Genomic DNA, 57,671 nt, shown 5'->3' with positions numbered 1-57,671 from the left:
AGAGATCTACCGCACTGAGCTGCCCCAGGCTGACACTAAGGCGAGCTATACTGATGTGACTATTTCGGGCTTCAAGCTCTCTGTTTATGATGAAAACTATCAGCTGGTGGGCACCGTCAACGCTAAGCTCGAGCTTAACGATAACGAGACTCGCATCTCTGCTATCGATTTTGGTGATGTGCTCTCTAAGAACTTCTACAATAATGACAAAAACTACGAGGTTATGGTGCTGGTCAACGCCAATACGTCCAAGTATGTCAACAATACCTACACCTATGTCTTCTCAATCAAGAAGAACAGCAACGCAGATGGCGACGCCCCCATAATAGTAATGCCGGGCATGCAAGTTGCAGCCATCGATGCCTCCACCGACAGCTGGAGCGAGAATATGCTCATGGTGTTTGACGTTGATGGATATGTCAACCCTAACAAATCATTTGTGGTAGCAAGCGCCGACCACGATGCCGCGGCTGTACGCGCCCAGCGCTTCACCATCTACAGCAAGACAGGATATGGCAGCGAGCCCAAGAACCTTGGCTACTTTGACCTGCCCGAGGACAAAGCGTCGTATAGCGATGGTCTGCCCGTAATCTTAGGCGTCAACGATGGCACACTGCACGTTGCCTCAGCCTCTTACGAGAAGCCATTCTTCAGCGATGCATCCAATTGGGAATTGTCAGAAAACAACTCTTTTGTGCTCACCCGCTATGAGATGCCCATCAACGGCACCGGCAAACTGACACAGGTGGGTACCACTACAATACCCATGACCCAAGCCGAGAGCGATGACGCTCCCTTCTCGCTTTATGGAGTGGGGCAGCTTGACTATATGGACGACATGCAGTTTGACGCTGAGGGCAATCCCACCTTTGTCATCACCAAAGAGAAGTGGATTATCTCCACCGACAGCCATGCCGACTCATACTATGTGTATAACAGCGCAGGCGAGCTCCTCAATACCATCTTTGAGGATGCCGACAATGTGCAGCCAATGTCCGACGTCAAAGGCTTCGCTCGCCAGAACTGCTTCATCACTACTGACAACACCGGCAACTACATATACAATTTCGTCGACATGGATACCTACGACAACGTGCTGACCATGCCCGCTATCGTTGACGACAACACTGTCACCACGCAGATGGATCGTGTGGCAGACGCAGAATATGGCTATAAGTATGTTGCCGCCACCGCCAATGCCGAGAACGATGACCAAGGACGCGCTTGCGAGGCTATCTATTGGATTGCTCCCGATGGCCAACACATTGACACCCACCACATCTACCTTGGCACGAACGTAGCCACCGCCGTGGCAAACATAACTGGTGAGGCAGTAAGCCGCTTCCTGGTCAATACCGATGACGACTATGAATACATGTACCTCGTCAAGCGAAACACCGGTGTATCATCAAAGACCAAGACCGAACTTTACATCGTCAACGAAAACAGCGAGCCTATCTTCACTTACATGCCTGAGGACGCTAATGTCGATATATATACTGTGTGGACATTCAACTTAGACTGCAAGCCCACCATAGCCGTAGTGCTGCGCGATGCTAATGACGCTCTCTCGATAGAGTTGTTCAGCCTCCCGCTGAATAAGTTCGAGGCAGGCGGTAGCGGCACGGTAGAAGACCCATACCTCATCAGCACTGTCGGCGACCTGATGCAAGTCATCAATACGCCTGACGCACACTTCCGCGTAAACAACGACATTGATGCCGAAAACATTACCATGCCCCAGAGCGAGAACTCATTCAGCGGCTCAATAGACGGCGGTAACCATGTGATTAGCAACCTCAGCGTAGCCTCCACCGGCTTGCTCGGCAGCATCGTGGGCGTAGAACCAGCCAATGAGAACACACCATCTACTACCGTGATTAAGGATCTTATCCTTTACAATCCTACCATAGACCTTGACAGAAAAGAGTCTCTATCTGGTCTGCTGGCTGGCTCGGTATCGCAATATGCGAGCATCTCAAATGTGCACGTCTATGGCCTCAATGTTGAAGACGCAGACTTTGATAGTTCTTTTGGCGCCATCGTCGGCGAGCTGACCTACTATGCCTCTGCCTCGCAAGTCAGCGTCAACGACTCATACATCAACCTGCCACAAGGTGTCACCGTGGGTGGCATCGCAGCTCGCCTGCGCACGGCTGCTTCCATCGATGCCTCAGCCTTCAACGGCTCTATCATAGCCGACAATGAGGTGGGCGGCATCGTAGGTAATACCTTCGACATGAACCACGCAAACGCTGTGACCAACTGCCACGTCAGCGCCGATATAACTGCCCAACACACCCTCGGCGGTATCATCGGCAGCGACGACCACAGCCTTGTGGCCAACAACGTGGCTCACGGCACCCTCAAAGCCCTCGGCTCCAAAGGCATCTATGGCCCATGCATAGGCGGTATCATTGGCTCGCTGGCTTACCTCGCCGGCTCCGGCGACAACATCAAAGGCAACATCGCCGCTCAGCAGAACATATCGTTCACTATGCCCGAGCCTATCACAGGCGTTGAGTATTCCAGCGAGACAGCTCACCGTATTGTGGGCGAGACCGACTTCAACGCCTACGGCGAAGGTCAAGACGGTTATCTGCGCAACAATTATGCCCTTGCGCCTATGCCCATTATCAATGACTGGGAGATTTATGCCGGTCCTGATGGCGTAGAGGGCGGTACTGTCACCACCGAAGAACTTAGCAAGTCGTTCCTGCAAGGTCTCGGCTTTGCCTTTGGCACCGACGCCACCTCGCCCTGGGATGAGGCTTCTGCCGCTACTACCCCCAAGCTCTACTACGAAGAGCAGCCTAAGGCTCTCACCGCCGACAGCGAGACGGTATACCTCAACGTGGGAGATAACAGCATCGTAACCTTCACTCTCGTGGGTGGCAACTCTGCCAATATGGACATCAAAGTGTCGAACGATGCCAATGTCATCGCTAACGTAGAGACCTCCTGCCCAACCGACAACACGGCAACCGTAGCTTTCAGTGCCGTAGCCAAAGGCACCGCCACCATCACCGTAAGCTACGGCTCATTAACCCGCACCGTCAAGATAGAAGTGAAAGAGCCCACTGGCATCAACGACATCATTGCCACTGATACTGCATCTCTAACCTATGATGGTCGCACCGTTCGCAGCAGTGTGGCAGGCACACGCATCACCGTGTACAATGCACACGGAGCTGTTGTGGCTTCCGCAGAGACATGCGTTGACATGTCGTCGCTCTCTCATGGCATATATATAGCAGCCACTGCCACCGATGCCATCAAGATTGCAAAATAAGTGCTGACAGCGCACACCTTACATAACGCCATCGGCGAGAGAGTCTCCACGTGACTATTCTCGCCGATGTTGTACGCTCGGCATGAGCATTGTCTAACGGGTGCAAGTCCCGAGTGAGCCCTAATAGCGGGAATCACATAGCCAAGGGCAAGGGTGTCCATCGCGAGGTGGAATCTGAAGGAAGCCGGCGGCAAACATCTGGCCTAACGAACAGAAACTTCATGCAAGGCATATGACCGTGGGTTAGGTTGCAACACAAACCAAAGCCCGATAGCTATTCGGAACGGTCGGTGTAAATGAAGTAGGCATAAGATGGAAAGACAATGCCCTTATCCGAGGAGGTCTCACGGACGCATGGCGAAGATGTACCCATTCGATGTGCCCTGACGGAGTAAAGCTTGCCGTGAGAAGTCAGCAGAGGTCATAGTACCTAAGACACGTGTGTCTATGGGGAAGGACCGAATCGCGCAGTGCAATAGTAAATGACTGCTACCCTTGCGACTCTTTTGTAGTCAGATGTCCGAAAGGAGCTTCCCTACTCACCACGATAGGACGGAATCCGACAATAGAGTAGGAGTGACGCTAGTCCGAGGGATGGCTGAAAACAACTTGCCACACATCGTGAGATGAGAAAGCGCGAAACCGCCGTATGCGGAACCGCTTGTACGGTGGTGTGGGAGGTCGGTAAATGTGAAAGTAGGAGGCAAATGCCTTTCTGTGATTAGCATTTACCTCCTACCCGATTTTTATATATACCCATCGCAATGCCGCCAAAACGTTAATTGGCACAGGGCTCTTTTGTAGAAGAACAAAATAACGGAAAATGCTTCATGCTATATCTCGAGTGACAATATATTGTTGCGTGGTCTATGCATATATATATCATTACCGATAAGGTTAATAACTAGGGTGTCCAGTTCTGTGTTCTAATTTTCGAGTTAAAAAGAAGCTTGTACTTCTTCTAACATTATGAGAATCAGATGTTATGCAAACAACGAATACCCCCTCAATTATACATCGCTATCTTATGATTAAAAATTAGTCCATTTCAAATAAGTAACACTTTAAATATCAAAGCTTTGGAATTATATTGTAATATCAGAAAGTGGAACATAGAACTGGACACCCTAGTTATTAACCTTATCGGGGATACAAACGTATTCATATCCTATGGCAAACGGTTTCACCCACTTCATTTAATAATTAGGGTGTACAGTTTGTTGTACCCAAAATGGAACTGCGCCTGATTTACTCTGACTACTTGCTCGCAGAAAATACATTGACCAGCACGCGCTGTAGGCGCAGAAGCACATAGCCCAGGGTAGAGCGCAGCGGCACCCTGGGTGTAAGGAGACATTGTCAATGCGCGCTGTAAGCGCAAAAGCGTTATTTGTCCTGCTGTTATCTACGCTTTTGCGCTTACAGCGCGACCATCAACTACATGAAATAACCCAGGGTGTCGCTGCGCTCTACCCTGGGCTATGCGCTTTTGCGCTTACAGCGCGACAATTACCGACATGAACTTCAGAATTAGGATGTTCAATTTTTGCACATCAAACAGAACACCCTATTTAATAATATACTTCAGGAATAATATATTATTATGCGTCACTCCATATTTCTGATGAACCGGATTTGTATCTTTAGCATGCAGACCTATAGTACTTACTTCATAAATGATTTGCTTTCAAGTTCCAACATATACTTTTTTTTATCCAATCCTCCCGCATATCCTGTCAGTGAATGATTGCTGCCAATGACACGATGGCAGGGGATAAGTATGTCTATGCCGTTGGCGCCAATGGCTTGTGCCACGGCTCTTACCCCCTTTGGGTTGCCGATAGTCCTGGCAATATCCATATAGCTTCTTGTTTCTCCGTATGGGATGTCGAGCAATGATTTCCATACCTGAAGTTGGAAATCAGTTCCGAAAGGACACAGCGGAATGTTGAACACTTTGCGCTTGCCAGCAAAATAGTCGTCAAGCTGCGTCTTTGTCTTTTCGATGACAGAGGAAGACCCTGTTCTGAATTCTACATTCAAGTATTTACTGATTCTGCGCTTGTTCCGCTCGGCACACGACATTCCGTTCCAGTCACACAGGCACAGCTCATTACCCATAGATGCCAAGATGAGCTCCCCACATGGTGAGGTGTAATATTGAATGTAAATTTCTCTCATGCTATATTTTGTTTCAACCTTTATTTCTACAACTCATCTCACGAAGCAGATGTCCGATGGCCACAAGGGGATGATAGAATACCATCCTGGGGCCTGCCCAACGCATTACTCTCCTGACACGCTCTTTCATCTCTGGCCGATAGCAGTGGATGGGGCATTTCTTGCATGTAGGCTTCTGTCCGCCGTAACGGCATCTGTCAAGTCGGCTGTGGGCATAGTCTAACAGCTCTCTGCATCTTGGACACAGTTCGACGTTTCCTTCGTGCTTCCGACAATACAGCCGTATCATCTGTTCCACAACAGTCTTCTCTTCCTCTATGCGAGTGTTGGTCATTCTATTACTCATTTATACCAAACATTGTTTCAAGCATTTTTGTGCCGCTTCCTGTGCGGAAGATGTTCTTGCGAACAGCACGTATGGCATGAGGGGATTCGTTGTCCTCATACAGATTGACTATGAAATCGGCCTCGATGAGTATCTGATAGTCCAAGTCCTCGCATACATGGTAAGTGTGGTGATGGCCTACAAGCCAACAAATTCGTTCAATCTGCCGTTCCGAATAACCTCCAATACGTGTTAGCATCTCACGTGCTACAGCAGGCCCTTCTTGCTCCTGTAGCTTACCGTTCTGATGTCCATATTTCTGCTCGCTCGCCCTTATTCCAATGTCATGAACAAGGGCAGCACTCTCGAGGATAAACAGCGTCTCCTTATCTAATCCTTCAATTCTGCCTATCATCGAGGCGTAAGCATGGACTTTGGTCGTGTGCTGTATGCGTTTCGGGTCGCCATTGTTGTAGTCAATCATGGCGAGTGCAAGTGTTTGTGTCGGTGTCATTGTCTATTGTCTCTGATTTTCATTTAGTGAATAAGGCATCCATTGTTCTGTTTCATCGGCAAAGTTAATACTTTTTTCCTTAAACTCTCTCCGTGAAGTCAGAATTTTATCGCCTTATGACAGGTTTAGGGAGAGGTAACTTAGTTCTTCGCCCTTCTCTTTATGATATTCTCCATTGAAACAATATATTTTGGAATTATCCGTTTAATATACAACGATGGAATCTAAAGACAAGAAAAACTCGTATTCGCATATAATGAAATATACTGGGCTCTTTGGTGGTGTCCAGTTTCTCAACATATTGGTGGGTGTTGTCCGCAACAAGCTCGTTGCCATAATACTCGGCCCTGGCGGAATGGGCTTGGTGTCGCTGTTCAACTCCACGATAAAGCTGGTCTCGGAGTCGACAAACCTTGGAATATCCATGAGCGCCGTGAAGAATATTTCCACAGAGGTAGACAGTGGCGATGAGAGTAGTGTGCTTCACCATGTGGCCCTGATCCGCTTCTGGAGCCTGCTGACGGGAATACTCGGTTTCGTCATTTGCGTGCTGTTCAGTCCGCTTCTCGATGCGTGGACTTTCAGCTGGGGCGACCACACGCTGCATTTTGTCCTGCTGTCGCCTGTAATCTTCCTGATGGCGATAACAGGTGGCGAGGTGGCCATACTGAAAGGTACTCGCAGGCTGTCGGCTGTTGCTGCGATATCCTTCTACAGCATGGTAGCGGTGCTGCTGATGACTGTGCCCATATATTATATATATGGTGAGAGCGGTATCGTTCCGTCGCTGTTTCTCGCCGCCCTGGCGCAGATGCTCATCACCGTAGCCTATTCGTTCAGGCAATATCCGCTTCGGTTCAAGTTCAGACGGGAACTGTTTGCTGAGGGTATGGGCATGATAAAGCTTGGCATAGCCTTTGTTCTGGCGGGCATTATGGGCAGCGGGGCAGACTTCCTGATACGCTCTTTCCTGAACAATAACGGTGGACTCGACATCGTAGGACTCTACAATGCGGGATATGTGATGACGTTCGTCTATGCGGGCATGGTGTTTACGGCCATGGAGACCGACTACTTCCCACGTCTGTCAGCCGTTGGCAGTGATGTGGCTGAGCAGAACATGTGTGTGAACAGGCAGATAGAAGTAACGCTGCTGTTAGTTTCTCCTCTGATGGTGCTTTTTATGGTGGCAATGCCGTTGCTGTTGCCTTTGCTTTATTCAGGTAAGTTCATGGCAGTCACAGGCATGATGCAGTTTGTGGTGCTTGGCATGTTTGTCCGGGCTGTCTCCCTGCCCATAGCCTATCTTCCTCTCTCTAAGGGCGACTCCGTGCTCTATCTGGTTGTAGAGGCAGTATACGACGTGATGGTTGTCGGGTTGACAGTGGTGGCATACAACTTGTGGGGGCTGACAGGTACGGGAGCCGCCCTTGCGCTGTCTCTGCTCATAGACTGTGTGATGCTCTATGCGGTGATGAAAATACGCTACGGGTATGATATGTCGCGTGACGTGGTGAGATACATGGGCGTTTTGCTTCCCTTTGCACTGATGTCTTTTTTAATTACTATGACAGATTCCTCTGTCGTTTACTGGGTTATGGGATGCCTGCTTGTGCTGTCGTCGTCGGCTGTGTCTATTTATATACTTCATAACAAGACTTCACTATGGGAGAAACTTGTACAGAAAATCGGGCAGAAGCTGCACCTTTAGTCACTGTCCTGGTGGCCGTTTACAATAGCGAGGCTTTTCTGCGCCAGTGTCTTGACTCGCTTTGTGCCCAGACTATGGATGCCGTGCAGATTGTCTGTGTTGACGATGCGTCGACCGACGGCTCGCTCGCCATACTGCGTGACTATGCCGCCAGGGACGGTAGGGTAGAGGTAGTTGCCCTGAACGAGAACCATGGTCAGGCCTACGCCCGCAACAAAGCTCTGGAAAGGGCACGTGGCAGATATGTCTGTTTTCTGGACAGTGACGACTGGATGTCGTCCGACTGCCTTGAGCAGGCATGCCGTACCTTTGATGCAGATGATACGCTCGACGCCCTGCTCTTCGACACCGTCTATGTATACCCGGACCGGGAAGAGGCATACCCCATGGAGCTGTTTGCAAGGATGAGCGGCAAGGCTGCCTTCGAGGCATCACTGACTTGGAAGATACATGGCGTATACATTGTCAGGGCAGAGATACATAAGAGGTTCCCGTACGACGATTCTGCACGGGCGTATAGTGACGACAATACTACGCGGTTGCATTACTATGTCTCGCGACAAGTGGGCTGCTGCAAGGGCAGATATTATTACCGACAGCATGAAGGCTCCGTGACCCACAAACCCTCAGCCAGGCGCTTCGACTATCTTCGTGCCAACGCCAGCATGAAGAGGATGCTGCTGGAGCTGGGAGCCGAGGACAGAATTGTTACCCTGTACGAGAATGTCAGGTGGCTGAACGTCGTCGACTCCATGTATTTTATCTATCGCAACCGCAATGTGCTGTCGCCGGAGGATATAGACTCCGGCGAGAAACTCATAAGGCAAACGTGGCAGGGCATAGAAGTGGAAAGGCTCACTGCAAGGAACAGATGGAAGTTCGGATATATGCCCTTGCGGCTTTCGTGGCGGTTGTTCAGAATGCAGGAGAGGATATATTTCTGGCTGAAAAACTGTTCTCTTTGGCTTTTTTTACGTCGTAAACTATTACATTCACGTTAAACGGATTAAAATAAAGGGCAGTTTGCTTGGCGGTTTGAATATATTTTTTTAATTTTGCCTCAATTAATAGTCAAAGTATGTCATTAATTATTGTTGCAATTCTCTGTATCAGCTACTTGCTCCTAGCTACGGAGAGCCTGACCAAGGTAAACAAGTCGGCCGTAGCCATGTTTGCTGGTACCATTGGATGGGTGCTGTATATATGCTACGGCACGGATTTCGTGATGGGACAGTATGCAAGGGAGTATACAGAGTTTCTCAATGGGGCGTTGCCAAGCAGTGCTTTGGTGAAGCAGTTCATTGCAGAGAACGTTTTCCTAAAGCATGTTGGACAGGCATGTGGCATTGTGCTGTTCCTGCTCGCAACAATGACCATCGTTGAGATTCTTAACAACAACGGCTGTTTCGATTTCGTATCGCAGCTGTTGCGCACGCGCTCGGCAAAGAGAATACTATGGATTATTGCTGGCGTGACCTTCATAATATCAGCCAATCTCGATAATCTTACCACAACAGTCATGATGCTAACCATCATGCACAAGATTGTACCCGCACGTAAGCAACGCCTTATATACGGTTCGGCAATAGTACTGGCGGCTAATTGTGGCGGAGCGCTCACCGTTATCGGCGACCCTGTGGGACTGGTGCTTTGGAATGCCGGAGCCGTTACGGCGACAAGCTATTCCATGGGCTTGCTCCTGCCTTGTCTCGCTGCATGGCTCCTGCCTACTTGGTGGATAGGGAGGATGCTGCCGGAAAGGGTGCAGACTGAATGGATAACAATGCCATATAGAGGTGACGACACCAGGCTGAACGTGTGGCAGAGACTGATGATGCTGTTCGTGGGAATAGGTGGACTGTGGTTCATCCCGACATTTCACAATATTACCAAGCTGTCGCCATTCCTTGGTGCCTGCTGCGTGCTCGTGGTGCTGTGGGTTGTCAACGAGATTTTCAACCGCAAGCTTATGAACGATGATGCCATGATACAGCGTCCTGTTCCGCGCGTCCTTCAGTATGGTGTTCTGCAGATGATGTTGTTTGTAATGGGCATGATGCTTGCCATCGGTGTTGTTGATGAAACAGGAGCACTTGCCTGTGTCCGCGATTTCATCGACCATAACATCCATAACGTTTGGATTGTGGGCCTGTTGTCAGGGCTGTTCAGCATTGTCATAGACACCTTCGCGAACGCCTTCAGCTGGTTCTCGCTCTTCGACATGACGGCAGCATGTGAACATGCGGTTGATGTGGATGCTTATGAAGCGGCATTCGCACAGAACGGATTGTTGTGGAGAGTGGTTGCATACACGTCAGCCGTCGGAGGAAACATCCTCGCCATAGGCTCGCTTAGCGGCATTGCTCTGGTGAAGATGGAGAGGATGAGGATATCATGGTTCTTCCGCAACGTCGGCTGGAAAGCACTCGTTGGCGGAAGCTTGGGGTTTCTTATCATGCTCGCATTATAATGTAGAGTGTAATTAATGTAGATGACTAACTAAGAATTAAAACATAGAATGTATGGCAAAGATTAAGACTATTGGAATAATGACATCGGGAGGCGATGCGCCGGGAATGAACGCCGCTATTCGCGCCGTCACAAGAGCAGGTATCTATAATGGTTTTAATATCAAGGGCATATACCGTGGTTATGATGGCTTAATCAATGGAGAGATTAAGGATTTCACTACCGAGAACGTTAGTGGTATAATCAATCAGGGCGGAACAATGCTCAAAACCGCGCGCTCGAAGGAGTTTATGACTCCGGAGGGACAGCAGAAGGCTTACGACAACATGGTGAATCATGGCATTGACGCCCTTGTCGTCATAGGCGGTAACGGATCGCTCACCGGAGCCATGAATTTCGCCCGTGAGTATGACGTATGCTGCATCGGCCTACCGGGTACAATTGACAACGACTTGTATGGCACTGACAATACCATAGGATATGACACCACTATGAACACCATCGTGGAATGTGTGGACAGAATACGCGATACGGCTCAGAGCCATGAGCGGATTTTCTTTATCGAGGTTATGGGGCGTGACGCAGGATTCTTGGCTCAGAACTCTGCCATCGCATCGGGTGCCGAGGCCGCCATCATACCGGAGGACAGCACGGACGTTGACCAGCTGGCGCAGTTCATGGAGAGAGGAATACGTAAGTCGAAGAAGAGCTGTATCGTCATAGTGTCGGAAAGTCCGAAATGCGGAGCGTTGTATTATGCAGACCGTGTGACTAAGGAGTTCCCGGAGTTTGACGTACGTGTGTCTATTCTCGGACACTTGCAGCGCGGTGGCCGACCGACAGCCCGTGACCGCATACTTGCCAGCCGTACTGGCGTGGGAGCTGTAGAGGCTATCATGCAGGGACAACGCAATGTCATGGTTGGCGTAAGGAATAACGAGGTAGTGTATGTTCCGCTAAGCGAGGCCATACGCTCTGACAAGCCCTTTGACCGCAAGCTTATAAAGGTGCTGAACGAGTTGAGTATCTAATATGCTATCAGCTGAAAATCAGATAATTGGAATAAAACTTTAAATAATTAATTATGGCACAAATTAGTGGACACATTTCTCAGATTATCGGTCCGGTCATCGACGTGTTCTTCGACACTAAGGGACAAGACGCTGAGAAGGTGTTGCCGAAAATCCACGATGCCCTGAAAATTGAGCGTCCCGACGGGCGCGAACTTGTTGTCGAGGTGCAGCAGCACATTGGTGAGGACACCGTGCGCTGCGTGGCTATGGATAACACCGACGGACTGCAGCGAGGACTGGAGGCAAAGCAGACGGGATCACCTATTGTGATGCCTGCTGGCGAACAGATCAAGGGCCGAATGATGAATGTTATCGGACAGCCTATTGATGGTATGAAATCATTGGATATGCAAGGTGCATACCCTATTCACAGAGAACCACCTAAGTTTGAAGACCTTTCGACTCACAAGGAAATGCTCGCTACGGGTATCAAGGTGATCGACTTGCTCGAACCTTATATGAAGGGTGGTAAGATCGGACTCTTTGGAGGTGCCGGCGTGGGTAAGACCGTGCTTATCATGGAGCTTATCAACAATATCGCCAAGGGACACAATGGTTATTCGGTGTTTGCCGGAGTGGGAGAGCGTACGCGTGAGGGTAACGACCTTATCCGAGACATGATTGAGTCGGGAGTTATCCGATATGGCGACAAATTCAAGAAGGCTATGGAGGAAGGCAAGTGGGACCTCTCACTCGTCGATCCTGAGGAACTCAAGAAGTCGCAGGCTACACTCGTGTATGGACAGATGAACGAACCGCCTGGTGCGCGTGCTTCGGTGGCGCTGTCGGGACTTACCGTTGCCGAGGAATTCCGCGATCACGGAGGTAAGGACGGTGAGGCTGCAGACATCATGTTCTTCATCGACAATATCTTCCGTTTCACTCAGGCGGGATCGGAGGTGTCGGCTCTTCTCGGACGTATGCCTTCGGCTGTGGGTTATCAGCCTACGCTGGCAAGCGAGATGGGACTCATGCAGGAGCGTATCACATCTACTAAAAAGGGTTCTATCACATCGGTACAGGCTGTGTATGTGCCTGCCGACGACTTGACCGACCCTGCACCTGCCACTACATTTACCCACCTCGACGCAACTACGGAGTTGAGTCGTAAGATTACTGAGCTCGGTATTTATCCTGCCGTGGATCCATTGGGTTCTACTTCGCGTATCCTCGACCCGCTCATCGTGGGTAAGGCTCACTATGACTGCGCACAGAGGGTGAAGCAGATTCTGCAGAGATACAAGGAGTTGCAGGACATCATCGCCATCCTCGGTATGGACGAACTCTCCGACGAGGACAAGCTCACTGTAAACCGCGCCCGTCGTGTGCAGAGATTCCTCTCGCAACCTTTCGCCGTGGCTGAGCAGTTTACTGGTGTCAAGGGTGTGATGGTGCCTATCGAGGATACTATCAAGGGATTCAATATGATACTCGACGGTGAGGTGGACGACCTGCCCGAGCAGGCTTTCCTCAACGTGGGAACTATCGAGGACGCTATTGCCAAGGGCAAGAAGCTCATCGAGGCTGCAAAGGGGTAATCTCCCTGAACTCCCTAATATAGAATTTAAATTAACATTAAAGATATGAGTTTAAAGTTGAGGATTGTATCTCCTGAAAGAATTGTCTTTGTAGGAGATGTTGACAGTGTGACGGTGCCGGGCACTACGGGAGAATTTCAGGTTCTGCCCAACCATGCCCCACTGATCTCGTCGCTCGAAGCCGGAAACGTGGTGTATGACTGCGCCGAAGGCAGAAAGGAACTGACGATAGCAGGGGGATTTGCCGAGGTGCAGAACAACAATGTGAGTCTTTGCGTGGAATTGTAGGCTATGGCAGATATCGACAAACTGTGTGGCAGATATATAGTATGGAGCATGGTTTACATCTTTATCCTTACGATAGGTTGCTTCATCTTTGAGAAGCTCGGCTTGTTCTCCGGACTGATGTATCCCGTGGCAGTGAGTGCAGTGTTCTCCATCGTGGTGGAGTCGGCTGACGCGCTGGTATGGCGCAAGGTGGCAAAGAAGTCGCCCGACAGTCTCACTACATTCTACACCGCTGTGTCGGGATTCCGCATGCTTCTGGCAATGGCAACGATGCTCGTGTGCTACATCATCGTCGGACGCGATGCGATAATGCCCTACATACTGGTTCTGCTGGTTTTCTACTTTGCAATGCTGGCACATCACTCAATCTTCTTTTCACGCCTGTCAAACGGCGGCAAACTCAATATTAATAATAAATAATGTGCAAGATGAAACATATAGGAACGATAATTCTTCTGATGCTGATGACGGTGATGCCCATGAAATCATGGGCGGCACACGGCTCTGAGGCTGGAGGGGAATTAGACATACCGGAGATTGTGCTCGAGCACCTTGCCGACTCATACGAGTGGCACATAGCCACATATGAGGGCAAGCACATCAGCATTCCGCTGCCTATTATCGTGCGCAGCTCACAGTCTGGCGAATGGCATGTCTGCACAGCTCACAGTCTGCCCGCTCCATTCTTCTTCGATGCAGCTCATCACGGCAAGATATACGAGAAGATGGCCGACGGAACTGAGGTGAGACCTATCGACCTCAGCATCACCAAGATTGTGGCGCAGATATGGATCGTTGTCCTTGTGATGATTGCCATTTTCCTCCCTTGCGCACGCTGGTATAAGAAAAGAGACGAGAAAAGTGAGGCTCCCGGAGGATTCGTCGGGGCGATGGAGATGCTCGTGATGACTATCCACGACGACTTGATTCGTCCATCCGTAGGAGAGAAGCACTACAAGCAGTATGCTCCGTATCTTCTCACGGTCTTCTTCTTTATCCTCATCACCAACATGATTGGACTCATCCCAATCTTCCCTGGTGGTGTTAACGTGACGGGAAACATCAACATCACTCTATTCCTTGCCGTATGCACGATGATAGCCATCAACATCTTCGGCAACAAGGAATATTGGAAGGAAATCTTCTGGCCTGAGGTGCCCATCTTCCTAAAGGCGTACCCAGTGCCCGTAATGCCGGTGATTGAGCTCTTCGGTGTGTTCACCAAACCATTCGCGCTCATGATCCGTCTCTTTGCCAACATGATGGCGGGACATGCCGTCATGTTGAGTTTCACATGCGTCATCTTCCTCGGATGGTCGATGGGAGTGGGATTCGGACTCGGACTCAACTCGTTCAGCATTCTCATGCTGTTGTTCTTGAACTGCCTTGAGCTCCTTGTTGCCTTCGTCCAGGCATACGTGTTCACAATGCTTTCGGCAGTGTTCATCGGTTTGGCGCACAAGGAACATCATTAATTTTTTTAAGATTATAAGTATTAACAATTTAAAATTTATAGAATTATGATTATTTCAACAATTTTGGCTGCTGAAGGTCTGGCACAGCTGGGCTGCGGTCTCGGTGCAGGTATTGCAACAATTGGTGCTGGTTTGGGTATTGGTAAGATTGGCGGTAGCGCTATGGATGCCATAGCACGTCAGCCGGAGGCTACTGGTAAGATTCAGACTAACATGATTCTTACATCAGCTTTCGTTGAGGGTTGCGCCCTCTTCGCTATCGCAGCATGCGCATTCCTTATTAAATAATTAGTAATGGAGAATTTGCCATCAATACTTACCCCCGACCTGGGTTTGCTCTTCTGGATGCTGCTGGCTTTCTTAGTGGTACTCTTCATCGTGGCGAAATTCGGATTCCCCGTCATCATCGGTATGGTGGAAAACCGTAAGCAGTACATCGACGAGAGCCTCAAGAAAGCACACGAGGCTTCCGAAAGACTGGCAAACATACAGAAAGAGGGTGAAACCATGCTTCAGGAAGCTCGACAGAAGCAGGCCCAGATATTGAAGGAGGCTGCCGACACTCGCGATGCTATCGTGGCTCAGGCCAAGGAAAAAGCACGCGAAGAGGGCAACCGACTCATTGCTGAGGCCAAAAGCGAAATCGAGAGCCAGAAGCAGGCTGCCATCAGCGAGATTCGCGCACAGATGGCTGAGCTGTCTGTAAAAGTGGCGGAGAAAATCCTGCGCAAGGAACTTGACTCCGACGCCAAGCAGATGGAGACGATTGATAGGCTGTTGGATGAAGTGGCTGTTGAAGATAAAAGATAACGCTTATGGACATTGGAGTAATATCGGTAAGATACGCCCGGGCGCTGCTCAAGGCAGCTACGGACGCTAAGCTCGAGGACACGGTGTATCAGGAGATGTCTGTGCTCGCACAGAGCTATATCGACGTGCCCCGCCTGAGGTTTACGATAGACAATCCCATGCTCCCTAAGGACAAGAAGCGCAGTCTGATGGTTACTGCCATGGGCGGTAAACCATCGGAGCTAACATCGAAATTTGTCGATATAGTGCTGCGTGAGGACCGAGAGAGCGTGATGCAGTTCATGGCTAATTCGTATATCACTCTTTATAGAAAACAGAAGAACATCATCCGCGGCAAACTGACTACCGCCGTCGCTGTGTCGGAAGCTACTGAGCTGAAGATGAGAAAGATGGTGGAGAGTAAGACAAAGGGTACTGTGGAATTTGAGACTGAGGTCAACCCAGACATCATTGGCGGCTTTGTACTCGAATATGACACCTACCGACTGGATGCCAGTGTGCAGAACCAGCTCAGACAGGTGCTCACACAGCTTAAAAAGTAATCAAAAACGTAAAGAAATAACATGTCAGATAAAATCAAACCAAGCGAAGTGTCACAGATGCTGCTTCAGCAACTGCAGGGCATCAGCGGAGGACAGGAGTTTGACGAGGTCGGTACTGTGCTCGAGGTGAGCGACGGTGTGGCTCGTATCTACGGACTGCGAAACGCTGAAGCCAACGAGCTTCTCGAATTCGAGAACGGCACTATGGCAATCGTGATGAACCTTGAGGAGGACAACGTAGGTTGCGTGCTGCTCGGTTCTACCGAGGGCATCAAGGAGGGCATGGTGGTGAAGCGTACGAAGCGAATCGCTTCTATACGCGTCAACGACAACATGCTTGGACGTGTCATCAATCCTCTTGGACAGGCTATCGACGGTAAGGGAGACATCGACCTCACCGACTCCTTTGAGATGCCACTCGACAGAAAGGCTCCGGGAGTGATCTATCGCCAGCCCGTGAAGGAACCTCTGCAGACGGGTATCAAGTCGGTCGATTCGATGATTCCTATCGGAAGAGGACAGCGTGAGCTTATCATTGGTGACAGGCAGACGGGTAAGACTGCTATCGCCGTTGATACCATCATCAATCAGAAGAGCTTCTATGAGGCTGGAAAACCAGTGTATTGTATATATGTAGCCATCGGACAGAAGGCTTCTACTGTTGCCGCTCTTGTGGAAAACCTCAAGCAGCATGGCGCTATGCCTTACACTATCATCGTCAGCGCTACAGCTGCCGACCCTGCTGCTATGCAGTATTATGCTCCGTTTGCAGGTGCTGCCATCGGAGAGTATTTCAGAGACAGAGGATTCTCGGCTCTCGTAGTATATGACGACCTTTCCAAGCAGGCGGTCGCCTATCGTGAGGTGTCGCTCATCCTGCGCCGTCCTTCTGGACGTGAGGCTTATCCCGGAGACGTGTTCTATCTACATAGCCGTCTGCTAGAGCGTGCTGCCCGTATCAACGACCAGCAGGAAGTGGCTGAGCAGATGAACGATCTGCCCGAGTGCATGAAGGGCAAGGTGAAGGGTGGCGGTTCGCTCACTGCCCTGCCTATCATCGAGACTCAGGCCGGTGACGTGTCGGCATATATCCCTACCAACGTGATATCTATCACCGACGGACAGATATATCTTGAGAGCGACCTCTTCAACCAGGGCTTCCGTCCCGCTGTGAATGTGGGTATTTCGGTGAGCCGTGTGGGTGGTTCGGCACAGATCAAGAGTATGAAGAAGGTGGCTGGTACACTGAAGATTGATATGGCTCAATATCGCGAGCTCGAGGCCTTCTCGAAGTTCTCAAGTGATATGGATGCTGTTACCGCTATGACTATCGACCGAGGACGCAAGAACAACCAGTTGCTCATCCAACCGCAGTACAGCCCAATGCCCGTAGGCGAGCAGGTGGCTATCATCTATTGCGGTACACGTGGATTGATGCACGACGTGCCAGTGGAGAGCGTAAGACAGTGTCAGGACTCATTCCTCGACAAACTGCGCTCGGCTCATCCCGAAGTGATCGAGACTCTTGCAAGCGGAAAGATTGACGACAGTGTGACTGCAGTCATCGAACAGGTGATGGCTGACATCGCAGGACAGTATAAAAATTAATAGCCTATGCCGTCGCTAAAAGAGATAAAGACCAGGATTGCCAGTGTCAACAGTACGCGTAAGATTACGAGTGCGATGAAGATGGTGGCCTCGTCGAAACTTCACCATGCACAGGTGATGATTGAGAACATGCTTCCATACGAGACTATGCTTGAGCACATACTCAAGACTTTCCTCGCCTCGGAGGCTGACGCATCGAATGTGTTCACCATCGAGCGCCCGGTAAAAAGGGTTGCTATCGTGGCTTATTCGTCGAACAGCAGTCTCTGTGGTGGATTCAATGCCAATATCATCAAACTGATGCAGACGGTAGCGGCTGAATATGAGGCGTTGGGCAAGGAGAATATTGTCATCTATCCCGTTGGACGTAAGGTCGCTGAGAAGGCTGCTAAGTTGGGATATCCCCTCGGGGGCGTTTTTACCGAGTTGGCCGATAAGGCGGACGTGAAGCAGTGTATCGACTTGGCGAGGGAATTAGGAACAAAGTTTGTTGATGGAGAAATCGACAAGGTGGAATTGGTATATCATCATTTCAAGTCTGCCGGATCGCAAATCCTCACACGCAAGACCTTCCTACCCATCGACTTGAAGTCGGAACTCACCAAGGACCACTATCGCGACCTCAAATCCACTGTGGCTACCAAGGAGTCGCAGGAGTATCTGCGCAAGCGTGATACAGAGCAACAGGCATCTTCGCCACGTATGCTCGACGGAAAGCCCCTGAATGACAATTTCGTTGTCGAGCCTGACATGAACACTATCCTCAAGGCGCTTCTCCCGAAGTATGCCCACCTCCTGCTCTACACGGCATTGCTCGACAGTATTGCCAGTGAGCATGCGGCGCGTATGGTTGCGATGCAGACTGCTACTGACAATGCCGACGAATTGCTGCGTGGTCTCAACCTCCAGTACAACAAGAGTCGCCAGCAGGCTATCACAAACGAGCTGCTTGACATTGTCGGAGGTTCTGTCAACAACTGATCCCGAGAGTTCAGTTTTGGAAATCATAAATTAAGAAGCCGCTTCCATTATTATATTATTGGAAGCGGCTTCTTTTAGTGGGGGGCTGCTGACAGGCTAATTTGTTGAACTCCCCAATTGTTATTTCTTTTTGGTAAGCTCGATAATGGTATTTCCCTTTTCGTTGGTCAGCAATAGGTTGCCCTTCTTGTCAACCTTGAATGTTTTTACCTTCTGTAAAGCCCCGAGCACCATGGTCTCTGTTGTCATATCCTTGCACATCATCCTTGTGCTTCCCATTTTACTGAGGTCAAGAACATTATTGCTGTCAATGCCAAACGAGCCTGTAAGCCTGTTGCATCCTGTGCATCCATACACACTTTTCTTCGCAGTGTCAAAGCCAAGGAAAGCCTCGTTCTCGCTAAGCGACTTGTCTATGGCTTTTCCCTCGATTTTTTCAATGTTCCACTCTCCGTTAAGAGCTGTAAGCGATGTTGCCTTTTGGGATGTAGAGCATGATGCTAATAATGCGGCAGCCATTGCTGCATAAAAGAAGTTTTTATTCATGTTATTGTTTCATTTGTGTATTCGTCTGCAAAGTTATCAATAATCTTACTTATTCTCTAAGGTTTTAAGTCTTTTTCCAATTCTCCGCCCATTTTTATGTTACGTTCACTTAGATTGGCATAAACGTTATGTAAAAGTAGCATATGTTTGGGGGGACAGATGCAAAGCTTTGCGTAGGCGGATGCAATGCTTTGCGTGGACGATTGCAATGCTTTGCGTGAGCGGTAGCAATGCTTTGCGTGAGAGTTGAACTGAACTGGCACAGAAATGTCTGTCCTATTCTGGATAAGATAAAAGGGGAAAAGACTCACCCTACGGGGCACTTTGCCCCTAGGAAATTTCTAATGAACCGAATCTCATCGTAGCTCATAAAAAAAGCGAATGACCAACGTGTGGTCATCCGCCAATAAGGTATGGTTAAGGTTTGTTTTTAATTATTCCTGTATTTAATTTTATTTCTCAGAAGTCTCTGCCTCCTTCATGTCGCCCTCAACGTAGAGACGTGTCATCTCAGGAGTTCCGTTGGTCCTAACGGTGATGCTCTTCTTGAAATGGCCTGGGAATTTGCCCTTCCCGTTGTAGGTAATCTTCAACTGTCCTTTCTTGCCCGGTAGGATAGGAGTCTTGGTGTATGATGGTACGGTGCATCCACAACTTGCCACAGCCTGATTGATTACGAGTGGGGCAGTGCCGATGTTTGTGAATGTGAACACACATTCCTGTACTGGTGAGCTCTCACTGAACGTTCCAAAGTTGTGCTGTAGGGTGTCGAATTTGATTTGGGCCTCATTCTGCTGCGCCATAGCCATGTTTAGGCTTGCTATAAGCATCAGGGCAATAGATAAAATCTTTTTCATCGTTCTGAAGTTTTTGCATTTGTTATTTATATAGGAGGTGCATATCAATATGGCGTCTATTCGTTGGTAGCATCAGCACACCAGTCCTACGCCATTTTGTGCTCCTTTTACCCTAATGACGTGCAAAGTTATAAAAAGATTAATAAGAATGTAAAGACAGGCTAAATCTTTTACATTATTTAACCAGTTTGTAGTATTCTGTAGCACCCATTAAGAAACATCCAGTACCATAATCTTCAAAGTCGGGCACGCTCGTATATGTCACAGGTTGCCCAGCCGACGGGTCTTTTCCTGTTCCTTGAACCCATCCGAGGAAGCCGTCGGCATGCACGCTTTCCGTTGCCAGTGCCGTCCATGCTTTGTCGGCAATGTGGCGGTATTCCTTCTCTTTTAGGATGCCGTTGCGCATACCCCATGCCATACCATATAGGAAGAGCGATGTTCCCGTTGCTTCCTTTCCTCCGTATGTCACTGGCGATACGAGGCTTACGTTCCAGAAGCCGTCCTCCCGCTGGCATGATGCGAAAGCCTTGCTCATCATCACGAAGTCGCGTTTCAGTTCCTTATAGTATTTGTCCTTCTTTCCTATTACGTCCATCACCCTTACAAGAGCTGCATACACCCATCCGTCACCTCGGCTCCAGTAGCAGTCCTTGCCGTCCGCCTCCTTGTATGGAGGTACGTAGTCCTTGTCTCTCCACCAGAATCCGTTGGCTGTATTGAAGAGTCCGCCCCCACATTCGTTCCTGCTCCATCTATATGCCTTCATGGCGTAGTCGATGTATTTCCTGTCGCCAGTCTGTTTGTACGCCATGGCATATAGCGGCATGGCCATCTGTATGGCGTCTATCCATGTCCAGTAGTCGCAACGTCCGCTTGCAATCTGCTTATCGAGGTTCTCCAGTACCTTCTCCATTGGGTTCTGCCTCTCGGTGAATGGTTGCAGCAGATAGTATGTCTGTCCGCAACATTGGTCATCGGCATCAGTTGTCGTGACCCCGTTTCGTGGAGTCCAGTTGTGGAAGTCAGCCCATCTCATGGCGTAGTCTATATATCTCTGTTGCTGGTCAATGGTGTATAGTTCCATCAGTCCCTCATAGTATACGGCCCTTGTCCACAACGAGCTTGGTCTGATTTTCCTTACGAAAGTGGGCTTTGTAGGGTCATCGTACTTTGCCATGAAGTAGTCGTTGGCTTTTTGCGCCGTTTCCAGTACGTCCTGTGCTGTTTGCGCATTGGCCATAAAAGCCAATGACAGGAATGTAGCTAATGTGATGATTTTTCTCATGTAGATAAAGTTATGTTTGTTTTCGCATACAAAGATAATAAATAAAACCTCACAATGAATAGTTTGCGTGATTTTTTTTCGTACTTTCAAAGAAAAATTGTACTTTTGCACGAAACTTAAATTATCTTATATATATAATATGTATAGATCAAACACGTGCGGGGAGCTTCGACTCTCCGATTCCGGTAAGGAAGTTACTTTGGCTGGATGGGTGCAGCGAGTACGTAAGATGGGCGGTATGACATTTGTCGATCTGCGCGACCGTTACGGCATCACGCAGTTGGTATTCAACGAGGCTGATGACGCAGCCCTGTGCGAGGCCGCCAACAAGCTAGGTAGGGAATACTGCATACAGGTGGTAGGAAAAGTCAGTGAGAGGCAGAGCAAGAATCCGAAAATGGAGACGGGCGACATAGAGATACTCGTTTCCACGCTCAATGTCCTAAGCGACAGCCAGACACCACCATTCAAGATAGAGGACGATACCGATGGAGGTGATGATATCCGCATGAAATACCGCTATCTCGACCTACGCCGTCCTGCAGTTAGGAGCAACCTTGAGTTGCGTCACAGGATGACAATACTCATACGCAACTTCCTCGACAGTCAGAACTTCATTGAGGTGGAGACCCCGATTCTCATTGGCTCTACTCCCGAGGGTGCCCGCGACTTCGTCGTTCCCTCACGTATGAACCCTGGCCAGTTTTATGCTCTTCCACAGAGTCCGCAGACCCTTAAGCAGTTGCTTATGGTGGCTGGTTTCGACCGTTACTTCCAGATTGCCAAGTGCTTCCGCGACGAGGACCTTCGTGCGGACCGTCAGCCAGAGTTCACACAGATAGACTGCGAGATGAGCTTCGTCGACCAGGAGGATGTCATTGAGCTCTTTGAGGAGATGGCCCGCCATCTGTTCCGTGAGGTTCGTGGCGTAGAGCTTCCCAAGCTTGAGCAGATGCCGTGGCATGAGGCCATGCGCCGTTTCGGCAGCGACAAGCCGGACCTCCGTTTCGGCATGGAGTTTGTTGAGCTTATGGACGTGCTCAAGGGCACTGGAACGTTCTCCGTCTTCGATGAAGCTGAGTACATAGGTGGTATCTGCGTACCAGGATGTGCCGACTACAGCCGCAAGCAGCTCAACGAGCTTACCGACTTTGTAAAGCGTCCACAGATTGGAGCCAAGGGACTCGTATATATTAAATACAATACCGACGGAACAGTCAAGAGTTCCATTGACAAGTTCTATACCGAGGAACAGCTCATCAAGGTCAAGGAGGCCGCTGGTGCCAAGGATGGTGACCTACTGCTCATTCTAAGCGGCGACAATGCCAACAAGACGCGCACGCAGCTCTGCACCCTACGACTGGAGATGGGTGACCGTCTGGGCCTACGTGACAAGAATGTCTTCAAGTGTTTGTGGATTGTCGATTTCCCGCTCTTCGAGTGGAGCGATGAGGAACAGCGTCTCATGTCAACACACCATCCCTTCACCATGCCCAACCCCGACGACCTTCCATTGCTCGACACCCATCCCGAGAAAGTACGTGCCAAGGCCTACGACTTCGTATGTAACGGTATTGAGGTCGGAGGCGGCAGTCTACGTATTCACGACACTAAGCTTCAGGAGAAGATGTTCGAGGTTCTCGGCTTCACCCCAGAGCGTGCCCAAGCTCAGTTTGGCTTCCTTATGAATGCCTTCAAGTATGGTGCTCCTCCTCACGCAGGTCTTGCTTTTGGTCTCGACCGCTTCGTAAGCATCATGGCTGGTCTCGACAGCATCCGCGACTGCATAGCCTTCCCGAAGAACAATAGCGGACGTGACGTGATGCTCGATGCTCCATCGGCAATCGATGTGAAACAGCTTGACGAACTGCAAATCAAGGTAGACCTAAAAGAGTAGGCATGTTTTTACTTGATATATATCAAGAAATTATGTGATTACCAATAGTTTATGCATTTCTGGCCATATTTTCTGTAAAAATATTGCAGAGTTTGGAAAAATATGTGTAATTTTGCAGCAAATTTAAAAAATCACTCATTATTCAGGAAGTGACAGTTTTAATATTTATGTAAATTATGGCAGAAAAGAAAGCAACAACTAAGGCTACTGCAACAAAGACAGCAGCAACAAAGACAACAACCAAGAAGGCTACAACAACAAAGAAGTGTGCAGCAAAGGTAGAAACCCTCGTAGACGCTGAGAACGCTGGCTTCCGCGCCGGTGACGTTTATCAGGCACTTTCTGCAGCTGGTAGCGCTCTCTCTGTATGTGAGCTTGCAAAGGCAACAGAGAAGACAGAGACAGAGGTTCTTCTTGGCATAGGATGGCTGTTGAAGGAAGGAAAGGTAAAGGGTGAGAACGGTAAAGTGGTTCTCGCATAATTATCAAAACGATAAAGAGGAGCCGCAACTTATCATATAGTTGCGGCTTTTCTTTTTCATTTGGCCATAGAGAGATTTGATCACAGAGCTGATGCTAAACCGCTGACATGAGAGAATAGCATAAACAACATTCAATAATAGTGAACTACGAACAGGAAATATTGTTCATACTCGAAGAGGCTGGCTCTTCCGGTCTATCACTCCGGAAGATAGCCCATCATGTTTACAACTCTGTCAACGGTCTGTTTGAGGTTGTAACCTACGAGCAGGTCTACCGTAGTATAGTCAGCTATATCTATGCCCAGACCAAGCATCCTGACGGCACGGTAAAGAGTACTGGCTCACGTGGGAAATACTGCCTCAACATACGGTCGACACGTTACATCCAGACGATGCTTGACTTCACGGATGAGGTAGAGGAAAAGCCTGAGCCTATTAAGCCAGTCGACACGTCTCTATCGCTTTTCGACTGATTTATATTTGGTATGTCTTATTCACAATACAAATCTGTGAAGTAAAATCAGTAATAGTCAAACAAAAATCCTCCCGTTTTTTATACAGGTAACTTCATAAGCCCACGAAATTACCTTCGTAAAAAATGGGAGGACTTTTGTTTTTATTACCTCAAGTAACTACTCGTACCTTATAGCCTCGATGGGGTCGAGTTGTGCGGCTTTCTTGGCTGGGTACCATCCGAAGAATACTCCGGTGAAGGTGCAGACGGCGAAGCTCATGATGATGCTCCACAGCTGGATGTATATGGGCCAATGTACGATGAGGTTAACGGCATAGCTGGCACCCACTCCGAGGAGTACTCCGATGAGTCCTCCCGTGACGCTGAGCAGCACGGCCTCGATGAGGAACTGGTTGAGAATGTCAATGCCACGTGCGCCGACGCTCATTCGAAGTCCTATCTCACGCGTGCGCTCTGTTACCGATACGTACATGATGTTCATGATGCCGATACCGCCCACTATGAGCGATATGCCGGCCACGCATCCCAGCAGAATGGTGAGCATGTCGGTGGTAGAGTTCATCATCGATGCCAGCTCCTCCTGTGAGCGTATGTTGAAGTCGTCGGCATCGGCCTCTGTAGTCTCCGTAGCGTCCTTTAGCTTATGGTTACGGCGCAGTATAGTCGTAATCTGCTCCGTGGCCTTGTCGGTGACACCCTCCGTGACCGCCGAGCACTGTATGCTCCCTAGGTATGTCTGTGCGAGGATGCGCTTCATCACCGTTGTGTATGGAGCAAGCGCAAGGTCGTCCTGGTCCATTCCCATGGAGTTGTAGCCCTTCTTCTTTAGCACGCCAATGACGCGGAAGGGGATGGAGTTGAACCTCACCACCTTTCCTATAGGGTCTGCACCGTCGGGGAAGAGGTTGTCCACGACGGTCTGTCCGAGAATGCACACCTTTGCGCTCGACTTAATGTCGGCCTCCGTGAACACCTCTCCGTCGCTGACGCTGAGCTGCCTTATTTCAAGGTAGTCCTGATTGACACCGTATATTGACGATGGCGTATTATTGTTGCCGTAAATCCATTGTCCGCTCTTGCTGACCATGGGACTTATGCCCTTGATGTAGTTGCATTCGTCCTTTATGCTCTCGTAGTCGGTTAGCTTCAGCGTCTCCATGGCTGAGGCATCCTGGCGTACACCGCCACGCATGTCGGCACCGGGGTGTATCATAATCATGTTTGAGCCCATCTCCGCAATGTTGGCCTGTATGCTCCTCTTCGAGCCTTGTCCTATGGCAAGCATCGTTATGACCGACGCCACACCGATGATGATGCCCAGGGCCGTTAGGAATGCCCTGAGCTTGTTGGCCGCTATGGCACGTAGGGCTATCTTCAGAAGATTTGTATAGTTCATGATTTTCCTGTTGTTTCTTATTTGTGTAAGACTTGTCCAGATATTGGCCTATTCGTCATTTGCCGCAGGCAATGCTGCCAGCCCCTCAGCTGCCGAGAGTATGTTCGTGTTCTGCTCGTCGCTGATGACACGTCCGTCACGCAGCTGTATGTTGCGGCTGCTGTAGTTTGCAATGTCGGGATTGTGTGTAACGAAGATGATGGTGCGTCCCTGTGCGTGCAGCTTTTGGAAGAGTACGAGTATCTCGAACGATGTTCGCGTGTCGAGGTTTCCCGTTGCCTCGTCGGCCAGTATCACGGCAGGGTTGTTGACCAGAGCGCGTGTTATGGCCACACGCTGCATCTGGCCTCCCGACATCTGGTTTGACTTATGGTAGAGCCGCTCGCCCAGTCCTACCGCTGTAAGGGCGTCAATGGCACGCTGCTGGCGTTCTCTGGCCGTAACCTCGGCGTTGTACATCAGCGGCAGCTCCACGTTCTCAACACTCGTAGTCTTGGGCAGGAGGTTATAGTTCTGGAATATGAACCCAATCTTCCTGTTTCGCAGTACGGCACGCTGTGACCTCGACATTGTCCTGACGCTTATGCCGTCGAGAAGGTACTCGCCGCTCGTCGGAGTGTCAAGGCATCCGAGCTGGTTCAGCAGCGTAGACTTGCCAGAACCCGATTTTCCCATGATGGTGACGAACTCGCCCTCGTGTATCTTGAACGATACGCCCCGCAAGGCGTGTACAGTCTCGTTTCCCACGATAAAGTCGCGCTTGACATCCTGCAGCTCTATGACGGTTTTTCTGTTTTCTGTTGTCATGATTTTGCTGATATGATGGTTGTTGTTTGGAAAGGTGAAGTTATTTCGATGACACGGTTTTCCTTAAAATCCGCAACCTCAGTTTTTATTTCTTTTTCCTTCCCGGAGGGCCTGGTGCGAAGGGGCTGCTTTCTGTTTGCTGTTGTCCAGCCTCGGCAGTCTCGCTGGCATTCACTTTCAGTTCCGTTACGATGACGGTCCCCTCTGCGATGCCAGAGAGAATCTCTGTATGCATTCCGTCGGTCATGCCTATGTTAACAGCGTGAGCCTTAAGAGTGTTACCCTCTAATGTCCACACCTTGTTCTTTCCGTTGCAGTCTACAATCTTCTTGTTGCCTACGGTCTCCTTGGTGGGAGTGAAGCGCAGGGCCTTGGCCGAAGTACAGGTGACGCCGGTACGCTCAGCGGTGTAGATGGTAACGTTGGCAGTCAGTCCGGGCTTGAGCTTCAGGTCGGCATTCTGTGCGCTTATTACCACCTCGTAAGTCACGACGTTGTTGGTTGTGGTGGCCTGCAGCCTCACTTGAGTGACCTTGCCCTCGAATGTGTCGTTGGGGTATGCGTCTACGGTGAACGACACACGGTCGCCAACAGCCACCTCGCCTATGTCAGCCTCGTCGACATCGGCAATTACCTGCATGTTGGTAAGGTCCTTGGCAATGGTGAATAGCTCCGGTGTGCTGAAGCTCGCTGCTACGGTCTGTCCTTCCTCAACAGATTTCGATATAACCACTCCGTCTATGGGCGAGGTGATGGTGGCATACCCAAGGTTGGTCTGTGCCCTCTGTACCTCCTCTTGCGACGAGTTTACATTCTGTTTGTTCGATGCCACCTGCTCCACGGCCTGCTGGTAGCTCAGCCGCGCCGACTCGTATTCGTCTGCGCTCACGAGTCCTTTCTGGTAGAGAGTCTTGTAGCGGTTGTAGTTGGCAAGCTGGTAGTCGCGGTTGGCCTCCGCACTCTGAAGGTTGGCACGTGCGCTCAGCAGATTGGCACGTGCGGAGTTGAGCGTACTGGTGAGGTTTGTCTTGTCGAGCTCGGCAATGACCTGTCCTTTCTTCACCTCTGAGTTGTAGTCAACGTAGAGCTTGCTCACGATACCAGATACCTGCGTACCGACTGTAACTGATGTCACGGCCTCGATGGTACCTGTAGCCGTGATGCTGTTATGGATGTTGGCCTTGGCAACCTTCTCTGTGGCAAAGGTCACTTCCTCTTTTTTCTTCGAGCCTGATAATATCCAGGCGATGACGGCCAGCAACACGATGGCTGCTGCCGCAATCCAGATTTTGCTAATTTTCTTCATTATTGTGATAGGATTATTTTCTCTGATATAGATGAGATAGATGGGATAGATAAGATAGATAATATAGGGGGGTAGACTATTTATTTAGGAGCTGGCCTGATGCATAGAAGTTGAGCATGTTTATGTTGAGTATGGTCAGGTACTTACTCTGGAGCTCGTTTTGCTGTGCGTTGAGCAGGTTGCTCTTTCCTGTCATCAGCTCTACGGTGTTCTTCAGGCCGAGGCGGAACTGCTCGCTCAGCAGGTCGTAGCTCTGTTGTGCGCTCTCGGTGCTGGCCTTGGCAGCCTGAAACATGCTCTGGTTTGTTGTTGCCTGCAGCCAGTAGTTCTCGATAGTAGAGTAGAGCGTAGTCTGCTTGTCCTGCAAGTCGAGCAGGTAGCTCTGTTTCTGCAGCTTCGCCTTGTTGATGGCCGTCTTGGCTTGCCGGTTGTCGAAGATGGGAATGCTGAGAGTCAGTCCTGCTCCAAGGTCGAAGTTGTTCTTGAGCTGCTGACCCCATTCGTTGTCGCTCATCGATGTGGTGTTGGTAGCTGCGCTGGCACTAACGCCAATGGTTGGAAGTCTTTTTGCACGCGCAATCTTCAGGTTGAGGTCGCTGCTCTCTATGCCGAGCTGCGCACTCTTAATCTCGGGTCGGGTGGCGAGGGCAGCATTGTAGACATCTGTCATGACGGGTATGGTCTGTAGGGCCATATCGTCAGTGGTCTGTGGTATGACAACATCGAAATCCTCGTCAGTAGTGAGCTGCAGCAGTTGCTTGAGCTGTCGTTTGAAGTTGCGGAGGTTTCCCTCTGCCTCGACGAGCGAGTATTCGTCCTGCGCCCTCTGTGCCGTGAGCTGTGCCAGGTCAGCTTTCGACATCTTTCCTACGTTGACGAACTCTTGTCCCCGCATTTCGTTGGTCTTGCTCGTCTGCAGGCTCTGACGGCACACCTCTATGGCCTCGTTAGAGTATAGTATCTGCACGTACAGCTGTGCTATCTGCTCCTGTATGCTGTTTGCCGTCACGGCAGTCTCCTGCTCGGCCTGCTGCTCCGTTACCTTGTTGAGTTTTATCTGGTTGATGTTCTGATTACCGTTCCATACAGTCCAGTTGGAGCTCAGTCCGTAGGTTCCGTTGTAGAATACCTTGTCTACACTCGTCTCTACATAGCCGTTGGTCACTGTTGCCCTGTTGCTCTCCGGCCATGGTCTGTAAGTAACGTTCTGTGATGTCTGTAAGCTCAACGATGGCAGGAGTGCAGCTTTCGACATCTGTACATCCTCGTGTGCGCTTAGCGTCTGCAGTCTTGACTTCTGCAGTGTGATGTTGTTCTGCAAGGCGTAGTCTATACATTCCTGCAGAGTCCATTGCTTAGCCTGTCCTACAATTGGCAAGGCGGCAAGGGTAATGGCCAGGGCCATTGATTTCAGCATGTTGTTCATTTTTTATATAATTAATGTTGACTTAGATATCCTGTGGGCAATTCTTTATGACAGCCATATTCGTGTTCCATGTTCTGCTTTTTTCGATAAATCCAATGTCAAAAGGTTTATATGGGAAACAGATATTTAACATTATTCAACTTTAAACTTAATATTGGTAACCTGGTACTCATCATTTAACAAAAAATTAATTGCTTTATTTGTGAGAGTGTTTGAATTGTGTTAACTTTGCACGACATTCATATATAAGATGATATCAGTAGAAGGATTAAAAGTAGAGTTTAGCGCGCGCCCATTGTTCCATGACGTCAGTTTCGTCATCAACGACCAGGACCGTATAGCCCTTGTGGGCAAGAACGGAGCCGGAAAGTCGACAATGCTGAAGATACTCTGCGGACAGCAGACACCTACGGCGGGCGTTGTCTCCATACCCAACGATACGACCATTGGCTACCTGCCACAGGTCATGAGACTACAGGACAACACAACCGTTCGCGAGGAGGCGCGCAAGGCTTTCTCGGCATGTACAGAACTGAAGGAGTTGGTAGACAGGCTCGGAACGGAAATGGCCGAGCGTACCGACTACGATAGCCCGGACTACCTGTCACTGGTTGATAAGTTCACGCAGGAGCACGAGCGGTATCTGATGATGGGTGGCGACAACTATGAGGCCGAGATGGAGCGTACGCTCTGTGGACTGGGCTTCAGCCGCGATGATCTGGAACGCCCTACGTCAGAGTTCTCGGGCGGTTGGAGGATGCGTATCGAGCTGGCGAAGATACTGTTGCAGAAACCCGACGTGCTGCTGCTCGACGAGCCTACCAACCACCTCGACATAGAGAGCATACAATGGCTGGAGCAGTTCCTGGCTCAGAGCGCCAAGGCCGTAGTGCTGGTTAGCCACGACCGGGCATTCATCAATAATGTCACCAACAGGACAATAGAGCTGACATGCGGAAGAGCCGTTGACTATAAGGTGAAGTACGACCAGTATGTCGTGCTGAGGGCCGAGAGGCGTGAGCAGCAGCTAAGGGCATACGAGAACCAGCAGAAGGAGATTGCAGACATGCGCGACTTTATAGAGCGGTTCCGGTACAAGCCCACTAAGGCTATACAGGTACAGAGCAAGATAAAGCAACTGGAAAAGATAGTGCCTATAGAGATTGACGAGGTGGACCGATCGGCCATGAGACTGAAGTTCCCGCCATGTCTGAGAAGCGGCGACTATCCCGTGATATGCGACGGAGTAGGGAAGAGCTATGGCGACCATACGGTGTTCAGCGATGTGACCCTGACTATCAAGCGCGGTGAGAAGGTAGCCTTCGTGGGAAAGAATGGTGAGGGTAAGTCAACGCTCGTGAAATGCATCATGGGAGAGATACCCTTCACTGGCAACCTAAAGATTGGACACAACGTCCAGATAGGATATTTCGCACAGAACCAGGCACAGCTTCTGGAGGAGGAGATAACAATCTTCGACACCATAGACCAGGTGGCCAAGGGCGACATGCGACTGAGGGTGAACGACCTGCTCGGAGCATTCATGTTCGGAGGGGAGCTGTCGGAGAAGAAGGTAAAGGTGCTTAGTGGCGGCGAGCGTAGCCGACTGGCCATGATCAAGCTGCTGCTGGAGCCTGTAAACCTGCTCATTCTCGACGAGCCTACCAATCATCTGGACATGATGTCGAAGGATGTGCTGAAGGATGCCATCAAGGCTTTCGACGGCACGGCAATCATCGTGAGCCACGACCGTGAGTTCCTCGATGGCCTTGTTGATAAGGTCTATGAGTTTGCGGCTGGGCATGTCCGCGAGCACCTCGGCGGCATCTACGACTACCTGCGCGGTCACAACACCATCGACGACAAGTTGCAGGCCGTATATGCACAACAGCCAAAGGAGGCTGAGCAGCAGCCTGATAAGTCGACAGCACGGCAGGATTATGATGCACGCAAGGACGACCAGAAGAAACTGCGCAAGGCACGCAAGGCACTTGAGGATTGCGAGAAGCGAATAGCGAGCATGGAAGAGAGAATAGCGGAGCTTGACTCCCTGCTTATGCTTCCGGAGAACGCCTCCGACATGACTCTCGTTACGGAGTATACTTCAATAAAGAAGAAGCTCGACGAGGAGAATGAACGCTGGTTTGAGATGGCGGAAGGGATGGAGTAATAAAAGCCTCATCCACAACCCCTCTCCAAAAGAGAGGGGAGAAAGCCTCACCCCCAACCCCTCTCCAAAAGAGAGGGGAGTAATTAGTTCTGAGGGAGAATGTAGTTAGGTTGGATTTGGATATATATATACATGAGTATTATATAATGTATAGATTAACATAACATATTATAACAAATAATGACAATGAAGGAAATAATACCGATGTTGCTGCTCATCGCAGCTCCGGAAGCGGGCATGGCACAGAACAAGGCCGGCATAAGGATGGAAAACTTAGACAAGACAGTAAGCCCGTCTGAGAACTTTTACAAGTTTGCATGTGGCGGATGGCAGAAGCTTAACCCGCTGCCTTCCGCATACTCGCGCTTCGGCAGCTTCGACCAGCTGCAGGAAGACAACAACCAGCGCATCAACGGCATCATAGCAAGCCTCACACAAAAGAAATTCGCTGAGGGCAGCGTGGAGAAGAAGCTCAGCGACTTCTACAAGCTCGCCATGGACTCCACACGACGCAACGCCGAGGGTGTGGCTCCCGTGAAGCCTGTAATGGACGAGATAGAGGCTGCCAAGGATATCGAGGCCCTGAGAAAGCTTCAGCTCAAATATGCCGTCATAGGCCTTGGTGTTCCCTACGGTTATTACTTCGGCTCTGACGAGAAGAATGCCACGATGAACATCCTGAACCTTATGCAGGGCGGACTGACATTGGGCGAGAAAGACTATTATCTTGACAACGACAAGGCTACGGCAGACATACGCCAGGCATACGCCAGACACATAGAGACAATGTTCGGTATCTATGGTTTCAGCGAGGCGCAGGCAAAGGCCAGGAGCCGTGCCATAATGCGATTTGAGACTGCTCTCGCATTAATATCGAAGAACAGGACGGAGCTACGCGACGTAGAGGCCAACTACAACAAGATGACCCTTGCTGAGTTCCAGTCCAGCTATCCCAACATCGCTCTGGCCGAGCTGCTTAGGGCAGAGGGAGTGAAGGACGACTGTATGCAGGAAATGGTGGTCGGCCAGCCACAGTTCTTCGCAGGTGCCGACAAGCTCATCGCCACACAGAATGTCGAAGAGCTAAGGGCAATCATGGAATGGAGCCTTATCGACATGTCGGCGGGCTATCTTAGCGATGAGGTACAGGCCGCCAGTTTCGACTTCTGGGGAAAGACCATGCGCGGACGTGCTGAGGACTACCCCCGCTGGAAGCGTGCCACCATGCAGACTGAGAGTCAGATGGGCGAGGTACTCGGCAAGATGTATTGTGACAAGTATTTCCCCGCCAAGTCGAAGGCACGCATGGAACAGCTCGTTGCAAATCTGCAGAAGAGTCTCGCTGAGCGCATCGTGGCGCAGGACTGGATGAGCGAGGCAACCAAGAAGGCCGCTCTTGAGAAACTGTCTACTTTCTATGTGAAGATTGGTTATCCAAACAAGTGGAAGGACCTCTCCAACCTTACCATTGACCCGGCCAAGAGCTACTTTGACAATGTTCTTGCCTGCCGTAAGTTCTGGAACCAGTATGCCATCGACTCCAAGGCCGGCAAGCCTGTAGACCGCGATGAGTGGTTCATGTCTCCGCAGACCGTCAACGCATACTACAACCCTACAACCAACGAGATTTGTTTCCCGGCTGGCATTCTGCAATACCCGTTCTTCGATGCCAAGGCCGACGACGCGTTCAACTATGGTGCCATCGGTGTCGTTATCGGACATGAGATGACCCACGGCTTCGATGATCAGGGACGCCACTACGACAAGGACGGAAACATGACCGACTGGTGGACAGCAGAGGACGGCGAGAAGTTTACCGGGCGTGCCAAGAAGTGCGTGGACTACTTCTCTGCCATCAAAGTGCTCCCCGACCTGAACGCCAACGGTGAGCTCACCCTTGGTGAGAACCTTGCCGACCATGGCGGTCTGCAGGTGTCGTTCAACGCTTTTAGGAACGCCACCAAGAACAAGCCTCTTAAGAACATCAACGGCTACACACCAGAGCAGCGCTTCTTTATGGCATATGCCGGAGTATGGGCCAACAACATTACCGAGAAGGAAATACGCAACCGCACAAAGAGCGACCCACACTCACTTGGAGAATGGCGTGTGAATGGAGCCCTGCCACACATCGACGCATGGTATGATGCCTTCGGCATAACTGCCGACAGCCCAATGTACGTGCCTGCCGCCGAGAGAGTGAATTTGTGGTAAGATAGGGTACATAAACAATATTCAGAAATGCCATTAAGATTGCCAGACAAACTCCCTGCCATCGACCTTCTGAAGAAGGAGAACATCTTCGTTATGGACGAGAGCAGGGCACATAATCAGGAGATACGACCGCTAAAGATAGTCATCCTAAACCTGATGCCCTTGAAGATAACAACCGAGACCGACCTCATAAGGCTGTTGTCGAACACTCCTCTGCAGCTGGAGATAAACTTCATGAAGCTCAGGAGCCATACGCCGAAGAACACCCCCGTGGAACACATGATGATGTTCTACAAGGACTTCGACATTCTAAAGGAGCAGAAATGGGACGGCATGATAGTAACGGGCGCACCCGTAGAGACCATGCCCTTCGAGGATGTTGCCTACTGGGGTGAGATAAAGGCTATCTTCGACTGGGCGCGCACCCACGTCACGAGCACGCTCTACATATGCTGGGCTGCACAGGCAGGACTGTACCATTTCTACGACATTCCGAAATACCCTCTGCAGAAAAAGATGTTCGGCATCTTCCCGCAGCACACGCTGGTGGCTGCCCTGCCCATTTTCCGTGGCTTCGACGACGTGTTCGCCATGCCTCACAGCCGGCATACGGAGGTGAGGCGTGACGACATCGCCCGCGACAGCCGTCTGACCGTCATAGCCGAGTCGGAGGAAAGCGGAGTGAGTATCGTCATGGCACGTAACGGAAGGGAATTTTTCGTTACGGGACACATGGAGTATGCGCCAGACACCCTCGACAAGGAGTACAGGCGCGACATAGGCAAGCGTGACGATGTTGAGATGCCGAAGAACTATTATCAGAATGACAATCCCGACAATGGGCCAGTAGTGACGTGGAGGGCACATGCCAACCTGTTCTTCAGCAACTGGATAAACTATTACGTATATCAGGAGACTCCATACGATATCAGTAAGATAGAATAACCACAAACAGAGAATCATACATGCGAACACTCGAACTTCTGGCTCCGGCAAAGAACCTCGAATGCGGCATCGCTGCCATCGACCATGGTGCCGATGCCGTATATATTGGTGCTGACAGGTTTGGCGCAAGGGCTGCGGCAGGCAACTCCGTAGCCGATATTGCCCGTCTCTGTGAGTACGCCCATCGCTTTGGGGCAAAAGTTTATGTTACGCTCAATACCATAATCTACGACGACGAGTTTGAGGACATCATGTCTACGGCACGCCAGATTGCCGATGCCGGTGCTGACGCAATTCTCGTTCAGGACATGGGACTGGCTGAGGCTTGCCGGGGGCTGTTGCCACTCCATGCCTCTACACAATGCGACACACGCACGGCTGACAAGGCGGCATGGCTGCATCGTCAGGGCATGAGCAGAGTGGTGCTTGCAAGGGAACTGTCATTGGAGGAGATAGCACACATACACAGCGAGGTGCCAGACGTAGAGCTCGAGGCCTTCGTGCATGGTGCCCTGTGCGTGAGCTATTCGGGACTGTGCTACGCCTCGCAGTATTGCTTCAGCCGCAGCGCAAACCGTGGCGAGTGCGCACAGTTCTGCAGGATGAAGTTCGACCTCGTAGATGCTGATGGCAAGGAACTCGTACACCAGCGTCACCTGCTCTCGCTGAAGGATATGTGCCAGATAGACCATCTTGAACAACTCGCTGATGCGGGTGTGTGCTCGTTCAAGATAGAGGGAAGGCTCAAGGATGCCACATACGTTAAGAATGTCGTAGCGGCATACTCGCAACGCCTGGACACCATCATCCGCAAACGGAGCGGTGAGTACAGGCGAGCTGCCGAGGGCAGGGTGGAGCACAGGTTCCAGCCCGACTTGAGAAAGACCTTCAACCGTGGCTTCACCACCTATTTCCTCAACGGACGTCAGCGCGATATTGCCTCTTTTGATACCCCAAAGTCGTTAGGCGAATATGTAGGAAAGGTCAAGGAGATACGAGCAGATAGCCTGACCGTTGCAGGAACGGCCGCATTTGCCAACGGCGACGGCCTGTGCTTCCTGAACAGAACGGGCGAGCTGGAGGGCTTTAGGGTGAACAGGGCTGTCGGCAACAGGTTGTTCCCCTTGCGTATGCCCAAGGAGTTGCGAGCAGGCATGGCCCTTTACCGCAATGCCGACATGGCTTTCGCAAAGCTGTTGTCGGGAGTCTCCGCGGTAAGGCAACTGCCCGTCACCATGTCGCTCGACCTGTCTGATGACGGCTTTGTCCTCTCAATCAATGGTACGGTCAAGGCAACATTGGAAACAGAGCATCAGAAGGCAGACAAGCCACAGGCCGACAACATACGCCGGCAGCTTACGAAGCTGGGTAATACGCCATTCGTGTGCGACGATGTGAGGCTTGGTCCTGGCGTTGCTGACTGTTTCATTCCGTCGAGTGCTCTGTCTGACCTCAGGCGTAGGGCTGTAGACAAACTCATGCATACAGACGTACGATGCGACAAGGCTAATGACAAAGTGCCCGGTGTCTCCAAACCGTCTTCACAAACATACAAGGCGGAAGAGTGGCAGCCAGAATACGGACGGTTCCCCTATACCTATAATATATCTAACGGTCAGGCTACTGATTTCTACATTGCCCACGGAATCTCTAATCCCACTCCAGCCTTCGAGGTCGCACCCTCGCGCTCTCCGCTCATCATGCAGTGCCGTCATTGTCTGCGCTATTCCCTTGGACATTGTGCAAAGCGGGGCGACGTAGTACCGCGATGGCACGAGCCTCTCTTCCTGCGTCTTGCTGATGGCCGCCGCTTCAGGTTGCAGTTCAAGTGCGACGAATGCCAGATGAATATCTTTGCAGAACCATAGTCAGCGCAGATAGCCCCAGTCATTCAACAGAAACACATATCCTCATGTCCATACATATCCGCCCACTCTTTACCCTCGCAGTCTTCGCTCTCTTGCTCGCCTCCTGTTACAACCGTGGCGAGAAAGTCCACGACGCAATGGTGCAGCTCAGCGAGCATCAGATAGACTCACTGTCATTCTTCTCAGAGCATCACTATACCAACAACTTCAACTTTGTGGTGAACTGTGACACCTTGACGCTCTTAAGGCAACAGCCCGAGGAGCTTCTTGCAGCCAACGTGCCGATAGATACTTTTGCTGCCGGGCGTCACTCCGTGCTCGTTGTGGCCGACATAAGGATAGTCCCAAGCGACAGCATCGACTCCGTATGGGTGCAGCTTGCGACGGAACAGTCAGAGTTTGGATGGACACGCGAGTCTGCGCTCATCCCAAACGTGGTGCCTGCTGACACCATATCGCAGTTTATCCTTTTCTTCTCCGACACACACCTCATAATATTCCTTGTCGTCATTGGCGTTATCACCGTCTCCTACTGGATAAGGCACCTTCTTGCATTGAAGGCTCCGATAGTCCACTTCCGCGACATAAACACCTTTTATCCCACACTTCTCACCATCCTCGTGGCAGCGTCGGCAACCTATTACGCACATCTTCAGCTTTTCTATCCGGAGATGTGGCGGCACTTCTACTATCATCCCACCCTCAACCCCTTTGTCCTTCCATTCCAGCTTGGCCTTTTCCTTCTGATGGTATGGATGCTGCTCATAGTGGCTCTTGCAGCCGTTGATGACGTTCGTCATCAGTTGCCATTTGGCGATGCCGTGCTCTATCTCAGCGGCCTGATGGCCGTATGCGCTGCCAACTATATCATCTATAGCATTGCCACATTATATTATATTGGTTACTTCCTGCTCGCAGCCTATGTCTATTTCGCCCTCTACCGTTTCTGGAAATTCAGCCGTATGCCATACAGATGCGGCAAATGTGGAGCGCAGATGCACGACAAGGGCCGATGCCCTATTTGTGGAGCAGAGAACTATTGATGCTCCCCCTTGCGTACTTTCTCGGCTTTAACCAAAAATTCAATAGCTGAAAAAAGGTTTGACCTCATGACCCTTTAGGTTTATTGTCACGTGACCCCAACTAAAAAAACGCAAAGCTTTGCATCCGTCCTCGCAAAGCTTTGCATCCGCCAACGCAAAGCTTTGCATTAGCCAACGCAAAGCATTGCAGAGAGGCTACGCCGATTTTGACGTAGCCTGTCGTAAAAATAAACTATTTGTCCGTTATAGATTGAAATGCAGCATGATAGTTGCGATAAACATGAAGTATTTCCTTCCTGTCGTCATGCGGTAATTTCCATAGTGACTGCTTTCCTGACAGGTGGTCCGAAAGACGTTGCATCACCCTTGTTATTTTCCTGTTGTTTCTCCTTACATCGAGCATGTCAGGCTCAGAGCAAACCTTGTTGTTGGCAGATTTCTCGGAGAGTCTTGACATGAAGCTTCCGAATTGATTGATGAGCAGGGCGAACAGCATATTAAGGTCTTCTCCTTTGGTTGGGATTTCGAATTCCTCACCAAAAGTCTTCGACTTCCATACCTTGAAGAGTTCCATGAATTTCGGATTAGAGGTATCTGCAAGACTACAGATTTCAGAATAGTCATAGTCGTCTTCCTCAAGCCAGAACCACTGGAATGCGAGGTCGGCCTGCAACTGCAAGAGATTCTGTTCCATGTTGTCCATACTGCCGTCAGCTTGTGCCTTGAGGAATAGATGGAAAGCAAACCTTGAGAGCAACTTTGGATAGTCAGACATCTGTTCAAGTTCTGGGATAGAGTCAGCAGGCCATGAATGGGCGATTGCTGCATCATATCCTGCAATACACTCAGTCCAGGCAACATTCATGAAAGGGCCATCGGCAAGCATGTCAAACAAGTTCCTATTGCTCGACTCTGAGATACAGAAAGCCTTGGGATAGACTATTCCGCTGTGGCTGCAGTAGATGAGCACCTTTTGCCAACTGCCTGTTTCCATAGGCAAGGTGTAGATGCCGTCATCACTACGCTGCATGGTAACAGTCTGTGTATTGGTCCATCCTGCCTCAAGCCTCATAGCCTTCAGCTCTAAATCCTCTACTATGACGGTCTTTAGGGCTTTAGATGTAATCTGCCATGATCCACAATTCTCTATCAGGCGGTAGGGGTGGTTAGCGAGATGTATTCTCCATCTCTCATCCTTATGTTTCAGTATGATGTTAGTCCTTGTCTTATTCCAGTTGCCGGCCGTAGGCTCCAGTATTGTACGAATGTTCTCAGCACCCAGGAGCAAGTCGGCAAAGGTACCGCTTGTTGGTATCTCGCCAAGCTTCAGGCTCATATCAGCCATATCCCTTACGGCCAGAGTGTTTCTTTCTGTCAGTTGGTATAGCAATGAGCGGGCAGGCTGCTCGAAGGTTATGGCAAGCCGCTCGTCACTATTCGTCGCTGGCAACTGATAAGTATAATCTTCGATCATAGATACGGGAATGGTAAACTGTCCCTGCCCAATTTCCTCACCATTATGGCATACGGCAAAGCTCTGGAATGGCAGTTCAATCCTTACGGCAAAACTCTTTCTTCCAACCTTCGATGTGAATATGCAGTTTACCGAACGGTCTGAACTCAGGCTGGTTCTTGCCACTTCATATCCCTGCTCTGTTTCCCTGCCTCCTTGTACCTCTACTGTTCCCAGAGGCCAAGAGATGCGGAATGTCACTTTCTTGTCTGTTGTCTCCACAATGTCGATAAGTTTTGCCGGAGACACGCCAAGGTTAAGCATACGGACCGGCTTTACAAAGTCGTCGTCCATAGTCAGGGCTCGTGCATAGATATATCCCAGCGGTGCATCGTCAAGCCACTTGTCTGACTCGGCACGCCTGAACATTATCATCGACATCCTCACAGGCTTATCTTCCTCGCCATCTTGATGCTTGGCAAAACTGACATTGCCATCGAGATAGAGTGGAGTCTTTATGAACGGGCTGACAAGTTCTGGAGAGGGGATAGCAACGGTGGATGACTGATGGCAGCCTGGGAAGAAATCAATATACTCGTCATCCTCATTAGTAAGTCGATAAGGGCCTACGTCAGTCCTCGAAAGATGAATAAGCTTTGCTGTATGTTTGTCACTGGTCGGTACGTCAACAATATCAGTATTGCTGTTTTCCTCCAATATCCATCCATCGGGTATGTATATCCATCCCTCAGTATTACCCATGGCGTTGCCCTCGGCAATGGTTCCATCTGGAGTCAGATGGAAGATGTGGGGCATGGCAGATTCCAAGATGGAGTCTGTAAGAATGTTATCCTTTATAGAGTTGTTCATGTTTGTTGAAATTGTGTTAGATAGAAGCGCTACCACCCCCGTCGCTATGGCAGGTTGGCGCAAAACGGACGCAAAGTTACAAAAAAGAAGGCAAATAAAAGAATACAAAACCTTGTTTCTTTATCCACGAAAGACAAATCTTTAGCTTCTTTAACTCGCAATAATTCGAACAGATGAAAAAAATGACGTAACTTTGCATTTCATTATGTACAATACTATATGTGTAGCTCGCTACTTAGACCATAACAGGTACACATTATTAATAACTAATAGATGATTGACAGTTCTGTTTTTCAAGGCAAAAAAGCCGTTTATCATACCCTGGGATGCAAATTGAATTTCTCGGAGACATCAACCTTTGCCAAATCTTTGGAAGAGATGGGGGTGGTAGAAGCCGGCAAAGATGAGCCTGCTGATATATGTCTTATTAATACATGCTCGGTTACTGAGGTTGCCGACCATAAATGCAGGCAAGCCATACATAAGCTTGTACGCCAGAACCCTAACGCCTTTGTTGTCGTTACAGGATGTTACGCACAGCTTGAGTCAGAGAAGGTAAGCAACATCGAAGGTGTAAACCTCGTGCTCGGCGCCAATGAGAAGGCCAACCTCATACAGTTTCTGTCTGACGCGTGGGGAAAGGAACATCAATACCATTCGGTAAAGACCAAGGAGATAAAGACATTCCAGCCAAGCTGCTCACGTGGCAACCGTACACGCTACTTCCTGAAGGTGCAGGACGGATGCAACTATTTCTGTACCTATTGCACCATTCCCTATGCACGTGGTTTCTCACGCAATCCATCCATCTCGTCACTTGTAGAGCAGGCTACCAAGGCTGCTGGCGAGGGAGGAAAGGAGATTGTGCTGACGGGAGTAAACATTGGGGAGTTTGGCGAAAACTCAGACGAGTCTTTCCTCGACCTCGTAAAGGCTCTTGATAACGTGCGGGGCATAGAACGTTTCCGGATAAGCAGCCTCGAACCTGACCTCATGGGTGATGACCTTATAGAATATTGTGCTGGCTCAAGAGCTTTCATGCCACATTTTCACATACCTCTGCAGAGCGGTAGTGACAAAGTACTTAAGCTCATGCACCGCAGGTACGACAAAGACTTGTTCCGCAGAAAGGTGGAACTAATCAAGAAGCTAATGCCTGATGCCTTCATAGGCGTGGATGTGATGGTAGGGTGCCGTGGTGAGGAGCCAGAACTGTTCGACGAGTGCTACGATTTCCTAAAGTCGCTTGACGTAACACAGTTGCACGTATTCCCATATAGCGAGCGTCCGGGAACACTTGCCTTGAAGATACCATATATCGTCAGCGACACGGAGAAAAAGCGAAGGTCGAAATTGCTTCTCGATCTCTCTGAGGAGAAGCGGCTTGCTTTCTATGAGTCGCATATCGGCACTCTGGCTGATGTGCTCTTTGAAAAGTCAAACAGAGGACGGGCTATGCATGGCTTCACACGCAACTATATCCGAGTGGAGCTGCCGGCATCAATAGCCAGGGAATCCTACGACAATCAGATTATAAAGGTCAGGCTCAAAGGCTTCAATCATGACAAGTCTGCCCTGAAGGCCGAGATACTGGAAACACCATAACACACAGAAGACTATCTATAAAAAATAAGCCACATTTAGGAAACATACATCAATTAAATCAAGAACGCCATGTCTAAAAAAGTCGCAATAGTTATTCTCAACTGGAATGGGTTAAAGATGCTACAGACCTATCTGTCAAACGTCGTTGCCATGTCAGCAGATAGTGCGGACATATGGGTGGCGGACAATTTCTCGACAGACGGCTCTATGGAGTGGGTTGTCAATAACCATCCTGAGGTGAGAACCATACAGCTTGACAAGAACTATGGTTTTGCAGAGGGATACAACAGGGCTTTAAGGGATATTGACACGCAATACATGGTGTTGCTAAACTCTGACGTGGAGGTTACGGAGGGATGGCTTACACCCTTGGTGAGACTCATGGATGAGAATAAGGACGTAGCGGCATGTCAGCCAAAGCTTTTGGCCATGCACGACACGAACTCTTTTGAGTATGCAGGAGCATCAGGTGGCTTTATTGACAGATATGGCTATCCCTTCTGCCGGGGAAGGCTGATGGAAACAATAGAGAAGGACCATGGGCAATACGACGATGCCACGGAAGTGCATTGGGCTACCGGTGCATGCCTGATGGTAAGGAAAGACGTATACTGGAAAGTTGGAGGCTTGGATGGAAGGTTCTTTGCCCACAACGAGGAGATAGACCTATGCTGGCGAATGAGGCTTATGGGGTATAGGATTATGGTTGAGCCGTCGAGCAAGGTATACCATGTTGGCGGAGGAACATTGCCAAAGGGAAATCCTATGAAGACTTACCTGAACTTCAGGAACAACCTTACCATGCTGTATAAGAATCTGCCTGAGAAGGAACTTGGAAGGGTGATGAGAGTCAGATGGTGGCTCGACTATATTGCCGCCACAAAAATGCTTCTCATTGAGCATAATGCCGGAGACTTCAAGGCTGTTTTTAGGGCACGTCGTGATTTCAACAATTGGAAACACGACTTCGATTCAGACAGGTTGCAGAATATCGGGGACAAGAAGGATGCCGCATTACTGAAACCTTATTCCCTCTTATGGCAATATTATGCCAAGGGCATAAGGCGCTATTCAGACTTACCCTGAAGAAGCTTGTCGTAGATGGCATCGAAGCGTTGCCTTAGCAGGGACTTGTTTGCGATTACCTCGCGCAGGCTTTTCAGCTTATTCTCATTGGGTGAATGTGGAATCCAAAGCTTTATGTACCCGTTGATGGAATATTTCTCCTCCATGTGTGTGACGAAGCGTTTCCATTGCCATTCCTTGTCCTTGTCGGGACTTTTCTCCATTCCATACTCTATGGCACGTGTGAAGACCACTTCCTCGTCGATGTCGCGGTCGGCTTCTGCAACAATCTTTCCATAGATATTGCGTGGCGTGTGTGATGCTGAGGCACGATGGTCCTCTACAGCCTCACGCATAATCTTTATCTGTTCTGGAGAGAACCATCTCTTGAGCCTGGCATCCATAGCCAATATCCTCCCACCTGTAATGTGATGTATGGCTCTTGGCCCATCCATACCCAGGTCATGGTATGCCGCTATTGTATACGCCATGTTGATATCGACACCAAGCTGCCGTGCCAGAACGATGCTGTTCTTGATGACGCGGGTGACATGGAAAAGGCCATGGCTCTTTCCGAAACTGGCATATCGGGGCAGAATCTGCTGGTCGATAAACTCCATAAGCGACAGGTCTATTTGCTGAATCATGACTCTGTATATGTTGGGTTTGTTCTTTTATTATTATTGTACATAGACGAGATACAGGTAGTACCTGAATCTAAAGGAATGCCGTGAAGACATAGGCCAAGGCCGTAATCAGTCCAAACAGGAATATGTTGCGTGCGGTCTTTCCAAGAAGCTTGTTAAGCTCACGTTTATCCTTGTTCTCACGCATGGATCTTGAAGTCAGTCCATGCAGTCTTCCGTAGATGCCAACAAGAGCGACTACACTTAGCAGCAGCAAATACCTGCTTTCGCATACAGCATCATATAGCCAGCAGGCAGAGACAAGAAAAACACTAAGATACCCTATCAAAAGGTACAATCTAAGTGAGAGTGGCTCGCCAAGCCTTACGACAAGTGTTATCTTGCCGGCCTTCCTGTCGTTATCTATGTCACGGTAGTTGTTTACTATGAGCAGGGTGTCTATGACTAGACCACAGGCTATGGATACTGTCAGGCTCTCGCACGTCACTGGTTGTCCTGCGCCACCCAGACAAAGATAACGGGTGACACAAACGGGAACTAATCCAAAGAATACCAGTACCAGCAGGTCGCCCATACCAAGGTATGAGAGTTTAGTGGTATAAAGGAAAGCAAAGACTACACACAGCAAACCGACAACAATCATGGAAATACCGCCATAAAATATTAATGGCAGACCAGTCAGACAAGCCAAAAGGGTAGTAATGGCTATTCCCATTCTCATAGCTTCAAGACTTATCCATCCTTCGGCACAGGCTCTTTTCGGTCCGAGACGTGTCTCATCGTCGTTTCCACGCACACAGTCAAAGTAGTCGTTTATGAAATTGGCATCTATCTGCATAAGGAAAGCAAACAAGACACACAGCAAGGCAGGCACGGGCATGAACCCCGCCATCTGTGTATCGTTGACAGCAAGAGATATGCCAAGCATCACGGGGACTGCCGCACCAGACAAGGTCTTTGGACGTGCAGCCAATAGCCAGGCCTGCATGGAATTGCGTCTAACCTCTATGTTATCGTCGTTGATACGCATAGTCATAAAAAGTATAGTATCAGTTAAAGAAGTTCCAGCTCACTCCAAACCTGAATATCCTCTCGTTGAGCGGATAGTGTGGTGTGAAGAAATAGTCGGCCTTTCCGTTGCCGGCATTGATGTGGCTCATCATTACGAAGAAACGGGTGTGCTTAAGATGGAAGTTTATGTATGCGTTGACAACAGGATAGTTGCCAACCTCAGTACGATGGTTTCCTGTCTGCACAGCATATTGTCCCATCAGTGGACTGTAGTCAGGAGCGTAGTATTTCGTGAAGAACCTCATGTCGGCACCCAGGTCACACTTAAGCACCTTGGCTATCTTGAAGCGGAGATACAGATTTGTATATATGTTCAGAGATGGTACAGGCAAAACACTCTCCTTAGTAGACTTCTGCCATGTGATGACATTCTCCCAGTTGAGCGGACCAAGTGTAAGGTCCTGGCATAGTGACGCCGTGACAAGAGTTACTGCATCGCTCTCTTGGTTAACAGATACATATGTGCCTGTTCTGCTGAAATCATCATGTATGGTATAGCCCTGTCCGAAATAAGTCAGGTTCTTGATTTCGTCAACGGCCACCCTAAGGGTTGTCCTTGTCTTCTTGTAGCCGAACAGTCCCTGTATTCTTGTGTGTACGATGGCATCAAGGTCATCATAGTCCCACCAGAGATGTTTCGAGTGATAATGTCGGAAATAGAACGTAGGATTGGTGCGATGGAAAAATCCGCTTGCTGCGAGCGTTACCGTATCGCCAAACAATGGGAAGTTGAGGTCGGCGGTAGCATCAATCTTTACGTTGCCTGCGTCCTCGCCGGCAAGCACAATCTCGCCAAGGGCATTGTAATGGAAGGTCTTGCCTTGGGTCTTGATAAGCTGGCCTCCCACACTTATGTTATTCTCGTTGTACTTGGCAGTACCAGCGACGTCGGGCAGGGTGAAATGTCTGAGCTCATGGGCTGCAAACACCTTCAGGCCTGCCTTGGCCCATTTGTTGAAACCTTCAAGAAGCGATATAGCGAATGTGTTTCTGAGGCTTAGCAGGTTTGTCTTGTCGTAAATAGAGTCACCAGAAAACTTCTCATCCACGTCGTATGTGTTTGCATAAAAATCATCTGGAGTCTCATAAGCCTGATAGATACGCTTGTAGTTGTTCAGCTCTGCCGTATGTATGAAACTTGTTACTGGCACATACTCGTCCTTGAGCCATGACGTATCCTCCTTGGCTGTTGACGAGGCTGCAAGTATGGAGTCTGCGGCAGCTTTTCCGTTAACGGCTATGCGGTCTAACTCGCCAGTCGGTTGTCCGGCCGCCAGTAGGGTAGAGTCTGCTGTCAAAAGACTGTCGGCTGGTTGGACGGCCTTAACAACCTTTGCATTATCTGGTCTGCCAGCAAAGTTGTCCTGAACAGCTGGTTCGTCATCATCAGTGTCCTCGTCTCCGTTCTTTTTCTCACGTGCCTTTTGCTGGGCTTTTCGTTCCTCGGCCTCTTTCTGTGAGGAGATGGCAAACTTTCGTGCCTCTATCTCTTCCTTCGTCATAGGTACCTTACGCGTGAACCCCACGCTGTATCTATGGGTGAAGAACAGATGCTGGTTGTCGTTTCTGTTCCAGTTGCGGTCAAGGTTGACGGGTATCTCTGAGGTAGAGAAGTTCTCATTAAACAATTCAGGATGCTTTACGTAGTCATCGTTGGTGATACCGCCATTCTCTGTAACTTTCTGATGAAGAGTAGAGAATAGTACATGTGCCTGGTATCTGTCTCCAAGGTAAGACGCATGCATGGAGTAGTTGAAGTGAGAAGTGCTCTGGTTCTGATAATATCCACGCCCATAGATATAGTCAAACTTGAAGCCTGCACCAAGCTTCTTCCCTGCGTTAACGGCATACTTGGCCGTGAAATGGTCCTCACCATTTGTCCTGTTGCCGGCCGTGTTGTAGCTAAGGTTTGTGAAAGGTGAGAGAGTATTGGTGAAATGGTATTTCTCTACAGGGGTAAGAACGAAGTCATATGGCTGGGTGAAGATAAACTGGTCTGCCTCCTGGCGGTCGATAAATATTCGTGCTATGCGCGGAGCTCCAAGGTTGCCAGTGGTGTTATACTCCCCGCGCAGTCCCGTAGTGAAGATGCTGTTCATATACATGTGGGAGACAGTATCAGGCTCTGCACGCCTGATATCTCCAAACATCTTGTCTACCGTCCACACATACATGCCCTTGGGAATTTTCTTGTCAGAGCCAAGAGAGTCCTTCGGGTTTCTTGCTCCTCCGCCCCTTGAAGTAATGTTTCCGCTCTCGTCCATCTGACTGAAAGTACGGTCCTGAGCCTGTACTGCGACACATGCCGAAAGCAGCAACAACATTGAGAGTGCTTTATTCATTAACGGAGAAATCGTAATATACATTCTACAAACTTGAATACCATTCCCACTATAATGACAATGGTGCCAACCGTATGGTTGGAGAAATAATATACGGCCATGCCCGCAACGGCAAATATAATGAAAATTACGTTCAGCCAATTGCGAGCTTTCAAGAACCTGTCGTTGCTGCGGTCTAAGTTATTATCTAAGAGCATTTGTTATGGTTTCAAAAATGTTGTCCTTGCGATCAATGGTTTTCTTGCGGAACTTGCCGGAATACTTTGCCAGCTTGTCCTTCTTCTTGTTCAATCCCTGTTCGTCGGTAATCCATTCTTCTGCAACAACCTCTATACCGTCGTTGATGCCGCGCTCAAGCTCATACTGATAGCTTATTCTAAACAGCTTCACGTTTACATGTCCGTCTGTGGCCTGGGCTATAATGGTGTAGTTGAATACCGTGCGGTCAAGGGATAGAGCCGAATTGCGGAATACGAGCCATTCCTTGTAGCGTGCGGCTATAGTGTGCTCGCCCTTGTTGACAATGGCAATCTTGCTCTCCTTGAACTGGTTCTCCTCCTTTGTCATATTATCAAGAACGCCATAAAGGATATCATAAATCTCCTGGGCCGTTTTCCCTTTTACATCCATGTCGAGGGTAAACGTCACCTTACCGTCAACAACAGGAACGGCACCAGACAGATACTTGGGGTCCTCGACTTTCTTCTTGGTCTCAAAGAGAGCCTTGCGCTTGGTGGTGTCTCTTACCTCTGTTTTCTGTGTTGGAACCTCCCAGGTATTCTGTGCAAAAGACAGAGTCGGGCATAGGAGCATTATTGCAATAATAGTTTTTTTCATCTTAAATAACTGATTTAGATATTAATTTCATGCAAAAGTAATAAATTATGTGTTATTACATACTGATTAAGCAATTTTTAACCAAACAAATTGCAGTTATTCTTTCTCGTCGAGCAGTTTCTGCAATCGTAGCATCTCATCACGGTACTGGGCAGCCTGCATGAAGTCGAGTTGTTTGGCAGCTTCCTTCATTAGGGCAGCTGTGTTCTCTATGCTCTTTCTAAGTTCTGCAGCCGACATCTTTCTAATAATCGGGTCGGCAGCAAAGGCACCGTCACCAGGTCCCTGATATGCTGTCGTAGAGTAGGGGGACGATTGTTTTTGTTGCGTAGATTTCGCAGCACCTGCCAGTCCACCCTTTATGGATTTCTCTATCTGCTGTGGTGTGATGTTGTGTTCCTCGTTGTATTTCAGCTGAATGGTACGCCGTCTGAGTGTCTCGTCGATGGTCTTGCGCATGCTCTCTGTAATGGTGTCGGCATACATAATTACCTTACCATTGACATTTCGTGCAGCACGGCCAGCGGTCTGCGTAAGGCTGCGGTGACTCCTTAGGAAACCTTCCTTGTCGGCATCCAGTATGGCCACAAGAGATACTTCGGGCAAGTCGAGACCTTCACGCAGAAGATTGACTCCTACGAGCACATCGAAGACTCCAGATCTCAGGTCGTTCATTATCTTAACCCTGTCAAGCGTAGCCACGTCACTATGTATATAGTTCGCCTTCACGTCGTGGTTTAGCAGATATTCCGTAAGTTCCTCAGCCATACGCTTGGTAAGAGTGGTAACAAGAGTGCGCTCATTCCTGTTTGTACGCGTGAGAATCTCGTCCATAAGGTCATCAATCTGGTTGGCAGACGGACGTACCACTATCTCTGGGTCAAGTAGTCCGGTGGGTCGTATCAGTTGCTCTACAATAACCCCCTCGGCCTCCTGAAGCTCATAGTCGGCCGGTGTAGCGGAAACATAGATTATCTGATTTATCATCTCATGGAACTCCTCAAATCTCAATGGTCTGTTGTCGAAGGCTGCGGGCAAACGGAAGCCATATTCAACAAGATTCTGCTTACGTGCCCTGTCGCCTCCATACATGGCGTTAATCTGAGGAACGCTCACGTGACTCTCATCTACAACAAGCAGATAGTCGGAAGGGAAGAAATCAAGAAGACAATAAGGTCTCTGGCCAGGCTCACGCCCGTCAAAATACCTGGAATAATTCTCTATTCCCGAACAATGACCCAGTTCCTTTATCATCTCCATGTCATATTCCACGCGTTCCTTTATCCTCTGCGCCTTGATATTGTCACCAAGTTCCGTGAAGAAGTCTATCTGCTTGACGAGGTCGTCCTGTATCATTCTTATGCCACGCTCGGTCTGTTCCTTTGTTGTCACGAAGAGGTTTGCCGGGTAAATCTGATAACTCTCAAACTTGGCTATTCGTTTCATGGTCACTGCATCCACCTCTTCTATTGAGTCAATCTCGTCATCCCACCAGCATACTTTCAGAACGTTGTCGCTATAGGCCATGGCTATGTTTACGGTATCTCCCTTAACGGAGAAGTTCCCGCGTTCCAGGGCTACATCGTTTCTTATGTAGAGTGCAGACACCAGCATGCGCAAAAAATCATTACGGTTAAGCTTCTGTCCGCATTTGATCCGAATGATGCTCTCGTTCATTGCAGTAGGCCCCCCCATACCGTAAATGCACGAAACAGAAGATACAACTATTACATCTTTACGTCCTGACAATAAAGCACTTACTGCACCCAAACGGAGTTTGTCTATTTCCTCGTTTATAGCCAAATCTTTTTCTATATATATATCCCTTGACGGAATATATGCTTCTGGCTGATAATAGTCATAATATGATACATAATATTCGACAGCATTTTCGGGGAAAAAGTCTCTCATCTCTTCATACAACTGTGCAGCCAACGTTTTGTTGTGGCTGAGTATCAGAGTAGGCTTGCCAACATTCGCTATGACATTGGCTATGGTAAAGGTCTTGCCTGAGCCAGTAACGCCAAGCAGCACCTGCGCTGGAACACCTTCCCGCACACCATCGGTAAGTTGCTGGATAGCTTGCGGCTGATCACCAGTTGGCTTATATTTAGATGTTAGTTTGAAATCCATAACGCAAAATTACTAATTTTCCATTATTTATAGTCATTTTTTGCTAAAAAACATGTAACAAGCTTTGATAATAAAGGAAATATGTGTAATTTTGCATGTCAATTTAAAAATATATGAGGAAAACCATCATTTACGCGTTCTCATCCTTGCTGTTGTTCAGCAGTTGTGCACACGAGTTCAATCAGGTGTACAAGTGCGATAACTTCCATTATAAGTATGAATTTGCCAAGGAGTGCTTCGCCAAAGGTCAATATACAAGAGCTGTAACCCTGCTTCAGGAGCTTATCACTCTGGAAAAAGGAACAGAGAATGCAGAGGAAAGCCTGTACATGCTTGCCATGGCCGAGTACTGCAACAAGGACTATGAGACTGCATCAGAGTATTTCAAGAAATATTATTCAAGCTATCCACGCGGACAATATGCCGAAATGGCGAAGTTCCATGTAGGCCAGAGTCTATACATGAGCACGCCAGAGCCAAGGCTTGACCAGTCTATGACTGTATCGGCCATAAATTCGTTTCAGGAGTTTCTCGACCTTTTCCCAGATTCCAAACTCAAACCAAAAGCACAGCAAAGGCTCTTTGATCTTCAGGACAAGCTCGTACTGAAGGAACTGTATTCTGCACAGCTGTACTTTGATCTTGGCCCGTACTTCGGCAACTGCAATGGCGGAGGCGACAACAACTATGAGGCTTGCATAATTACAGCACAGAACGCACTAAAGGACTACCCTTATACTAATATGCGTGAGGAGTTTGCCGTTCTTATCATGAAGAGCAAGTTTGAACTGGCTCAACAGAGCGTGGAGGAAAAGAAATTGGAGAGGTTTCAGGATGCAGAAGACGAGTGCTACGGCTTCATCAATGAATACCCAGACTCCAAGGAGAGAGCTACGGCAGAGAAATACATAAAGAAATGTAAACAAGTAACTAAGGATTAATTTAATATTGAACATAAATGGATTACAAAAAATCTAAGGCACCGACAAACACCGTTACGCGCAACATTCTTGACTTGTGCGAGGAAACAGGCAACATCTACGAGAGCGTTGCCATTATCTCCAAGAGGGCTAACCAGATTTCAACAGAAATCAAGCAGGACTTGAACAAAAAGCTTGCAGAGTTTGCATCATACAACGACTCGCTGGAGGAAGTGTTCGAGAACCGTGAGCAGATAGAAATCTCCAGATATTACGAGAAATTGCCAAAGCCATCACTTCTTGCTACAGAGGAATTCATAGAGGGTAACGTTTACTGGCGTGACCCATCAAAAGAAACCCAAGAGGAGTATTAAGGATGTTGCAACGTAAACAGACCTTGTTCCTGCTATGCGTGATGATACTCTCGTTTGTGGGAGTGCTCTTGCCATTGGGAACAATAGAACCCGAAGGAATGGGTGTTGGCGATATGGTCTACAACATTTGTATCAGAAAAGGTGATGGTGGCATGTCATTATCAGTATTGCCATTATTTATCCTTGATGTACTTGTATTCGTCATCTCGCTTCTCACCATATTTCTCTACAAGAACAGATTGTTACAAGCAAAATTGTGCATCAGTTGCATCTTGCTCCTTGTAGTATGGTATGCATACCTGATATATTGCTGGACAAGCATATTCTCTGTATCAGGTACTTTCCATGTAGGCTTCTCCTCTTTGCTGCCACTCATCAACATTATCTTGTGTTGGATGGCAAGGCATGGGATAATGAGTGATGAGAAACTTGTAAGAAGCATGGACCGTATAAGGTAAGCTATTCATACACATATTATATATATGTAGTCAATCAAAAATTTGTGCCGGACAGATATAGTAATCTGCTCCGGCACTTATAATTTCATAACAAAACTACCCACATTAAGCGTTAAACTGTAAACATCAAACTTTCATCTTTCACCAAATCTCTTGGTAGAAGTATCACCTTTAGCCGCTTATACCATTTCTTATTGGAGTTCCTGACATTGAATTCAGAGTGACCGCTAATGATATAGTAGTATGCGGAATATTCATCCATAATCTCAAAAAAGCCCGTTTTATGCGCGGGCATTTCTCGTTGATGGCGTTATCCAGAGGATTGACCAGATGGGCAACAGTAGCCTCTATCTTGCTATCATCCATCAGACGTGCCGACCATGAAGTCCACGACATTGCCGAGGGCAGATACGATGGGCGAATACAGAAGTACCAGCAAGGACTTACTAGATAGGTTAATGTTACAAAGAACCTCCCCGTTACTTGCAGTAGCAAGCAAACGGAGAGGTATGCTTATTGGTACTGGTGCGATTAACTATAGCCCGCCATCAGCTACCCAGATATGCTTTTCGTTATCGTTTCTGATTGCGATGTGCTTCTGCTCTTGTTTCCCATCGGGATGCGTCAAGGTGTAGAACACATAGGTGCCAACATAATCACCATCGCGACGTTCTTTGAATTCTGAGACTTTACATCCTTTCATATTCTCGCTCAGCGCGGGTAGTTCGCTCTTATAATTTATAAGTGCTTCACTGGCTTGGCTGTTGTCGGCGCTGATGATGGCTTGGAGTATGCGCTGGGCGGCTTGTGTAGCAGTCTCATTTTGGAGTTTACAGAGTCTGTCATCGGCTGTCGAAGATGTCATTTCTGTTACATCCGTCCATTGAGTGTCTGGGATTTGAATGAGATTGGCACGACTCATCATGACGTTATATTGGATATTATCGATATGAAGCAGGAGGGTCTTCTGGCCATCATTGACAACCCAGAACTTGACAAAGCGCAGCAGCCCGTCGTTTTTTGTGAATACATTCTCCACTTCCACCTCACAATCCCCCATCTTGCCAGTCTCAAGCAGTTGTTGCAGGTCGCTGTTTTTCTCTGTTCCCTTGAATGTCAAGGTGATGGTTGAATCACTTTCTGTACGCATCACTTCGTTCTTCTTGGAAAAATCGATGGCAGATTTCTGCATAGTCAGCAGACGCTCGGGGTAGATCAGGTTGATAAAGTATTCTAGGAAATTGGCAGCACGAGGCCCTTTTACGTAGCGCGCGTTAGGAACCCACATATATTGGTCCTGGCCGTCGAATACGATAACACGCCCATTCTGCTTCTCTACACGATAGAACACGCTGTCATTCTGTCTCAGGAGTCCGATGTCTATTCTCACGAAGTCGGCTTTTGGGTCGAAATAAGCAAAGTTTTCATTGGACGTTGTGCGGGCATAGACTGCCATTTGGAAACTGCCCACATTCTGCACACTTTTAATCCACTGCTCAAAGAGTTGGCCGCGTGGAGTCTCGGCCACAGAGGATGTGGAGAAAAGGTGGCTCCAACCGATAAAGAATCCCAGGAGGAACACTGCGGCGGCAGCGATGGGGCGCCAGAGATGGTTCTGCTTACGGGCTGGTCTGCTGATAGATGGTTGGGCAGATGTCTCCTGTGGTTGTAAGGCATTAAACGCTTCGGCCAGTTCTTCATAATAGGCCTTACATTCGGGACACTCAGCCATGTGTGCCTTACATTCTGCCTGCGTCTGCATGTCGATTGTGGTATCAAAAAGGTCAACCACCTTATCTTTAAATTCCTTGCAATTCATAGTCAATGTACTTTTTAATGTTAATGATTCGTTTGTTTCATTGCCTTGCGGATTTTCTCCAGTCCGTAGAGAAAACGAGATTTCACCGTGGGCAGGGGTAGAGAAAGAATCTCGGCTACATCAGCAAAGCTGTTGTTTCCATAGATTCGAAGACGTATGACCTCGGCCTGTTCCTCTGGGATTTCCACAAGTAGCCTGGCAATTCGTTGGTAGTCCGATTCGTCGTTTTCCGTTGTGAGATCTGCTATGTCAAGGCGAGCGTCCAAGGGTATTGTCCTGAGTTTTCCCAACGCAGTAAGTCGTGAGGAACACAAGTTAGAGAGTACACGAAAGATATAGTTGCGCCAGTCTCTCACTTCAACGCTCTTCTCATCAGAGAATTTTGAGCTGATTTTGAGGAAGGCATCTTGCAGCGCATCTTTCGCATCGTCTGTATCACCAAGACGGTAGCAGGCATACCTCATCAAGTGCGGTTGCTCCTGTTGAAAGTGTTCAGCGATTTCTTTCATTTTGATGTCGTTTTCTGTATTCATTATCTTTACGTTTTTGAGATGCATCTGATATAAAGACTCTAAAAGTCCGAAAAAGATTTAAATGAAAGACATTTTTTTAAAAGAAGGGCGAGAATGTACACAATTTCCATCCTCGCCCACCTTGTATAATTGTGCCTATCGCCACAGCGGCTCATTCTCCCACCCACGGGGAAGCTCCATCATTAAAACACGTCTCAGAACCGCCCTCGCCCTATCCCATTCGTTGAATCTCGTTTAGATAGAAGAATCCCTCGGGATGTGTCTTTTTAAGTTTGTTGAGTTTGGTAGGCATAGGGAGTTGAAGAGCCTGTGATGCCAACATACCTATATCGTCAGGTGTATAGTGTCGTATCTCGTTAATTCCATTCTCCAAAAGTCGGCTGAGGTAAACTACTTTGGCTGCATTGCCGATGGCAGATACGATGGGCGAATAGAGAAGTTCCAGCAAGGGATTTACGAGATAGGGTGTTGGTATTTTGAACAACTACTCACCGAAAATCTCCACAAGTTTCGCTTTTAATTCGTTCACACTGTTGAGTACAGAGATGATGGTGCCGTCGCGGTCGATGAGGAACAGGGCACTGTTGGCGGTGCCGTGCTTCTTGAACATTCCGAACTCGTCATCGAGGTCAACGAGGCAGGGCCAGGGGAAGGCGTGACGCTCGACGGCTTTGCGCATGGCATCGGTGGATTTGAATTCGTGGGCGAGGCTGAACACGTTCAGACCACGATTGCGGTACTCGTTGTAGATGGGGATGATGTCACAGGCGTCGCGGATGCAGGGCGAGCACCACGAGGCCCAGCAAATGACGAGCGTCAACTTATTCTTGTAGTATTCAGAGGCGCGGACTTGCTGCCCGTCTATTGTGCGCACATCGTAGTCGTTGTACTTTCGTCCGCAAATCTGATAACCCACAGCCTCTTGCTCGGCGATACGCTGATGCACGGGGTGGTCAGGATAGAGCGTGGGGTATTGGCGGTGGTAAATGTCAAGCATAGCGGCAAGGCCCGTGTCATTGAAATGAAAGCCCTTGAGCCGCCCGTCGAGTTCGAACAGGAAACCAAGCATCGGGTGGGTCTTATAATAGTCGAGTGTCCATTGATGATATTCGTTTTCTAGTTCCGCCATCGCCGCATCATCGTTCTCGTCCAATTTCTCATAGGCTGGCATGAACTTCGCTTCAGCCTCTTGTTCCATAGCGTGCCATGCTTGGTATTCCTTGCCTGTAGATTGGATGTCGAACTTGTCGCCGTCGAGCCGGATGGTAACAGTTGCGCCGTCCTCTGAGAAGAACACTTCCGAGCGGAGGGTCATGCCCTTCTCCATCACCTCGCCGAAGTCCACGATGTGCCAGCGCTCTATCTGTGCGTCCTCCACGTCGCACTCAAAGCGTCCGTTCTTTACCACTGATCGCAATGTACTGTTCTTCGGGTCTTCGCCGTCGCGGTATATCCTCAGTTCTACGGACGTTGTCCCTTCGGCCACCGTGCCGACGACGTGGCATTTCACTTGCGCCTGCCCCGCCATTGCGACGAGGGCAAGCAGTGCGGTGATGATGGTTTGCTTGTTCATATTTGTTTCGTTTTTTTTATTTCCTTTCCTCCAGCAACTGCTCAACGGTCTTGTCGTCACGGCGGTTGCCGTTCTTGTCGAAGAGGACGACAAAGGGGATGCCTGTGAACTGGAACTTCTCCTTCAGATAGCCCCATTCGGTGGGCGTGATGTGGATATGCTCGCCTTGGATGTTGTTGGGTTCGAGGAACGGGCGGCACTTCTCGGGCGTGTCGTCGGTGATGTAGAGGTATTTGACGGGCTTGTCCTTGTTGGCCTCCACCTCGTCGCGCATCTGGAGCATCGTGGCACGGCATGGGCCGCACGACATTTCCCAGAAATCGATGTAGAGCACGTTGCCCTTGTACGGCTCGACGATGCGCTGGAAAATAGAGTCGCCCTTGGTCATCGGCTTCTGCTCTATGGCCTTCACCTCGTTTTCCTTAATGAAGTCGCGATAGGTGAGTACGGCGCGACGAATCAGTTCGGGGTGAGTAATGACGGCCATTGTGGCAGCAAAGTCATCAGCAATAACATCATATTGGTCATTGTTCCATTTTGTGGAGCTGAAGATGTTGCGAAGTTGGCATACCTGTGCACTGAAGTCTGTGGGGCTGAGGTATAGCTTGTCTTGCAGTTCGTTCATCGCGTTTCTTCTGAACTCGCGTCGGAAGGTGTGTTTTCCCTGTAATTTGGTCTCGGCAATCTTGGGGTCGTACTCGAAGGGAATATATTCTAACACTCCGCCTGCATACAATGGACGCATAACAGTATACTCAACATAATTGAAAAAGAATTCATTACCAGCAATCATCAGCAACGGATTGTCGAGCAGATATTTCTCGCGAGGCGCTACGAAGCTGAAGAACTGCTGCCAATAAGCCGCTCTGTCTATGTTTTCCATATCCGTAAGCATGTAGTAGTGGCAAATATGCTCCAAATGTTGTGAGATAATATATGTGCGCAGGATGTCAGATGCCAAAGGTGAGCAGCCTTCAAGTTCTGGCAGTCCAGCGTTGATTTGGCGGGTGACATCATCAAGACAAGCCACCTGTACATCCCTCCACGTCATGAGCGAGTCAGGCCCCTTCTCGTGTATGTTGTCTCTCGCAGGGAAATCGCAATATGTTGTTCTTATGTTGTTAATGAGTCGGCTCACCTCGCCACTAACGCCCGTGCCGTCGAGGATGATGCCCTCTTCGCGGCTGGGCTTCGTCGTGTCCATCGTCACGTCCACCGTGTCGCCCGGACAGGCATAGACCTCGGTCAGCGGATAGACGAGCACGAACATCGGGTAAGGCACGTGCAGTTTCATCGAGAATGCGCCGTCGGCCTTGATGTCGAACAGCGTGGTTTCCTCCTTTCTGACGATATAGTCGCGCATGATGGCCATGATTCTGCCCTCCATGCTCTTGATGATTTGCGGGTCATTTGCAACGATGCGCCCCCTGATGAAGACCTCGCCGCCGTGGAGCCGGTACTCGCTCACCTCGGCGCTCGGGTAGTTCACCAGTTGCGGCACCTCCACCGTCTTCACTTTCTTCTTCGCCTCCACGCCGACGGGTGCCATGATGAGGGCGAGCAGTGCGGTGATGATCGTTTTTTTATTACATAAAATGCTCACGATCGGCCATCTGCAAACAAGTTTGCTTGGCTCTCTCTTAATCGCATTTTTCATTGTTCTTTTCGTTTATATTTGTCCTTACTATTATTAACCCTGTTCACACGGAAATATGGCCTCCGAGGCCGTTAAATTTTCCTAATCAGAAAAGAAATGGCGTGAAACTGATTCCGCATCGGTTTCTGAGGCATCGCCAAACGCCTTACGCCCAGATACAAGTATCAGCTCACGCAATCTTGCGTGAGCATCAACTTATATCATCCTTGGGCGTTCCTTATTTGGCGAATTTCAGAAACCAAGAATCAAAAAGTCAACGCTTCCTTATGTCGTTCTATGTTATGTCCTATCCACTCATGTTCTACTTACTTGATAGTGTTATTATTCTTCTTTTGGAAGTGGCCGTATTTCAGCATCCTTACTTTCGATAGGCTTGATATAGTCGGAGGCACTTTCGGAGGATATTACAGTCCGACCAAGTTGACGCTCCAAATCATCGCGGGTGTTCTTCGCAATCTGACCTCCTGCTTGTGCAGCCTGACGACTCTCACTCATACCTTGCGTCTGTCGCTGGCGGGCAATTTCTGTTGTTGCAACTTCTGCAAGGGTATTATAATATATTATTCTTGAAGTATATTATTAACTGAAGTGGGTGAAATAGTTTGCCAAAGGATATGAATACGTTTGCAACCCTGATAAGGTTAATAACCTTACGGCTGAAAGGTTAATAACCTTACGCCCGAAAGGTTATTAACCTTATCGGCAATGATATATATATGCATAGACCACGCAACAATATATTGTCACTCGAGATATAGCATGAACCGCAAATATGAATACGCCACAG

At 49.1% G+C, this 57,671-nt stretch carries 50 protein-coding genes (1 of these 50 running past the window's edge); 28 read left to right on the top strand and 22 right to left on the bottom strand.

Annotation, left to right across the window (positions count from 1 at the left end; translation table 11 throughout):
* Positions 1-3,292 carry the 3' portion of a hypothetical protein gene (locus CIL02_RS02300; protein ID WP_094398866.1) on the top strand. 275 nt of this gene lie to the left of the window's left edge, so only the last 3,292 of its 3,567 coding nucleotides appear in the window; the start codon falls outside the window, past its left edge; it ends in the stop codon at positions 3,290-3,292.
* A 1,665-nt stretch (positions 3,293-4,957) separates the two neighbouring features.
* Here the strand turns inward: CIL02_RS02300 and CIL02_RS02295 are convergent.
* The 3 genes from CIL02_RS02295 to CIL02_RS02285 are packed head-to-tail and all read right to left on the bottom strand — an operon-like array spanning position 4,958 to position 6,312.
* Positions 4,958-5,473 carry a methylated-DNA--[protein]-cysteine S-methyltransferase gene (locus CIL02_RS02295; RefSeq protein ID WP_094398865.1) on the bottom strand — a complete coding sequence of 172 codons (516 nt, stop codon included), beginning with the start codon at positions 5,471-5,473 and terminating at the stop codon, positions 4,958-4,960.
* Between the two features lie 13 nt (positions 5,474-5,486).
* A complete protein-coding gene (locus CIL02_RS02290; protein WP_240513500.1) occupies positions 5,487-5,819 on the bottom strand; it encodes a nitrous oxide-stimulated promoter family protein in 333 nt (110 codons plus the stop codon).
* A complete protein-coding gene (locus tag CIL02_RS02285) occupies positions 5,812-6,312 on the bottom strand; it encodes an HD domain-containing protein (protein ID WP_094398863.1) in 501 nt (166 codons plus the stop codon). The genes CIL02_RS02290 and CIL02_RS02285 overlap by 8 nt, the downstream gene beginning before the upstream one ends.
* Positions 6,313-6,529: 217 nt before the next feature.
* Between CIL02_RS02285 and CIL02_RS02280 the strand changes: the two genes are divergently transcribed.
* From CIL02_RS02280 to CIL02_RS02220, 13 genes are all read left to right on the top strand, one after another.
* Positions 6,530-8,023 (top strand): oligosaccharide flippase family protein, encoded by a 1,494-nt coding sequence (locus CIL02_RS02280; RefSeq protein ID WP_094398862.1) that lies wholly within the window; start codon positions 6,530-6,532, stop codon positions 8,021-8,023.
* Complete coding sequence (locus CIL02_RS02275) at positions 7,978-9,024, top strand: glycosyltransferase family 2 protein (RefSeq protein WP_094398861.1); 1,047 nt, start codon at positions 7,978-7,980, stop codon at positions 9,022-9,024. Before CIL02_RS02280 ends, CIL02_RS02275 begins: the two co-directional genes overlap by 46 nt.
* A gap of 77 nt (positions 9,025-9,101) precedes the next feature.
* Entirely contained in the window at positions 9,102-10,493 is a 1,392-nt protein-coding gene (locus tag CIL02_RS02270) for an SLC13 family permease (protein ID WP_094398860.1), read from the top strand.
* Positions 10,494-10,545: 52 nt separating this feature from the next.
* Complete coding sequence (gene pfkA / locus CIL02_RS02265) at positions 10,546-11,523, top strand: 6-phosphofructokinase (RefSeq protein WP_094398859.1); 978 nt, start codon at positions 10,546-10,548, stop codon at positions 11,521-11,523.
* Positions 11,524-11,576: 53 nt separating this feature from the next.
* Entirely contained in the window at positions 11,577-13,103 is a 1,527-nt protein-coding gene (gene atpD / locus CIL02_RS02260; protein WP_094398858.1) for a F0F1 ATP synthase subunit beta, read from the top strand.
* A 45-nt stretch (positions 13,104-13,148) separates the two neighbouring features.
* Positions 13,149-13,391 carry an ATP synthase F1 subunit epsilon gene (gene atpC, locus CIL02_RS02255; protein WP_094398857.1) on the top strand — a complete coding sequence of 81 codons (243 nt, stop codon included), beginning with the start codon at positions 13,149-13,151 and terminating at the stop codon, positions 13,389-13,391.
* Positions 13,392-13,394: 3 nt separating this feature from the next.
* A complete protein-coding gene (locus CIL02_RS02250) occupies positions 13,395-13,811 on the top strand; it encodes a hypothetical protein (protein ID WP_094398856.1) in 417 nt (138 codons plus the stop codon).
* Between the two features lie 8 nt (positions 13,812-13,819).
* On the top strand, positions 13,820-14,866 hold the full coding sequence (gene atpB, locus CIL02_RS02245) for a F0F1 ATP synthase subunit A (RefSeq protein WP_094398964.1): 1,047 nt from the start codon (positions 13,820-13,822) through the stop codon (positions 14,864-14,866).
* Between the two features lie 45 nt (positions 14,867-14,911).
* On the top strand, positions 14,912-15,154 hold the full coding sequence (gene atpE, locus CIL02_RS02240) for an ATP synthase F0 subunit C (RefSeq protein ID WP_094398855.1): 243 nt from the start codon (positions 14,912-14,914) through the stop codon (positions 15,152-15,154).
* Between the two features lie 6 nt (positions 15,155-15,160).
* Complete coding sequence (gene atpF, locus CIL02_RS02235) at positions 15,161-15,676, top strand: F0F1 ATP synthase subunit B (RefSeq protein ID WP_094398854.1); 516 nt, start codon at positions 15,161-15,163, stop codon at positions 15,674-15,676.
* A 5-nt stretch (positions 15,677-15,681) separates the two neighbouring features.
* A complete protein-coding gene (locus tag CIL02_RS02230; protein WP_094398853.1) occupies positions 15,682-16,218 on the top strand; it encodes a F0F1 ATP synthase subunit delta in 537 nt (178 codons plus the stop codon).
* A gap of 21 nt (positions 16,219-16,239) precedes the next feature.
* Positions 16,240-17,826, top strand: a complete 1,587-nt coding sequence (gene atpA, locus CIL02_RS02225; protein ID WP_094398852.1) for a F0F1 ATP synthase subunit alpha — start codon at positions 16,240-16,242, stop codon at positions 17,824-17,826.
* Between the two features lie 6 nt (positions 17,827-17,832).
* Positions 17,833-18,807, top strand: coding sequence for a F0F1 ATP synthase subunit gamma (locus CIL02_RS02220; protein ID WP_094398851.1), 975 nt, complete (start codon positions 17,833-17,835; stop codon positions 18,805-18,807).
* A gap of 120 nt (positions 18,808-18,927) precedes the next feature.
* On the opposite strand, the gene CIL02_RS02215 is transcribed toward CIL02_RS02220, so the two are convergent.
* From CIL02_RS02215 to CIL02_RS02205, 3 genes are all read right to left on the bottom strand, one after another.
* A complete protein-coding gene (locus CIL02_RS02215) occupies positions 18,928-19,353 on the bottom strand; it encodes an META domain-containing protein (RefSeq protein WP_094398850.1) in 426 nt (141 codons plus the stop codon).
* A gap of 452 nt (positions 19,354-19,805) precedes the next feature.
* On the bottom strand, positions 19,806-20,210 hold the full coding sequence (locus CIL02_RS02210) for a DUF1573 domain-containing protein (RefSeq protein ID WP_094398849.1): 405 nt from the start codon (positions 20,208-20,210) through the stop codon (positions 19,806-19,808).
* Positions 20,211-20,385: 175 nt separating this feature from the next.
* Entirely contained in the window at positions 20,386-21,498 is a 1,113-nt protein-coding gene (locus CIL02_RS02205; protein ID WP_094398848.1) for a glycoside hydrolase family 88 protein, read from the bottom strand.
* A 139-nt stretch (positions 21,499-21,637) separates the two neighbouring features.
* Between CIL02_RS02205 and aspS the strand changes: the two genes are divergently transcribed.
* From aspS to CIL02_RS02190, 3 genes are all read left to right on the top strand, one after another.
* On the top strand, positions 21,638-23,395 hold the full coding sequence (aspS, locus tag CIL02_RS02200) for an aspartate--tRNA ligase (protein ID WP_094398847.1): 1,758 nt from the start codon (positions 21,638-21,640) through the stop codon (positions 23,393-23,395).
* A 176-nt stretch (positions 23,396-23,571) separates the two neighbouring features.
* Positions 23,572-23,877: a winged helix-turn-helix domain-containing protein gene (locus tag CIL02_RS02195; protein WP_094398846.1), complete on the top strand. Its 306-nt coding sequence runs from the start codon at positions 23,572-23,574 to the stop codon at positions 23,875-23,877.
* 140 nt (positions 23,878-24,017) lie between these two features.
* The gene (locus CIL02_RS02190; protein WP_094398845.1) at positions 24,018-24,350 is read left to right on the top strand and encodes a hypothetical protein; all 333 of its coding nucleotides are present in this window, start codon (positions 24,018-24,020) and stop codon (positions 24,348-24,350) included.
* Positions 24,351-24,509: 159 nt separating this feature from the next.
* Here CIL02_RS02190 and CIL02_RS02185 read toward each other — a convergent pair whose 3' ends face one another.
* From CIL02_RS02185 to CIL02_RS02170, 4 genes are all read right to left on the bottom strand, one after another.
* Positions 24,510-25,748: an ABC transporter permease gene (locus tag CIL02_RS02185; RefSeq protein ID WP_094398844.1), complete on the bottom strand. Its 1,239-nt coding sequence runs from the start codon at positions 25,746-25,748 to the stop codon at positions 24,510-24,512.
* A gap of 48 nt (positions 25,749-25,796) precedes the next feature.
* Positions 25,797-26,555: an ABC transporter ATP-binding protein gene (locus tag CIL02_RS02180; RefSeq protein ID WP_094398843.1), complete on the bottom strand. Its 759-nt coding sequence runs from the start codon at positions 26,553-26,555 to the stop codon at positions 25,797-25,799.
* A gap of 85 nt (positions 26,556-26,640) precedes the next feature.
* Positions 26,641-27,861, bottom strand: coding sequence for an efflux RND transporter periplasmic adaptor subunit (locus tag CIL02_RS02175; protein ID WP_094398842.1), 1,221 nt, complete (start codon positions 27,859-27,861; stop codon positions 26,641-26,643).
* 76 nt (positions 27,862-27,937) lie between these two features.
* Positions 27,938-29,287 (bottom strand): TolC family protein, encoded by a 1,350-nt coding sequence (locus CIL02_RS02170; protein ID WP_094398841.1) that lies wholly within the window; start codon positions 29,285-29,287, stop codon positions 27,938-27,940.
* 250 nt (positions 29,288-29,537) lie between these two features.
* Here CIL02_RS02170 and CIL02_RS02165 point away from each other — a divergent pair, with 250 nt between their 5' ends.
* The 5 genes from CIL02_RS02165 (at position 29,538) to CIL02_RS02145 (ending at position 37,527) form a co-directional block, all read left to right on the top strand.
* Entirely contained in the window at positions 29,538-31,457 is a 1,920-nt protein-coding gene (locus CIL02_RS02165; RefSeq protein ID WP_094398840.1) for an ABC-F family ATP-binding cassette domain-containing protein, read from the top strand.
* 180 nt (positions 31,458-31,637) lie between these two features.
* Positions 31,638-33,671: a M13 family metallopeptidase gene (locus CIL02_RS02160; protein ID WP_094398839.1), complete on the top strand. Its 2,034-nt coding sequence runs from the start codon at positions 31,638-31,640 to the stop codon at positions 33,669-33,671.
* Positions 33,672-33,698: 27 nt separating this feature from the next.
* On the top strand, positions 33,699-34,616 hold the full coding sequence (gene metA / locus CIL02_RS02155) for a homoserine O-succinyltransferase (protein WP_094398838.1): 918 nt from the start codon (positions 33,699-33,701) through the stop codon (positions 34,614-34,616).
* A 20-nt stretch (positions 34,617-34,636) separates the two neighbouring features.
* Positions 34,637-36,484, top strand: coding sequence for a U32 family peptidase (locus tag CIL02_RS02150; RefSeq protein WP_094398837.1), 1,848 nt, complete (start codon positions 34,637-34,639; stop codon positions 36,482-36,484).
* Between the two features lie 44 nt (positions 36,485-36,528).
* A complete protein-coding gene (locus CIL02_RS02145; RefSeq protein WP_094398836.1) occupies positions 36,529-37,527 on the top strand; it encodes a beta-carotene 15,15'-monooxygenase in 999 nt (332 codons plus the stop codon).
* A gap of 232 nt (positions 37,528-37,759) precedes the next feature.
* On the opposite strand, the gene CIL02_RS02140 is transcribed toward CIL02_RS02145, so the two are convergent.
* Positions 37,760-39,850, bottom strand: a complete 2,091-nt coding sequence (locus CIL02_RS02140; protein WP_141210086.1) for a hypothetical protein — start codon at positions 39,848-39,850, stop codon at positions 37,760-37,762.
* Between the two features lie 273 nt (positions 39,851-40,123).
* Here CIL02_RS02140 and mtaB point away from each other — a divergent pair, with 273 nt between their 5' ends.
* A complete protein-coding gene (gene mtaB / locus CIL02_RS02130) occupies positions 40,124-41,455 on the top strand; it encodes a tRNA (N(6)-L-threonylcarbamoyladenosine(37)-C(2))-methylthiotransferase MtaB (protein WP_094398833.1) in 1,332 nt (443 codons plus the stop codon).
* Between the two features lie 69 nt (positions 41,456-41,524).
* The gene (locus tag CIL02_RS02125; protein ID WP_094398832.1) at positions 41,525-42,541 is read left to right on the top strand and encodes a glycosyltransferase family 2 protein; all 1,017 of its coding nucleotides are present in this window, start codon (positions 41,525-41,527) and stop codon (positions 42,539-42,541) included.
* On the opposite strand, the gene CIL02_RS02120 is transcribed toward CIL02_RS02125, so the two are convergent.
* The 5 genes from CIL02_RS02120 to uvrB all read right to left on the bottom strand — a co-directional run bounded on the left by CIL02_RS02120 (position 42,523) and on the right by uvrB (position 49,550).
* Positions 42,523-43,164 carry an HD domain-containing protein gene (locus CIL02_RS02120; RefSeq protein WP_094398963.1) on the bottom strand — a complete coding sequence of 214 codons (642 nt, stop codon included), beginning with the start codon at positions 43,162-43,164 and terminating at the stop codon, positions 42,523-42,525. The two genes, CIL02_RS02125 and CIL02_RS02120, sit on opposite strands and share 19 nt — an antisense overlap.
* Positions 43,165-43,237: 73 nt before the next feature.
* Positions 43,238-44,197: a 1,4-dihydroxy-2-naphthoate octaprenyltransferase gene (menA, locus tag CIL02_RS02115; RefSeq protein ID WP_240513499.1), complete on the bottom strand. Its 960-nt coding sequence runs from the start codon at positions 44,195-44,197 to the stop codon at positions 43,238-43,240.
* 19 nt (positions 44,198-44,216) lie between these two features.
* Positions 44,217-46,580, bottom strand: coding sequence for a putative porin (locus CIL02_RS02110; protein ID WP_094398831.1), 2,364 nt, complete (start codon positions 46,578-46,580; stop codon positions 44,217-44,219).
* Positions 46,581-46,763: 183 nt separating this feature from the next.
* Complete coding sequence (locus CIL02_RS02100) at positions 46,764-47,417, bottom strand: DUF4468 domain-containing protein (protein WP_094398829.1); 654 nt, start codon at positions 47,415-47,417, stop codon at positions 46,764-46,766.
* Between the two features lie 96 nt (positions 47,418-47,513).
* Positions 47,514-49,550, bottom strand: coding sequence for an excinuclease ABC subunit UvrB (uvrB, locus tag CIL02_RS02095; RefSeq protein WP_094398828.1), 2,037 nt, complete (start codon positions 49,548-49,550; stop codon positions 47,514-47,516).
* 113 nt (positions 49,551-49,663) lie between these two features.
* Between uvrB and CIL02_RS02090 the strand changes: the two genes are divergently transcribed.
* From CIL02_RS02090 to CIL02_RS16220, 4 genes are all read left to right on the top strand, one after another.
* Positions 49,664-50,491, top strand: coding sequence for an outer membrane protein assembly factor BamD (locus CIL02_RS02090; protein ID WP_094398827.1), 828 nt, complete (start codon positions 49,664-49,666; stop codon positions 50,489-50,491).
* A 17-nt stretch (positions 50,492-50,508) separates the two neighbouring features.
* Entirely contained in the window at positions 50,509-50,844 is a 336-nt protein-coding gene (locus tag CIL02_RS02085; protein WP_094398826.1) for a DNA-directed RNA polymerase subunit omega, read from the top strand.
* A gap of 2 nt (positions 50,845-50,846) precedes the next feature.
* Entirely contained in the window at positions 50,847-51,302 is a 456-nt protein-coding gene (locus CIL02_RS02080; protein ID WP_094398825.1) for a DUF4293 domain-containing protein, read from the top strand.
* A 304-nt stretch (positions 51,303-51,606) separates the two neighbouring features.
* Positions 51,607-51,756: a hypothetical protein gene (locus tag CIL02_RS16220; protein WP_206073458.1), complete on the top strand. Its 150-nt coding sequence runs from the start codon at positions 51,607-51,609 to the stop codon at positions 51,754-51,756.
* An 81-nt stretch (positions 51,757-51,837) separates the two neighbouring features.
* Here the strand turns inward: CIL02_RS16220 and CIL02_RS02075 are convergent, their stop codons facing one another.
* The 6 genes from CIL02_RS02075 to CIL02_RS16215 form a co-directional block, all read right to left on the bottom strand.
* Positions 51,838-53,121 carry an anti-sigma factor gene (locus tag CIL02_RS02075; protein ID WP_094398824.1) on the bottom strand — a complete coding sequence of 428 codons (1,284 nt, stop codon included), beginning with the start codon at positions 53,119-53,121 and terminating at the stop codon, positions 51,838-51,840.
* A gap of 20 nt (positions 53,122-53,141) precedes the next feature.
* Positions 53,142-53,654 (bottom strand): RNA polymerase sigma factor, encoded by a 513-nt coding sequence (locus tag CIL02_RS02070; protein ID WP_094398823.1) that lies wholly within the window; start codon positions 53,652-53,654, stop codon positions 53,142-53,144.
* Positions 53,655-53,865: 211 nt separating this feature from the next.
* Entirely contained in the window at positions 53,866-54,138 is a 273-nt protein-coding gene (locus CIL02_RS02065; RefSeq protein ID WP_094398822.1) for a hypothetical protein, read from the bottom strand.
* Complete coding sequence (locus CIL02_RS02060; protein ID WP_094398821.1) at positions 54,139-55,227, bottom strand: peroxiredoxin; 1,089 nt, start codon at positions 55,225-55,227, stop codon at positions 54,139-54,141. It abuts the gene before it with no gap.
* Positions 55,228-55,243: 16 nt separating this feature from the next.
* The gene (locus CIL02_RS02055; protein WP_141210085.1) at positions 55,244-56,830 is read right to left on the bottom strand and encodes a redoxin domain-containing protein; all 1,587 of its coding nucleotides are present in this window, start codon (positions 56,828-56,830) and stop codon (positions 55,244-55,246) included.
* A gap of 375 nt (positions 56,831-57,205) precedes the next feature.
* The gene (locus CIL02_RS16215; protein WP_170934982.1) at positions 57,206-57,379 is read right to left on the bottom strand and encodes a hypothetical protein; all 174 of its coding nucleotides are present in this window, start codon (positions 57,377-57,379) and stop codon (positions 57,206-57,208) included.
* Between the last annotated feature and the right edge of the window lie 292 nt (positions 57,380-57,671).

This window comes from Prevotella sp. P3-122, assembly GCF_002251365.1.
In the GTDB taxonomy this organism is placed as follows: domain Bacteria; phylum Bacteroidota; class Bacteroidia; order Bacteroidales; family Bacteroidaceae; genus Prevotella.
The sequence above is the reverse complement of the archived record's forward strand: the minus strand, read 5'-3'. Positions and strand labels throughout refer to the sequence as shown.

Bases quoted from the DNA above. Each gene is read 5' to 3' on its own strand.
- CIL02_RS02220 (WP_094398851.1), top strand. From the start codon at position 17,833: ATGCCGTCGCTAAAAGAGATAAAGACCAGGATTGCCAGTGTCAACAGT.
- pfkA (WP_094398859.1), top strand. From the start codon at position 10,546: ATGGCAAAGATTAAGACTATTGGAATAATGACATCGGGAGGCGATGCG.
- CIL02_RS02110 (WP_094398831.1), bottom strand. From the start codon at position 46,580: ATGAATAAAGCACTCTCAATGTTGTTGCTGCTTTCGGCATGTGTCGCA.
- CIL02_RS02070 (WP_094398823.1), bottom strand. From the start codon at position 53,654: ATGAATACAGAAAACGACATCAAAATGAAAGAAATCGCTGAACACTTT.
- CIL02_RS02290 (WP_240513500.1), bottom strand. From the start codon at position 5,819: ATGAGTAATAGAATGACCAACACTCGCATAGAGGAAGAGAAGACTGTT.
- CIL02_RS02150 (WP_094398837.1), top strand. From the start codon at position 34,637: ATGCGAACACTCGAACTTCTGGCTCCGGCAAAGAACCTCGAATGCGGC.
- CIL02_RS02185 (WP_094398844.1), bottom strand. From the start codon at position 25,748: ATGAACTATACAAATCTTCTGAAGATAGCCCTACGTGCCATAGCGGCC.
- CIL02_RS02250 (WP_094398856.1), top strand. From the start codon at position 13,395: ATGGCAGATATCGACAAACTGTGTGGCAGATATATAGTATGGAGCATG.
- CIL02_RS02270 (WP_094398860.1), top strand. From the start codon at position 9,102: ATGTCATTAATTATTGTTGCAATTCTCTGTATCAGCTACTTGCTCCTA.
- CIL02_RS02180 (WP_094398843.1), bottom strand. From the start codon at position 26,555: ATGACAACAGAAAACAGAAAAACCGTCATAGAGCTGCAGGATGTCAAG.
- CIL02_RS02280 (WP_094398862.1), top strand. From the start codon at position 6,530: ATGGAATCTAAAGACAAGAAAAACTCGTATTCGCATATAATGAAATAT.
- CIL02_RS02090 (WP_094398827.1), top strand. From the start codon at position 49,664: ATGAGGAAAACCATCATTTACGCGTTCTCATCCTTGCTGTTGTTCAGC.
- uvrB (WP_094398828.1), bottom strand. From the start codon at position 49,550: ATGGATTTCAAACTAACATCTAAATATAAGCCAACTGGTGATCAGCCG.
- CIL02_RS02080 (WP_094398825.1), top strand. From the start codon at position 50,847: ATGTTGCAACGTAAACAGACCTTGTTCCTGCTATGCGTGATGATACTC.
- menA (WP_240513499.1), bottom strand. From the start codon at position 44,197: ATGCGTATCAACGACGATAACATAGAGGTTAGACGCAATTCCATGCAG.
- atpA (WP_094398852.1), top strand. From the start codon at position 16,240: ATGTCAGATAAAATCAAACCAAGCGAAGTGTCACAGATGCTGCTTCAG.
- atpD (WP_094398858.1), top strand. From the start codon at position 11,577: ATGGCACAAATTAGTGGACACATTTCTCAGATTATCGGTCCGGTCATC.
- CIL02_RS02175 (WP_094398842.1), bottom strand. From the start codon at position 27,861: ATGAAGAAAATTAGCAAAATCTGGATTGCGGCAGCAGCCATCGTGTTG.
- CIL02_RS02170 (WP_094398841.1), bottom strand. From the start codon at position 29,287: ATGAACAACATGCTGAAATCAATGGCCCTGGCCATTACCCTTGCCGCC.
- mtaB (WP_094398833.1), top strand. From the start codon at position 40,124: ATGATTGACAGTTCTGTTTTTCAAGGCAAAAAAGCCGTTTATCATACC.
- CIL02_RS02060 (WP_094398821.1), bottom strand. From the start codon at position 55,227: ATGAACAAGCAAACCATCATCACCGCACTGCTTGCCCTCGTCGCAATG.
- CIL02_RS02215 (WP_094398850.1), bottom strand. From the start codon at position 19,353: ATGAATAAAAACTTCTTTTATGCAGCAATGGCTGCCGCATTATTAGCA.
- atpF (WP_094398854.1), top strand. From the start codon at position 15,161: ATGGAGAATTTGCCATCAATACTTACCCCCGACCTGGGTTTGCTCTTC.
- metA (WP_094398838.1), top strand. From the start codon at position 33,699: ATGCCATTAAGATTGCCAGACAAACTCCCTGCCATCGACCTTCTGAAG.
- atpE (WP_094398855.1), top strand. From the start codon at position 14,912: ATGATTATTTCAACAATTTTGGCTGCTGAAGGTCTGGCACAGCTGGGC.
- CIL02_RS02210 (WP_094398849.1), bottom strand. From the start codon at position 20,210: ATGAAAAAGATTTTATCTATTGCCCTGATGCTTATAGCAAGCCTAAAC.
- CIL02_RS02195 (WP_094398846.1), top strand. From the start codon at position 23,572: ATGGCAGAAAAGAAAGCAACAACTAAGGCTACTGCAACAAAGACAGCA.
- atpB (WP_094398964.1), top strand. From the start codon at position 13,820: ATGAAACATATAGGAACGATAATTCTTCTGATGCTGATGACGGTGATG.
- CIL02_RS02205 (WP_094398848.1), bottom strand. From the start codon at position 21,498: ATGAGAAAAATCATCACATTAGCTACATTCCTGTCATTGGCTTTTATG.
- CIL02_RS02140 (WP_141210086.1), bottom strand. From the start codon at position 39,850: ATGAACAACTCTATAAAGGATAACATTCTTACAGACTCCATCTTGGAA.
- CIL02_RS02165 (WP_094398840.1), top strand. From the start codon at position 29,538: ATGATATCAGTAGAAGGATTAAAAGTAGAGTTTAGCGCGCGCCCATTG.
- CIL02_RS02230 (WP_094398853.1), top strand. From the start codon at position 15,682: ATGGACATTGGAGTAATATCGGTAAGATACGCCCGGGCGCTGCTCAAG.
- CIL02_RS02075 (WP_094398824.1), bottom strand. From the start codon at position 53,121: ATGAATTGCAAGGAATTTAAAGATAAGGTGGTTGACCTTTTTGATACC.
- CIL02_RS16220 (WP_206073458.1), top strand. From the start codon at position 51,607: ATGGCGTTATCCAGAGGATTGACCAGATGGGCAACAGTAGCCTCTATC.
- CIL02_RS02145 (WP_094398836.1), top strand. From the start codon at position 36,529: ATGTCCATACATATCCGCCCACTCTTTACCCTCGCAGTCTTCGCTCTC.
- CIL02_RS02275 (WP_094398861.1), top strand. From the start codon at position 7,978: ATGGGAGAAACTTGTACAGAAAATCGGGCAGAAGCTGCACCTTTAGTC.
- aspS (WP_094398847.1), top strand. From the start codon at position 21,638: ATGTATAGATCAAACACGTGCGGGGAGCTTCGACTCTCCGATTCCGGT.
- CIL02_RS02295 (WP_094398865.1), bottom strand. From the start codon at position 5,473: ATGAGAGAAATTTACATTCAATATTACACCTCACCATGTGGGGAGCTC.
- CIL02_RS02085 (WP_094398826.1), top strand. From the start codon at position 50,509: ATGGATTACAAAAAATCTAAGGCACCGACAAACACCGTTACGCGCAAC.
- CIL02_RS02100 (WP_094398829.1), bottom strand. From the start codon at position 47,417: ATGAAAAAAACTATTATTGCAATAATGCTCCTATGCCCGACTCTGTCT.
- CIL02_RS02160 (WP_094398839.1), top strand. From the start codon at position 31,638: ATGACAATGAAGGAAATAATACCGATGTTGCTGCTCATCGCAGCTCCG.
- CIL02_RS02125 (WP_094398832.1), top strand. From the start codon at position 41,525: ATGTCTAAAAAAGTCGCAATAGTTATTCTCAACTGGAATGGGTTAAAG.
- CIL02_RS16215 (WP_170934982.1), bottom strand. From the start codon at position 57,379: ATGAGTGAGAGTCGTCAGGCTGCACAAGCAGGAGGTCAGATTGCGAAG.
- atpC (WP_094398857.1), top strand. From the start codon at position 13,149: ATGAGTTTAAAGTTGAGGATTGTATCTCCTGAAAGAATTGTCTTTGTA.
- CIL02_RS02285 (WP_094398863.1), bottom strand. From the start codon at position 6,312: ATGACACCGACACAAACACTTGCACTCGCCATGATTGACTACAACAAT.